General features: G+C 62.6%; 46 protein-coding genes (1 of these 46 running past the window's edge). 25 read left to right on the forward strand and 21 right to left on the reverse strand.

Annotated elements, in window-relative coordinates; genetic code table 11:
* On the forward strand, positions 1-190 hold a 190-nt coding region (locus tag BLQ58_RS21025), incomplete at its 5' end, for a transposase (RefSeq protein ID WP_175459962.1).
* 151 nt (positions 191-341) lie between these two features.
* Positions 342-572, forward strand: a complete 231-nt coding sequence (locus tag BLQ58_RS28900) for a hypothetical protein (RefSeq protein WP_139186145.1) — start codon at positions 342-344, stop codon at positions 570-572.
* Between the two features lie 139 nt (positions 573-711).
* Here BLQ58_RS28900 and BLQ58_RS29530 read toward each other — a convergent pair whose 3' ends face one another.
* Positions 712-1,434 carry a hypothetical protein gene (locus BLQ58_RS29530; RefSeq protein ID WP_254776037.1) on the reverse strand — a complete coding sequence of 241 codons (723 nt, stop codon included), beginning with the start codon at positions 1,432-1,434 and terminating at the stop codon, positions 712-714.
* 874 nt (positions 1,435-2,308) lie between these two features.
* Here BLQ58_RS29530 and BLQ58_RS21040 point away from each other — a divergent pair.
* Positions 2,309-4,012 carry a phage integrase family protein gene (locus tag BLQ58_RS21040; RefSeq protein ID WP_049815847.1) on the forward strand — a complete coding sequence of 568 codons (1,704 nt, stop codon included), beginning with the start codon at positions 2,309-2,311 and terminating at the stop codon, positions 4,010-4,012.
* Positions 4,013-5,098: 1,086 nt separating this feature from the next.
* Here the strand turns inward: BLQ58_RS21040 and BLQ58_RS21050 are convergent.
* A complete protein-coding gene (locus BLQ58_RS21050) occupies positions 5,099-6,589 on the reverse strand; it encodes an autotransporter domain-containing protein (RefSeq protein ID WP_254776038.1) in 1,491 nt (496 codons plus the stop codon).
* 279 nt (positions 6,590-6,868) lie between these two features.
* Between BLQ58_RS21050 and BLQ58_RS21055 the strand changes: the two genes are divergently transcribed.
* Complete coding sequence (locus BLQ58_RS21055; protein ID WP_029050952.1) at positions 6,869-9,808, forward strand: Tn3 family transposase; 2,940 nt, start codon at positions 6,869-6,871, stop codon at positions 9,806-9,808.
* Positions 9,809-10,191: 383 nt separating this feature from the next.
* Here BLQ58_RS21055 and BLQ58_RS21060 read toward each other — a convergent pair whose 3' ends face one another.
* The 5 genes from BLQ58_RS21060 to BLQ58_RS21080 form a co-directional block, all read right to left on the reverse strand.
* Positions 10,192-12,615, reverse strand: a complete 2,424-nt coding sequence (locus tag BLQ58_RS21060) for a heavy metal translocating P-type ATPase (RefSeq protein ID WP_092601795.1) — start codon at positions 12,613-12,615, stop codon at positions 10,192-10,194.
* A 114-nt stretch (positions 12,616-12,729) separates the two neighbouring features.
* Positions 12,730-13,653 (reverse strand): copper homeostasis membrane protein CopD, encoded by a 924-nt coding sequence (gene copD / locus BLQ58_RS21065; RefSeq protein WP_029050950.1) that lies wholly within the window; start codon positions 13,651-13,653, stop codon positions 12,730-12,732.
* Between the two features lie 4 nt (positions 13,654-13,657).
* Positions 13,658-14,032 (reverse strand): copper homeostasis periplasmic binding protein CopC, encoded by a 375-nt coding sequence (gene copC / locus BLQ58_RS21070; RefSeq protein WP_029050949.1) that lies wholly within the window; start codon positions 14,030-14,032, stop codon positions 13,658-13,660.
* A 43-nt stretch (positions 14,033-14,075) separates the two neighbouring features.
* Complete coding sequence (locus tag BLQ58_RS21075; protein ID WP_049815845.1) at positions 14,076-15,140, reverse strand: copper resistance protein B; 1,065 nt, start codon at positions 15,138-15,140, stop codon at positions 14,076-14,078.
* Positions 15,140-17,029 (reverse strand): copper resistance system multicopper oxidase, encoded by a 1,890-nt coding sequence (locus BLQ58_RS21080; protein ID WP_029050947.1) that lies wholly within the window; start codon positions 17,027-17,029, stop codon positions 15,140-15,142. Before BLQ58_RS21080 ends, BLQ58_RS21075 begins: the two co-directional genes overlap by 1 nt.
* 181 nt (positions 17,030-17,210) lie before the next feature.
* Between BLQ58_RS21080 and BLQ58_RS21085 the strand changes: the two genes are divergently transcribed.
* Together BLQ58_RS21085 and BLQ58_RS21090 are read left to right on the forward strand one after the other, a co-directional pair.
* Complete coding sequence (locus tag BLQ58_RS21085; protein ID WP_029050946.1) at positions 17,211-17,897, forward strand: heavy metal response regulator transcription factor; 687 nt, start codon at positions 17,211-17,213, stop codon at positions 17,895-17,897.
* Entirely contained in the window at positions 17,894-19,273 is a 1,380-nt protein-coding gene (locus tag BLQ58_RS21090; RefSeq protein WP_029050945.1) for a heavy metal sensor histidine kinase, read from the forward strand. The genes BLQ58_RS21085 and BLQ58_RS21090 overlap by 4 nt, the downstream gene beginning before the upstream one ends.
* A gap of 91 nt (positions 19,274-19,364) precedes the next feature.
* Here BLQ58_RS21090 and merA read toward each other — a convergent pair whose 3' ends face one another.
* The 3 genes from merA to merT all read right to left on the reverse strand — a co-directional run bounded on the left by merA (position 19,365) and on the right by merT (position 21,851).
* The gene (gene merA / locus BLQ58_RS21095) at positions 19,365-21,044 is read right to left on the reverse strand and encodes a mercury(II) reductase (RefSeq protein WP_029050944.1); all 1,680 of its coding nucleotides are present in this window, start codon (positions 21,042-21,044) and stop codon (positions 19,365-19,367) included.
* Positions 21,045-21,210: 166 nt separating this feature from the next.
* Positions 21,211-21,486, reverse strand: coding sequence for a mercury resistance system periplasmic binding protein MerP (gene merP, locus BLQ58_RS21100; RefSeq protein WP_029050943.1), 276 nt, complete (start codon positions 21,484-21,486; stop codon positions 21,211-21,213).
* Positions 21,483-21,851: a mercuric ion transporter MerT gene (merT, locus tag BLQ58_RS21105; protein ID WP_029050942.1), complete on the reverse strand. Its 369-nt coding sequence runs from the start codon at positions 21,849-21,851 to the stop codon at positions 21,483-21,485. The genes merP and merT overlap by 4 nt, the downstream gene beginning before the upstream one ends.
* A gap of 71 nt (positions 21,852-21,922) precedes the next feature.
* Here merT and merR point away from each other — a divergent pair, with 71 nt between their 5' ends.
* From merR to BLQ58_RS21140, 7 genes are all read left to right on the forward strand, one after another.
* Entirely contained in the window at positions 21,923-22,333 is a 411-nt protein-coding gene (gene merR, locus BLQ58_RS21110; RefSeq protein WP_092601797.1) for an Hg(II)-responsive transcriptional regulator, read from the forward strand.
* A gap of 871 nt (positions 22,334-23,204) precedes the next feature.
* A complete protein-coding gene (locus tag BLQ58_RS21115) occupies positions 23,205-23,672 on the forward strand; it encodes a hypothetical protein (RefSeq protein WP_029050940.1) in 468 nt (155 codons plus the stop codon).
* Between the two features lie 127 nt (positions 23,673-23,799).
* Complete coding sequence (locus tag BLQ58_RS21120) at positions 23,800-24,201, forward strand: hypothetical protein (RefSeq protein WP_029050939.1); 402 nt, start codon at positions 23,800-23,802, stop codon at positions 24,199-24,201.
* Positions 24,202-24,273: 72 nt separating this feature from the next.
* On the forward strand, positions 24,274-25,575 hold the full coding sequence (locus BLQ58_RS21125) for a TolC family protein (protein WP_029050938.1): 1,302 nt from the start codon (positions 24,274-24,276) through the stop codon (positions 25,573-25,575).
* The gene (locus tag BLQ58_RS21130) at positions 25,572-27,098 is read left to right on the forward strand and encodes an efflux RND transporter periplasmic adaptor subunit (RefSeq protein WP_029050937.1); all 1,527 of its coding nucleotides are present in this window, start codon (positions 25,572-25,574) and stop codon (positions 27,096-27,098) included. Before BLQ58_RS21125 ends, BLQ58_RS21130 begins: the two co-directional genes overlap by 4 nt.
* Positions 27,095-30,265: an efflux RND transporter permease subunit gene (locus BLQ58_RS21135; RefSeq protein WP_029050936.1), complete on the forward strand. Its 3,171-nt coding sequence runs from the start codon at positions 27,095-27,097 to the stop codon at positions 30,263-30,265. The genes BLQ58_RS21130 and BLQ58_RS21135 overlap by 4 nt, the downstream gene beginning before the upstream one ends.
* Entirely contained in the window at positions 30,262-30,615 is a 354-nt protein-coding gene (locus tag BLQ58_RS21140) for a copper-binding protein (RefSeq protein WP_029050935.1), read from the forward strand. The genes BLQ58_RS21135 and BLQ58_RS21140 overlap by 4 nt, the downstream gene beginning before the upstream one ends.
* A gap of 524 nt (positions 30,616-31,139) precedes the next feature.
* On the opposite strand, the gene BLQ58_RS21145 is transcribed toward BLQ58_RS21140, so the two are convergent.
* The 11 genes from BLQ58_RS21145 to BLQ58_RS21195 form a co-directional block, all read right to left on the reverse strand.
* Positions 31,140-32,627 carry a tyrosine-type recombinase/integrase gene (locus tag BLQ58_RS21145; RefSeq protein ID WP_029050934.1) on the reverse strand — a complete coding sequence of 496 codons (1,488 nt, stop codon included), beginning with the start codon at positions 32,625-32,627 and terminating at the stop codon, positions 31,140-31,142.
* A complete protein-coding gene (locus tag BLQ58_RS21150) occupies positions 32,624-33,601 on the reverse strand; it encodes a DNA-binding protein (protein WP_049815844.1) in 978 nt (325 codons plus the stop codon). Before BLQ58_RS21150 ends, BLQ58_RS21145 begins: the two co-directional genes overlap by 4 nt.
* 257 nt (positions 33,602-33,858) lie before the next feature.
* A complete protein-coding gene (locus BLQ58_RS21155; protein WP_175459963.1) occupies positions 33,859-37,071 on the reverse strand; it encodes a beta strand repeat-containing protein in 3,213 nt (1,070 codons plus the stop codon).
* Between the two features lie 823 nt (positions 37,072-37,894).
* The gene (locus BLQ58_RS21160; RefSeq protein WP_092602024.1) at positions 37,895-38,932 is read right to left on the reverse strand and encodes a LacI family DNA-binding transcriptional regulator; all 1,038 of its coding nucleotides are present in this window, start codon (positions 38,930-38,932) and stop codon (positions 37,895-37,897) included.
* 65 nt (positions 38,933-38,997) lie between these two features.
* Positions 38,998-39,996 carry a tripartite tricarboxylate transporter substrate binding protein gene (locus tag BLQ58_RS21165; protein ID WP_092601803.1) on the reverse strand — a complete coding sequence of 333 codons (999 nt, stop codon included), beginning with the start codon at positions 39,994-39,996 and terminating at the stop codon, positions 38,998-39,000.
* A 33-nt stretch (positions 39,997-40,029) separates the two neighbouring features.
* Complete coding sequence (locus BLQ58_RS21170) at positions 40,030-41,130, reverse strand: porin (protein ID WP_175459965.1); 1,101 nt, start codon at positions 41,128-41,130, stop codon at positions 40,030-40,032.
* Positions 41,131-41,220: 90 nt separating this feature from the next.
* Positions 41,221-41,571, reverse strand: coding sequence for a cupin domain-containing protein (locus BLQ58_RS21175; RefSeq protein ID WP_092601807.1), 351 nt, complete (start codon positions 41,569-41,571; stop codon positions 41,221-41,223).
* Positions 41,568-42,545 (reverse strand): quinone oxidoreductase family protein, encoded by a 978-nt coding sequence (locus tag BLQ58_RS21180; protein ID WP_092601809.1) that lies wholly within the window; start codon positions 42,543-42,545, stop codon positions 41,568-41,570. Before BLQ58_RS21180 ends, BLQ58_RS21175 begins: the two co-directional genes overlap by 4 nt.
* 54 nt (positions 42,546-42,599) lie before the next feature.
* On the reverse strand, positions 42,600-43,484 hold the full coding sequence (locus tag BLQ58_RS21185) for a beta-keto acid cleavage family enzyme (RefSeq protein WP_092601811.1): 885 nt from the start codon (positions 43,482-43,484) through the stop codon (positions 42,600-42,602).
* Between the two features lie 37 nt (positions 43,485-43,521).
* Positions 43,522-44,271 (reverse strand): SDR family NAD(P)-dependent oxidoreductase, encoded by a 750-nt coding sequence (locus tag BLQ58_RS21190; RefSeq protein WP_092601813.1) that lies wholly within the window; start codon positions 44,269-44,271, stop codon positions 43,522-43,524.
* 54 nt (positions 44,272-44,325) lie between these two features.
* Positions 44,326-45,264 carry an intradiol ring-cleavage dioxygenase gene (locus BLQ58_RS21195; RefSeq protein ID WP_092601815.1) on the reverse strand — a complete coding sequence of 313 codons (939 nt, stop codon included), beginning with the start codon at positions 45,262-45,264 and terminating at the stop codon, positions 44,326-44,328.
* 435 nt (positions 45,265-45,699) lie between these two features.
* On the opposite strand from BLQ58_RS21195, the gene BLQ58_RS29535 reads away from it, so the two are divergent.
* From BLQ58_RS29535 to BLQ58_RS21250, 12 genes are all read left to right on the forward strand, one after another.
* Entirely contained in the window at positions 45,700-45,888 is a 189-nt protein-coding gene (locus tag BLQ58_RS29535; protein ID WP_302847657.1) for a glutathione S-transferase N-terminal domain-containing protein, read from the forward strand.
* A gap of 18 nt (positions 45,889-45,906) precedes the next feature.
* Positions 45,907-46,221, forward strand: coding sequence for a glutathione S-transferase C-terminal domain-containing protein (locus tag BLQ58_RS29540; protein ID WP_254776039.1), 315 nt, complete (start codon positions 45,907-45,909; stop codon positions 46,219-46,221).
* A gap of 430 nt (positions 46,222-46,651) precedes the next feature.
* Positions 46,652-47,455, forward strand: a complete 804-nt coding sequence (locus BLQ58_RS21205) for a class II aldolase/adducin family protein (protein WP_092601817.1) — start codon at positions 46,652-46,654, stop codon at positions 47,453-47,455.
* Between the two features lie 133 nt (positions 47,456-47,588).
* A complete protein-coding gene (locus tag BLQ58_RS21210; RefSeq protein WP_092601819.1) occupies positions 47,589-49,154 on the forward strand; it encodes an ABC transporter substrate-binding protein in 1,566 nt (521 codons plus the stop codon).
* 36 nt (positions 49,155-49,190) lie between these two features.
* A complete protein-coding gene (locus BLQ58_RS21215) occupies positions 49,191-50,165 on the forward strand; it encodes an ABC transporter permease (RefSeq protein ID WP_092601821.1) in 975 nt (324 codons plus the stop codon).
* Positions 50,162-51,019 carry an ABC transporter permease gene (locus BLQ58_RS21220; RefSeq protein ID WP_092601823.1) on the forward strand — a complete coding sequence of 286 codons (858 nt, stop codon included), beginning with the start codon at positions 50,162-50,164 and terminating at the stop codon, positions 51,017-51,019. Before BLQ58_RS21215 ends, BLQ58_RS21220 begins: the two co-directional genes overlap by 4 nt.
* A gap of 3 nt (positions 51,020-51,022) precedes the next feature.
* Positions 51,023-52,786, forward strand: a complete 1,764-nt coding sequence (locus tag BLQ58_RS21225) for an ABC transporter ATP-binding protein (protein ID WP_092601825.1) — start codon at positions 51,023-51,025, stop codon at positions 52,784-52,786.
* A 68-nt stretch (positions 52,787-52,854) separates the two neighbouring features.
* Complete coding sequence (locus BLQ58_RS21230; protein WP_254776040.1) at positions 52,855-53,757, forward strand: 2-hydroxyacid dehydrogenase; 903 nt, start codon at positions 52,855-52,857, stop codon at positions 53,755-53,757.
* A gap of 13 nt (positions 53,758-53,770) precedes the next feature.
* Positions 53,771-55,171 (forward strand): aspartate aminotransferase family protein, encoded by a 1,401-nt coding sequence (locus BLQ58_RS21235; RefSeq protein WP_092601830.1) that lies wholly within the window; start codon positions 53,771-53,773, stop codon positions 55,169-55,171.
* Positions 55,168-56,091: a DMT family transporter gene (locus BLQ58_RS21240; protein WP_092601832.1), complete on the forward strand. Its 924-nt coding sequence runs from the start codon at positions 55,168-55,170 to the stop codon at positions 56,089-56,091. Before BLQ58_RS21235 ends, BLQ58_RS21240 begins: the two co-directional genes overlap by 4 nt.
* Positions 56,084-56,815 (forward strand): GntR family transcriptional regulator, encoded by a 732-nt coding sequence (locus BLQ58_RS21245; RefSeq protein WP_092601834.1) that lies wholly within the window; start codon positions 56,084-56,086, stop codon positions 56,813-56,815. Before BLQ58_RS21240 ends, BLQ58_RS21245 begins: the two co-directional genes overlap by 8 nt.
* Positions 56,812-57,671 carry the 5' portion of a histone deacetylase family protein gene (locus BLQ58_RS21250; protein WP_092601836.1) on the forward strand. Its footprint extends 169 nt past the window's final position, so only the first 860 of its 1,029 coding nucleotides appear in the window; the start codon lies at positions 56,812-56,814; its stop codon lies off the right edge, out of view. Before BLQ58_RS21245 ends, BLQ58_RS21250 begins: the two co-directional genes overlap by 4 nt.

The following is a 57,671-nucleotide window of genomic DNA, read 5'->3' on the forward strand; positions in this document are numbered from 1 at the left end:
CTATGCCGTCTCGCAGCAAAAGCGCAAGCTGATCGAGCAAGGCTTTGGATGGGTCAAGACGGTCGGACGCATGCGCCAGGTGATGGTGCGCGGATTGAAGCGAGTCGATCAGATGTTCGTCCTGAGCATGGCCGCCTACAACCTCGTGCGCATGCGTTCGCTGGGACAAATCCGTCCGCAGTTGCGGTAATCGGGGAAATGAAGCCGCAAACTGGTGCCCAGCAGCCGAAAAACTCGATTCAGCGGTGCGCGGCTTGCGGATTGTGAAACCAGACAGTACTCACCTGCACAGGCGAAAAGCATACCGCTTGTGCGGGGAGTACTTCAGCAGCCTGCTAGGATTGGCGATCAAGCCGATTAATGATTTGCTAGATGCAAAATTTTATGGGTGGGGGTCTACTTTTGCTTCTTACATAGCTGCCATCATGGCTTACCAGCTGGCGAAATCATCTGCAGGGACAAATTTGGAAAAAGCCGCGGAAGGGATTTTCGATACTGTCATTGGACTAGCGCTGGCGCCGTCCAATGACGCGATCATCACATGGAGAGCTCGCGAAGATCTCAGGAAATGAGGCAGTCGATAGCGGTGCAGCGTGCAAAGCATTTTGATTCGGAACGACTACCCAACTTCTAATCGACTTGTAGTCGGAACAGAAATCGACGCAACTTATGTCCGCCGCTCCTCAGGGACGACGGACTAAGCTGACACGTTCAAATCTCCCGCACATCCAAGGAGCGCGCCTCTGGCGTAAAGAAACGCCCAACCACAAGCTCCGTTTCCTCAAGCGCAGGATTGATTTCCGAGGTAGCGAAGATGACCTGATAATCAACTTCGTATTGCTGGCATTCGGCAACGATGATTTCTTGAAGCCGATGGCTGCGTTCTTTCTCCATCCCGCCGTCATCAATCCCGTCGAGCAACAGAAATCGTGGAAGCCGCATGTATGGCCTGGTCGTGCTTACTGTGAGCAGCGCCAGGTGAAAAATGTGCCGGAGCACGACCGCGGAGCTTTCTGAGAAGTGCCTCGACCCATTCACATAAACGGCGTTGTCGACGAAATCAAAGTGTGACGAATGCGCGCTCACGAATTCCGGTTGTAGTGGCAGGTCCAACTTGAGCAGCCGCACCATCGCCGCGTTCACTGCATCCGCCACCTCTTGCTTTCTCAGAGCCTGCTTCTGCTCGAGAACCTGAATGGCTTCCGTTAGTCGCTTGCCCTCTGCAGTCAGTGCATCGCGCCGTGTCTGCAGTTCCGCAATTATCGCAGCCAACTTCTGTTGTTCGTATGCTTGACGCACTTCTTCATCAAGCGCACCAAGCTTCCGCGCTGCTACTTCAACCGCAATCTCCAGTTCGCTCGACCACGAGGTGGTCGCAGCAGAATAGTCCTGTTCGAGCGTTCGGATTCGCTGCGACAAATGGGGAATCTCCATGCGCAAGCCCTCTACCTCGGTAGCGCGCGCTTCACTTAGCATGCGAGATTCTCTGAGCTGGACGTTTAGCTCGTTTCGCATTCTCAGTAATTGCGTGTCACCACGTTCGTCACCGAGGGAATCCGGCAAAAAAGACCCGGCTCTGAGCACCCCGGAGCTCCAAGGCTAGGGGAGGCAGAGGCGTTTAGCCCGATATGTTTCCGCAGCCTGACGCTTCCGGCTACCCCCCATCGGGGTAGCCGGCACCAGTTTCAGCAAAGTCAATGGTAGACCTGCGGTAATCTCCTCGCGATACGCAAGCCGAAAGTGGCATCTGAAGGGCCGCTATCCCATAAGCGCGCGCGCTGTCTGGCCTTGGCTGCGTCGCAGGCCGCACGTCACCGGCAAGTGCTGGCGGCATGCGAGGGGCCTTGCCTCACCTACTCGGTACTCACAGGCTGGCAAGCCAAGCACGGCGTCCCGCCAGTGGACGCAGCGATGCGCCGGCTGCGATTGCTGGGCCTGGAGGGGAAACGGCCGCACTTCTGGCTGTACCGCGGCGCCGATGGTCGCTTTGTCGCGCGCCTGTGTCAGAGCCGATTGCAGGCGCTCGGCGCCGCGCCTACGCCCGCCATAGCTGCCCTGCGCAAGGCAGCGCTAGATTACTGCGGCGTTATGGCCGCCTGCCCTGATTGACGCTGCGGCACCGGCACGCCGAAGACGGGGATGGTGCCTCTACAAATTCAGTTGAAATTTAGCTACAGATTCAGTTGAGTGAGCGGTTTCAGCGAATGGAGTTTCGCCCCACAACATGCATCAGTATCGATAACAAACATTATCGATACTGATGCATTTCTGTGGCAAACTACACAGCAGCAAATTGCGTCTCTCTCTCATGCCTCGCTCGCGACCCGCCACCGCTCCGCTGCCGCTCGATCCCTCCGCATCCTGGCCCCGCGCCGATGCGCTCGCGGCCCTGCGTGCCTGGTACGAAGGCACGCCGTCGCGCGCGGCCGTCGCCCGCTTCTGGCCGGACGCGCTGACGCCGGGCCGCTCCGCACGAGGCGTGATCGGTGCCCTCCGGCGGCAGATGGCCGAGGCCGCCCGACTACGCCAGCGCGAAGACCTGGCCGCCCTCTTCACCTGTCCTGCGGAGGGCCGGACCGCCCATGCGGCAGCGGTCGTCCGGGCCCTGGAGACCCTGCGCCAATTACCAGCTGCCCTTCCGCAGATCACGGACCCCGTCGAGGCCTGGCTGCCGGCGCGCGCCGCGGCGGCGCTGCAGGCGCACGGGCTGAAAACGCTGGCCGACCTGACCGTGCGGATCCCGCGCCGCCAGCGTTGGTGGCTCACCATCGACGGGCTTGGCGAGCGCAGTGCCCGCGCCATTGAAGCGTTCTTCGCCACGCATCCGCAACTGACCGACCGGGCGCGCGCTTTGATCTCCCGTAGCCCAATGGCTGCGTCGGTTCCACAAATCGTGCCGTGGGAACGCATCGAACTGCCGCAGGCGGTGGACGGCTCGCACGGCGCGTTCCGCGCGCCGCGTCCCATGTGCGCACTGACGGCCGACAATGACTACGACGCCATCAATGCCTGGCTCGGCCTGCACGAGACGCCCACCACCACCCGGGCCTATCGCAAGGAGGCCGAGCGGTTGCTGCTCTGGGCGATCCTGGAGCGCGGCAAGCCGCTCTCGTCGCTGACCGCCGAAGATGCCACGGCCTACCGCGCCTTCCTGCGCGCACCGACTGCCCGCTGGGTGGGCCCGGCACGTCCGCGGCCGTCGCCCGAATGGCGGCCTTTTGCTGGCGCCCTGGCACCCCGCTCCATCGCCTATGCCCTGGGTGTCATCGCCGCACTGTTTCGTTGGCTGATTGCCCAGCGCTACGTGCTCGCCAACCCGTTTGCAGGGCTCAAGGTGCGGGGCGCCCAGCGCGCCGCGGATCTCGACACGTCAAGGGCCTTCACGGAAGGGGAATGGGCGCTCGTGCGTACTCTTGCGGATGGCCTGGAGTGGTCGCACGGTTGGACGCCGGATGCCGCGACACGGCTGCGCTTTCTGCTGGATTTCGGGTATGCGACGGGCCTGCGGGCGGCTGAGCTGGTCGGGGTGACCCTTGGCGGTATCGAGATTGGGCCGCGTGGCGAGCGCTGGCTCCACCTGGTCGGCAAAGGCGAGCGCCGGGGCAAGGTCGCGCTACCCTCCATGGCCAGCCGGGCGCTGGACCAGTATCTGGTCTCGCGCGGTCTGCCTGTCACGCCCGCGAAGTGGGACCACAACAGCCCCATCCTGGCGCACCTGGAGAATGGATCACCGATTACTACGCCGCGACTGCGGGCCGTGCTGCGGCGCTTCCTTACCTTCGCTGCCAATGAGATCGAGTCGGACCACCCTCCACTGGCGGACAAACTCCGGCGCGCGACACCTCACTGGCTGCGTCACACGCATGCGACGCATGCGCTGGCCCAGGGGGCATCGCTGACCACAGTGCGAGACAACCTGCGGCACGCGTCCATCACGACGACCTCTCGTTATCTGCACGACGACGATGTGCAACGCACCGATCAACTCGAAAAAGTTTTTGCCCGGCGATAGCAGGGTATTCCGCGCAGCGCCGCAACGAATGTCATTTTCGCCTCTCGACTTGCCGCGATATGGGTGTCATCTACTTCGCCGCTTTATTCGCTGACAATCGCCAGCTTAGCATTCTCTTCGCGCTGCGCGTCTATAACGCGGCAACCGGAACGCCATAGCACTCTAGGATGCGCCTCCCGGCGTCCATACCCGGCACAGGGTGATGTCTATCTTGGGGGCAAGACGCCTTCTGCATGCGATGCGCCCGTTAATGTGCAACATACGTGACATTTTGCCGAGGGAAAATTTGGTGTATTAACCGGACTAGGATTGTAGGTTATTGATTCTAATCCTTCGATGCAACAAGCTCACACGTCGACCGGTGCGGGAATGAGTGAGCACCCGACGTTGGCCGTGCTTTGATAACAGCAAACGAGAACAGGGGGAAAACGGAGCCTTTATTTGTGACGGGGAGCGGCGGCCAAGGCGGATGATTCCGATCGCAAGAAGCATGTACGAATTGGAAATCCTTGGAGGCCCAAGGGGCTCTAATATTTTAGGTGCAAAAACATACAATTCACTCGCGCGACATCTTCGATGTCCTGCACTGCTATGCCATGTTTGGTCTCCAACCCGACTTTAGATTGCTTTGTGCGCTACTTGCCGGGCACAATCGGCCACCCACGAACTTCTCTTTCAGAGACAAAGGGACCTGGCGGAAAGCTGTGACGAATTCATGGGGATGACGAACGAAGAGGTAAGCCTTGGCACCTTCACCTCTGTTCAAAAACGCCTGCAGAACGCATTGCCTGCGGCTCTCCACGGGCACACCGGAAATTCCTCATCTCCTTTGTAAGGGCCGAGCCGGATTGGTCGCTGATGCCGGTCTTTCCTCATCTAAAGGACTTGCTCGCCATTCGCTGACAGCTCCAGAAACTCACGAAGCTGCGAGACGCTGAGGACGATCGATTTGCCGAGCAAGAGAGGTTGCTTCGCGACCGCTTCGACGCCATCGGCGCGGCAGCCTAAAAAGGGCGAGCCTGCCTCGTCTCCAAATGGCTCACTCGAAGGAATTTGGGACGGGTGACGGCCCGCCTCGGACATCATTCAAAACGGTGCGGCCAGCGTCAGCCGGACGCCTTGCTGCAGCCCGCCCATGCCGAACATCACGTTGTAGTCCATGCCGAACGTCACCGTCCGCGTTCGCAGCTTGCCACCCAGCCAGACCTGAACGCGGTCGCGGCCGAACGGCGTGCCGTTGACGGTATAGACGCGGCCGGCGCCCAGCAGATCGGCATAGGCCAGGTTGGCCGCGCTCTGGCCCTCGAAGTCGTGCTGATATTCAACACGCGTAAACGGCAGCAAGGTGCCCCATCGGGTGGGCTGGGTGTACTCGCTGCGCAGGCCCACGGTACCCGATACGCTGTTCACCGTTTGGCCGAAGTACGCCAGCGCCCCCATGCCGGCGCCCTCTTCGCTGTACGGGTCCAGCGTGCTGCGGGCAGCCAGCATGCGTCCATAGGGTGAAATCAGCCAGCGGGTGTCGCGGTACTCGTAGCCCGAGGTGAGCGAGGCGAACCACTGGTGCCCGTCGCGCTTGCCTGCGGCAAAGGCCGCTTCGTCGGTGACCCAACGGCGCGAATCGAAGCGCAGCGCGCCATAGCCGGCCACGCCGTCGACGAAGTAGGACGGCGTGGGACGATAGCTGCCATACAGCGCCACGCTGAAGGCGTCGGCGCTGCTGTGGGTGCCAAAGCTACCGATATCGGTGCCATCATGACCATATCCTAGGCCCGCCCCCAACGTCAGTTGATCCGACACGCGATAGTCCGCGCCCGCCGTGACGCCGCCGGTGTTGAACCTGAAACCCGAGCGCTGCGCGCCAGCGTTAGCGAAACCGAAATCGACGGTGCCGGCCGTCCAGAATGCGACGCGGGGATCGTCGGCCGAGTCGCCGCCAACCGCCCCTGGAGAGCCGGGGAGCTCTGGTAAGCGGAGCGCCGGAATGGTAGCCGGATGACCAGCCGTTCCCTCGCTGGCCTGCCGTGCGCCTGCCGGTACGTCCGGCTGGCCGCCCGCTGCCGCCACCGGTTGAAGCGGTCCTCTTTGGGCGGTGCCCCCCGCCAATGCCATGCGTTCACCGTCGGCCCCACGTGAGACCGCAGCGCCGCGCAGGCAATCGTCACGGGCGACGAGGCCCTCGACGCCCTGGCATGTACGCGAGTCCGCGCCGTCCATGCGCGGCAGCGCGACGTTCATCGTATTGCGAAACGCCGGGCGGCCCCCGCTATGCAGTTGCTCCAGGCGCTGGTTGTAGTTGCTGATCTGCGCGGTGGCAAAGCGGCGTGCCGCCTGGATTTGCGCATTGATCAAACCCGAGACATCGGGGTCCGTCGACGGGTCGCGCCGCTCGGCCACTGTGATCGTCAAGATCGCCGGCGCCGATGTGGCCACGGCGTTGCTGATCGTATACGTGACGACAGCGGTGCCGGCAAACGCGGCAGCCGGCGTGAACGTGACGACGTAGTCCCCGCCCGACGATGCCGGGCCCATCTGGCTGGCGGATAACATGGGCTTCCGCGCGGCACGCTGGCTCACTGTTGCCTCGCCCGCATTCGCTGGCACCACCGACACCACGCTGACACCCGTGAACGGGGTGCCCTTGATATTGCTGCAGTTTGCCGGGATAGCGACCCCGCGTATTCATGCGGGTTTCCGGGCAACCGCCAACACGATAGTCATGTAAATCAATGGGTTACTGACTCAAGATTTTGAATGTCGGAAGTGCCATATGAGGCATGTACTAGGCGGCTCATTGCGTCTCAGTCTTCTTGCCGTTAATCTCGGCGGTCCGTCTACCGCTTGGGAGAAAGCGCGATGGATCACTGGCAACTGGCGTATCTCGGCATGCGACAGATGCCGCGCGAGCTCAGCGAGTTCGAGCTCGCCACTTTCTTCACTTTCTCTCCCAAGGAGCGCGCCCTGATCGACGCACGGCGCAGCTATCCGTACCGGCTGGCCTGCGCCGTCCATATCGGCTTTGTCCGTATGACCGGCCGCACTCTTGACGCCTCCAAGCAGGTTCCGAAATTTCTCTGGGCATATGTTGGCGCCCAACTCGGCATCACGCCACCGGATATGGGCACGCTGAGCGCCCTGTATGACGGGCGGACCGACACGCTGGTGGACCATCAGATGCTCGCCTATCAGGCGCTTGGTTTCCGCCCGATGGCTGAGCATCAGCGACGCTACGTGACGCGTTGGCTCAAAGAGCGCTTAGCGGGACAACCTAGTCGCAGTGACATGCTGCACGAACTGAAGCGGTGGCTGTACGAGCATCGTGTTCTGATCCCGCATGACCGTGCGCTGAAACGCCTCATTAGTCAGGCCGTGGAGGTTTCCGAGGCGGCATTGACCGACGCGTTGGTGCTCGCCTATGGCGAGGCATCGCTTGATTCTTGGGGGGCCTTGCTACCTCGCCCGGAAGGCAGTCAAGCAAGTCTGCAGCAATGGCTGTGGGCGGTTCCATTGCGCAGCTCCACGCATCAAATGGGGGAGCTGTTTGACAAGATCGAGCGGCTGTACAAGTTGGGCATCCAACGTCGCTGGCCGGCGGTCTGCAACGAGGCGGTCGTACGGCACTACGCGAGACGTTGCGCCAATCGACCGGCCTCGGTCAGCAAACGCGTGGTGCAACAATCCCGCCGCCTGGAAACCGCTTGCTTTTTGCGCTATGCCTTGTGTGCCGCCACGGACCAGATGTCGTCCATGCTGCGCCACTGGATTCGCAAATCCGTCAACGACGCAGGACGGCTCATCGACGCTGGCCGACCGGATCCAGACATCCAGCTGCGAGAATTTGCGGCAGCCGTCAAAGGGCTCATCGCCGATGACACGCTCACGCGAGAAACGCTCTGCCAACAATTGGATGCGTTGGCCGACGCCGCAACGAGCCAGCATCACCTGCGAAGCCGTGCCAGCATGATCCGTGAGCAGCTGCTGTCTCGGCATAGGCTTGCGAGAGCCATGCTGGGCAGGCTGGTCCAGCTGCCATTCGCCACGCAGTCCGCCCATCCAGTGATAGAGGCAATGGAGATCTTGCGCAGTCTCTATGCGCGGAAGGCCAATTGGCTACCAAATCGGGTTGCCGTGCGCTTCGGGCGAGTCTGGCAGCCAGTATTGGAGGGGCAGGACCGTAAGCGAGCACTGGCCGCCTTCGAATGGGGAACGCTGTTTGCCCTGCGGGTGGCGCTACGCAATGGCTCGGTATTCCTGGATCACAGCTTCGCCTTCCGCAGCCAAGCAACCATGCTGATATCCGGCCAGGATTGGCAGGCGCGGCGCAACCACTTCTATGGCCATCTCAAACTGCCGCAGGACGCAAGAGCATTTTTGGATCCGGTGGTCGCGCACCTCAATGCGGGGCTCGCCCGGCTGCGAGATGCCGCCGTGCGGGGCGAGTTAAGGATCGATAGCGCCATCCATGTTGATCCACTCAAGGCGAAGCGGCCCGAAGCTTCGGTCGAGGCCCTGCGGCGCGCGCTGTTTGACAGGCACCCAGACGGACAACTGCCCGAAATTCTTCTGGAGATCGACAGCCACACGCATTTCAGTTGGCTTCTGCTGGGGCGAGAACCGTATTCTCGCAGCGAGTTGCTCATGATCTATGCCGCGGTGCTCGCGCACGGGACCTCAATGTCTGCGGCGGACCTCGCTCGCATGGTGCCGGAACTGTCACCAAGCGCGATTCGTCAGATGATGCATCGTATTGCGGACGAGCGGAAACTGCGTAAAGCCGCTGATTCAGTGCTTGCCTTCATGCATCAGCATCCCATCGCCCGACATTGGGGGCGCGCCGAGTTGGCGTCTTCCGACATGATGTCCCTGGAGACGACGCGCTCGGTCTGGCAAGCGCGGGCTGACCCGCGTCGGCGTACCGCGTCGATTGGGATGTACACCCATGTCCGCGACCGGTGGGGCATCTTCTACGACCAGCCAATCCTCCTGAATGAGAGACAAGCCGGCGCCGCCATCGAGGGCGTGATTCGTCAGAATGGCGGGGAAGACGTGACGCAGCTCGCCGTTGATACCCACGGCTACACCGACTTCGCCATGAGTCTGTCACGGCTGCTCGGCTTCGATCTCTGCCCGCGACTCTCTCATCTGCGTGATCGCCGGCTGCATGTACCCAAAGGCCATGCAGTTCCGCCAGAACTGGCCGCAGTAGCGGACGCCGATGTCCGTCTGGTATTGATCGAACTTGCCTGGGATGAACTGGTCAGGATTGCGGCATCGGTCCAGACCGGCCAATGCACGGCGGTGCAGGCGTTGACACGTTTTGGCGCGGCGGCAAGGGGGCAACACGTGTATGAGGCGGGGGTGCACCTGGGACGGCTATTCCGTACGATTTTCCTCGTCGACTATTTCACGAACACCGCGTTCCGCCAGGAGATGCAGCATGCCTTGAATCGCGGCGAGGCTGTGCACACCGTCCAGCGGGCCATCCACTACGGAAAAATCCCCTTGGAACTGGCTCGGCATGATGCGTCGCTGGCAGCGGTCTCGTCTTCGTTGACGCTGTTGACCAATGCCGTGATGGCCTGGAACACGCTGCACATGCAGCAGGCTCTGGAGGCGATAGAGGCCATCGGCGGCGAATCCATGCGCGCCGAAGACCTGCGCCAGATTGCGCCGACTCGTCTGGAAGGCATCAACTTGCGTGGTACTTTCGATTTCCCGATTGATCGCTACGCGCACCGGCTACTGCCGAACGCAACAAGCGTGCGGACCATACCGCCGACGTGGCGTACGGCATGAGCCGCAGAGCTTTGAGCCGTCCACCCAGCGAGGTTTTTCCGAATGCCGATTGCTAGCCTCAGATGCGAAAGGCATCGCTGCGAAAGAACGATACGAGGCGAGTCCCTATGAGCAACGATGATGAGTACCGGCCTGTCAGGCTGCTTCTTCTGCCGTGTCTTGGTCGGAGCGGCACCTGTACCGAACCGAGGAAACCGATCCCCTCCTCACGGCAGGATCGTTGCGCACCATCCACAACGAGACGCCTCCACAGGATTGTCTGCGTCCCAAGCACTCCGTTCGTCCCACGGTACGCGGCTGGCGCGATAAAGGCTTCGATCTCCCGCTCATGCTACACATGGCACACCGACAGACCCCCAAACTAAAAAGACCGTCGCTATGCATCAAAGCTTCGTATTGCGTAATCGCAGAGCATTCGCGACCACTGAAGCAGAGCTCAGGCTCATCGCCAGCGCGGCAATCATGGGGGACAGCAACATTCCGGTGGAAGCATACAACGCGCCGGCAGCTAGAGGAACACCGAAGGCGTTGTAGATAAACGCAAAACCGAGGTTCTGCTTCATATTTCGAATCGTGCTTTCGGACAACTGTCGAGCCCGAGCGATGCCCCGCAAATCCCCTTTTACAAGGGTAATCTGAGCGCTGTTCATGGCGACATCTGTGCCGGTTCCCATTGCAATGCCGACATCGGCCTTCGCGAGTGCCGGCGCATCGTTGATGCCGTCTCCTGCCATCGCCACAACCTTCCCTTCCGATTGCAGTTCCGTGACGAGCGCCAACTTGTCCGCTGGTTTAACTTCTCCAAAAATTTCGCCAATGCCGAGCTTCGCGGCGACCGCTCGGGCAGTTGCCACACCGTCGCCGGTCGCCATGACAACATGAATGCCATCGTCCCTGAGACTCGCGAGGGCCTCAGATGTCGTAGGCTTCACTGGATCTGACACGGCGACAATTCCCGCAAGGGTCCCGTCCACAGCCAAGTGCATAACACTGGCGCCCTGGGCGCGCAGCGCGTCAGCGTCTCCCGTCAGCGCGGCGATGGACACGCTCTCTTCTTGCATTAAAGTCGTGTTGCCCAGGGCAAGCTTGCGGCCGGCAACCATTCCACGCACGCCGATGCCAGTCCCCGACTCAAAGCCTTCAGCCTTTTCGATCGCAAGGCCGCGCTCTCTCGCGGCAGCGACAATGGCAGTCGCAAGAGGGTGCTCGCTACCCTGGTCGAGGCTTGCCGCTAGCCTGAGCACCTCGTTTTCGCTAAATCCATCTAGTCCGATCGCGCGGTCGAATGCTGGCCGACCTTCAGTTAGCGTGCCGGTTTTGTCGACAATCAGCGTGTCAACTTTCCGAAGGTTTTCGATAGCAGCGGCGTCCCGGAACAAGACGCCATTCGATGCGCCTTTTCCGCTCGCAACCATGATCGACATCGGCGTGGCCAGACCCAATGCGCAAGGACACGCGATAATGAGGACGGATACTGCGTTGATGAGGCCAAACACCCAGCCAGGCTCGGGCCCGAAGAGCCCCCAGACGAATAGTGTCAGCAACGCAATACCAATGACGGCCAGTACAAACACGCCGGATACCTGATCGGCCATGCGCTGCATGGGTGCGCGGGACCGCTGCGCCTGAGCCACCATCTGGACAATTTGCGACAGGACAGTCTGCGAACCCACCTTCTCGGATTTGATGACGAGACTGCCCGTGGTGTTCATCGTGGCACCGATGACGTGGTCACCAACCCGTTTGGTCACCGGAATTGGCTCCCCGGTAATCATCGACTCGTCCAGGGAACTCGAACCTTCGGTGACCACGCCGTCGACAGGCACTTTTTCTCCCGGACGAACTCGCAGCATATCTCCCACGTGTACGTGCGTCAGGGGAACATCCTCCTCCATGCCATCCGGTCTGATGCGGCGCGCGGTCTTGGGTGCCAGGCCCAGCAAGGACTTGATAGCCGCCGATGTCTGGCTACGCGCCTTGAGCTCGAGAAGCTGTCCCATTAGCGTGAGGGAAATGATGACCGCTGCGGCCTCGAAATAGACACCAACTCGCCCGTGCTCGCTGAAGGCATCCGGAAACGCGCCGGGCATGACGGTAGCGATAACGCTGTAGATGTATGCGGCACCGGTGCCCAGTCCGATGAGCGTCCACATGTTCGGACTGCGATTGATGAATGAGCGGGCGCAGCGTTCAAAAAACGGCAGGCCGGCCCACAGCACCACAGGGGTCGCCAACGCCAACTCGACCCAACTCTGTGTAGTGGCATCCATCCAACCCAGCCTGTGGCCGAACATCGCCAAAATGAACGCAACGACCGTAAGAGGCAACGTCCCCCAGAAGCGGCGACGAAAGTCGGTGAGCTCGGGGTTTTCCTCGTCGTCCAGCCCGGGCATCAGCGGCTCGAGGGTCATGCCGCACTTGGGGCAGTTGCCCGGATGATCCCACCGGATTTCGGGATGCATCGGGCAGGTATATATGGTGCCCGCTGGCGCTGGCACACCCTCTGCTCGCGCAGCGGTTTGGACAAACTTCCCCGGTTCGGCTTGAAACTTGGACTCGCACGAAGCACTGCAGAAATAGTATGTCGCGCCTGCAAGCTCCAGATGAAATTCTGAGTCGGCTGTCACGGCCATACCGCATACTGGGTCTTTTAGCGCGGCCGGCCCGGCAGTTTCGGAGGGATGATGGGCGGTCCGGTGACCATCCCTGCTAGGAGAATGGTCGTGCAAATGACCGCCCGCATCGTGAGAACAGCCGTTGTGGTTGTCTTCTCCGGCATGTGAAGCGGCTGCCTTATTACGGTCCATTCAGCGTGCTCCTCAAGATCCATGGATGGGCGACCAACCTAAACCGAAGGTCTTGGAAAGGAGACTATCGTCGCCGGCATAGGCTCCTACGTGAAAGACTGTCGCTGCGGTGAATCATCCCTCGGGAGACAGTACGCCTAAAAACGCTACCACCGTAACAACAAACAAGCCAATCGCAAGTTCGGCAAGCAGGCTTCTACGTAGTGCATCTGCCGCGACCGACGCGGTTGGGGAGTCCACTTCCGCAGCGAGCCTTGGCACTAACCGATATCGGTTCATGGTAGCCATGCCCACCATGACCACGAAGAACGCGAGCTTCGTCGACAGGAAAATGCCATAGGGCGTGACAGCTACTGCCATCGACGGCACCCCGGCAATGAGCCAATAATTTGCCACACCGGTGACGACGAGGGTCACAACTATTATGCTTCCCAATTTGGCGAAGTCGTTCCCTGTCCGCGCTAATAGCCTTAACGGCACGGTACCAGCCCGAGCTGACCGTGCGAGCATCACAAACGCTACCAACGCGCCCACCCACCCTCCAGCAGCCAGAAGGTGTGCCACATCGACCAGCAGGTGTATGACGCGGAGATTGCCGTCATCCATTGCGCCGTGGCCCGCCCACGCCAAGGTGGACAATGCCACTGCGCCAGTAAGTGCCAAGGCGGAAACCTGCATGACCGGCCACCTCCGCAGAGCGATCGCACCGGCGATATAGAGGCTCAATGCGACCAGGCGAGCAACCCAGGCGATACCAAAGTCCGTGCCCGCGATCATCATCTCGAAGACGTGAGCGCTCAGCTCCGAATACGCGGTGGCACCTGTCATGGATTTCGCCATGACCGCCATGCCGACCAGTGATAAACAAATGCCCGCAACACAGGCCACAACAGACCATCTGATATACCGGCAGGCGACTTCCGAACGCAACTCATTTCGGCGCAATGAGTAGCCCGCGAAGAGCGGCAGGCCGAACACCAACATCAAGTCCAGATACAGGAGGAGCCGCACCAGGATACTTTGCCATTCGACCTGCATGGGCTCATTTCACTTTAAAGTTCACAACGCCGTTGACCGGGTGCGTATCCGACGAAACCGCGCGCCACTCCACACGGTAGCTACCCGCGACGAGCGGGATTTTGGGCATAATGACCATTGTCTTCGGGTCGTCCGCACCCGAAACCGAAGCGGCAACCTTCATGGGCGCGTGATCACTCATGCCCGGCATGCCTGTCATGACAAGGCTCGCGCCGGAGAATTGCTTGGTTAGATTCTCGGAGAATTGAAGTTCGATTTTCTGCGGCGCCGGTCCTTCCGTGCCATCGGCCGGCGTCGAACTGACCAGCTTGGGATGGGCAAATGCGGCGGCGCTGGCAAGAAGCGTCGCAACCGCGAGGAGGGGCTTTGCTGCTGACATGATGGACTTCACTGGACTTCCTTTGAAGTTGGGGGCTGAATTATTAGAACCAGACACGTACACCAGCGACGAAACGGGTCTCACCGCTACGTCCGCCTGATGAACGGACCATATCGGCAGTGTTGCCGAATGTTTGATAACGCTCCACGCCGATATAGGGCGCGAACTGACGGCTGAACTCGTACCGTAACCGGAGGCCGACGGCGCCATTCGAGAGCCCGCTGCCGACGCCGGTAGCAGGATCGTTCTTTCCATACACGTTGGCTTCAATACGCGGCTGCAGGATAAGGCGTTGGGTAATGAGCAACTCATACTCGGCGGACAGTCTCAGGGCGGTGCGACCTTCCGTTCCGACGTAACCGGTAGCATCGACTTCGAACCAGTAGGGAGCGAGACCTTGTACGCCAAAGGCGAGCCAATTGCGCGCGGGACGTCCGTAACCTGCATCGTTGCGAAAGCCGAGTTGGGTGTCCCAGTAAGTGGCAATGGCATGGCCCCACAGTAGTTCGGTGCGAGCGTCATGAACCTTGCCTTTCTCGGCCTCCCCCTCGGCCTTGATCACGAACTTGTTGTACGTGCTACCGAACCAGGCCTGAGCTTCATACGAGGCGGCATTGCTGTCGCTACCATGCGACCATTCGAGTCGATCCACCAGGATCGACGCGAAGGTGTGCTCGTCTGCCATATGAAGCTGACGATGCGGGCCTAGCGCGTATTGCCCGACGCCTAGTTGATACCCACCCGAATAGGCATCTGGGTCCCGGGCGTCAGGCGGCGCCTTGCCCCCTTGCATATTCATGTCGCCATGATCCATCGACATGGGTGCGGTTGAACCTTCCTCCATTGTCTGGATTTGGTCTCCATCCATGGTCTGCATGTCATCGCCCCCCATGCTTTGCATGCCGCCATGATCCATGCCTTCCATGGCGGCCGACGGCGAGCTCTCCGCCTTCGGCGTGGCCGGCGCTCCGGCAGCGTCGTGCGAGGAACCGTGGTCCTCATGGGAGTGTTGCGCCCAGGCGGGCGCCATGCCAGTAGCGATCAGGAGCGCAACGAGAAGAGATGACCTGTATGTGTGCACGCGGGAATTCCCTTTGATATGAGACATCACGCCACCACCACTTCTCGGAACATTCCCGCATCCATATGCAGCATGAGGTGGCAATGCCACGCCCAGCGGCCGAGCGCATCGGCGGTCACGAGAAAACTGATGCGCTGCGCCGGCTGAACGGGAATCGTATGCCGTCTTGCCTGGAAGGAGCCGTCCGGCGCCTCGAGTTCACTCCACATCCCGTGCAGATGCATGGGGTGCGTCATCATCGTGTCGTTGTGTAAGATGACCCGCAGGCGCTCGCCATACTTGAAGGACACCGGCGTAGATTTTCCAAACTCCACACCGTCGAACGACCAGCTATAGCGTTCCATATTGCCCGTCAGATGCAGTTCCACTTCGCGTCCCGGCCCGCGCGCATCCATGGGACCTCCGATGGTGTGCTGGTCGGAGAGTGTCAAGACACGGCGACCGTTATCGCGCAGGCCGATTCCCGGATCATCTAGATTCGTGCGTGCCATGTCGACGCGCATGTCAGTGCTGGCTCCATATTCCGTGCGGGCATGCCGTGCCTTGGTGCTCGGAACCCTAAGGGGATCCATTCCAGCCATGTTGTGCATGCCAGACGAAGCGCTTTGCCTATGGTCCATTGCCATGCCGCCGTGTTGGCTATGGTCCATCTGCATGGCGCTATGGTCCATGCCGGCCATTCCAGCGTGTCCCATGGCGCTGTGGTCCATGCCGGCCATTGCACCGTGCCCCATGGAGCCGTGGTCCATGCTCCCCATCATGTCGGCCATGGTGAGCCATTTCACTGGGTCGAGAGCAGGCACGGGTGCGGCGACTCCGTCGCGGGATGCCAGTGTGCCGCGGGCAAAGCCTGTCCGATCCATCGACTGCGCGAAGATCGTGTGCGCCTCCTCTGTAGGCTCCACCAGGACGTCGCAGGTTTCTCCCGGCCCGAATCGGAATTCATCGACCGTAACGGGATCAATGTTCTGCCCATCGACTTGGACAACCTTGAGCTTGAGCCCGGGTATGCGGACGTCATAGAACGTGTTGCCTGCTCCATTGACAAAGCGCAAGCGGACCTTCTCGCCTGGATGAAATAGCCCTGTCCAGTTGCCGGAAGGTGTGACGCCGTTCATCAGATAGGTGAGCGTCGCTGCAGACAGATCGGCCAGATCTGTGGGATTCATCCGCATCTGATTCCACATTTTCCGCTTGTCCAGCGCCGCCTTAATACCTTCGTTCGAGACGTCGCGGAAGAAGTCGACCGCCGTGGGTTGGTTGTAGTTGTAGTAGTCGCTTTGAACCTTAAGTTTGGAGAGAACCCGCATTGGATCCTCATCCGTCCAGTCCGAGAGCAGGACAGAGTAATCCCGGTCTGCGCGTACGGGGTCCGTATCACCTTCGATGATCAGGGCGCCATAGACGCCAGTCATCTCCTGGAATCCCGAGTGCGAGTGATACCAATAGCTACCGGTCTGTTCCACCTTAAAACGGTAGGTGAAGGTCTCGCCCGGCGCGATACCGTTGAAGCTGATGCCCGGGACCCCATCCATTTGGAACGGCAGGACGATACCGTGCCAGTGGATCGAGGTCGGTTCGCGCAGGCGGTTCGTGACGCGGATCGTGACGGTGTCACCTTTGCGCCAGCGCAGTGTGGGCCCTGGCAGCGTCCCATTGATCGTTTGCGCGACCCCTGGTTTGCCGGTGAAGTTCACCGCCGCATCTTCGATGACAAGGTCGAATTCGGTTCCGCGCAGCACAGGAGCCGTACCAATCCCCGCACGCCTGGGAGAGTTGGATTGAGCCCATCCGCCCGTCGACAGTCCGCCAAGAGCTCCCAGCACCCCGCCTGCTGCCAGCCCTTGGACGAAACGGCGTCGGGAAAGGCCCATGTGCTCGGGCAGGACAATGTCCGAAGACAGTTTCGATCGCATTAGTGCTTCCTTAGACACTTCATTCGCTCCAGTGGAATGGAGCAACGAACACAGGTTAGGGAAAGCGGACTAACCTTGGAATTACCCAAAAATTACATTCCCGTAAGGTCGCTGTAATGTACGAGCCTCGGCATACACTGGCGGTCTTACTGCGGCTATGCCGGCATCCACTGGGGTTTTAATGAAGTTGTTAGTCGTTGAGGACGAACTTAAGACGGGGGAATACCTGCGTCAGGGCCTGACCGAGGCCGGCTTCGTGGTGGATCTCGTGCGAAACGGCCAGGATGGGTTGCACATGGCCATGTCGGAGGTGTACGACCTTCTCATTTTGGACGTCATGCTGCCCGATCTGGATGGTTGGAAGATACTCCAGCGCGTGCGGGCAACCGAGAATGCAGTACCTGTGTTGTTCCTCACGGCGCGAGACAGTGTTGCTGATCGGGTCAAGGGGCTTGAATTAGGTGCAGACGACTACCTGGTGAAGCCCTTTGCGTTTTCCGAGTTGCTAGCGCGTGTGAGGACGCTACTTCGGCGCGGCGCAGGCGGCCTGCCCGCCGATCGCATACAGATTGGTGACCTCATCCTTGATCTGCCACGCAGGAGAGCCACCCGGAGCGGGCGCAAGATCGTTCTGACGAGCAAGGAATTCTCCCTGTTAGAGTTGTTTGCGCGTCGGCGTGGAGAGGTGCTTCCTCGCTCCCTGATTGCCTCCCAGATCTGGGACATGAACTTTGATAGTGATAGCAACGTGATTGACGTTGCAATTCGTCGCCTTCGCGCCAAGATCGACGACGGTTTCGAACCGAAGCTAATCCAGACGGTACGCGGGATGGGGTATGTCCTCGAAGTGCCGGAGGGCGACGAATGAAGCGACGCCTATCTTTGACTGTGCGGCTGACTCTGTTGTTTTCGTTTTCGTCAGCGGTCGTATTGTCCGGTCTGGGCGTCCTCATTTGGCTGGCGATGGACAGGCACTTCGCAAATGAAGACTATGTGGTTCTTGGCGACAGTGTTCGGCTCATCCAGAAGATCACCAAGGAATCGCCCTCGGCCAACGTTCGTGCGCAGTTGGAACAGATGCTGGAGCACCACCCTGGTTTTGTGGCACGGGTCCAGATCGAAAGCGGTGGGACTCTGTACCAAACCAAGGGCTTCGACTTCGCTCTTGCTCTTGATGCAGTCCGCACACTCGGAAAGAGTGACGACAACCTGCTTTGGCGGCAGGATGGGCGTGTCTATCGCGGCATGCAAGCGCTAGCGACCATGCCGGGTGATGACGGAAAGCTCCGCATACTGGTGGGAATGGATACTGACATCCATGCCCATTTCATGGACGCATTTCGCCGGTCCTTGGCGTTCTATATCACCCTCGCCGTCATGGCCAGCGGCCTGTTCGGATGGTGGGCCGCGCGGCGCGGCTTGGCCCCGTTGCACACCATGGCAGCCCGAGCCAGTGGAGTGACTTCGCACAAGCTGGATGCGCGCATGCCCGTCGAGACCGTGCCGGTGGAGATGGCTGATCTGGCCGTCACCCTCAATGCAATGCTGGGGCGCCTGCAAGAGGATTTTCGGCGGCTTACAGAATTTTCCTCTGATATCGCACACGAATTACGCACGCCGCTCACCAATCTGATGACGCAGACCCAGGTCGCGCTCTCCCAGCCAAGGAATACTGAAAAGTATCGGGAAGTGCTGGCCTCCAACGCCGAAGAACTTCAGCGTCTTTGCCGCATGGTGTCGGACATGCTTTATCTCGCGAAGATGGAACACGGTCTGACGCTCCCCAACGAGGAAGCCATCACTATCAGCGAAGAGGTCAAAGCGTTGTTCGAGTTCTACGATGCCTTGGCCGATGACAAGGGAATCTGCCTTTCCGTGCAGGGCGAAGCTCACATTCGCGGCGACCGACTGATGCTGCGCAGAGCATTGAGCAACTTATTGTCCAATGCGTTGCGGTATACGCCCCACGGGAAGGCGATCGTAGTTACCGCCTCGGAAGACGATGGCAATGCGACTCTCGTCGTGGAGAACCAAGGTCCGGGAATCGATCCCGAACTTTTGCCGTCTCTCTTCGATCGGTTCTTTCGCGCTGACAAGTCGCGGAATCGTGTTGACGCCGAGGGGGTTGGGCTCGGCTTGTCGATCACCAAGGCCATCTTGACCGCCCACGGCGGCACAATTCTCGTTCAGTCCCACGGTGGCCACACACGATTTGTCATGACCTTCCCCCACGTTGCGAAATGAGAAATGTGGTTCTTGAAAAAAATGGGAAACAAACAGGCTCCGCTTTGGGCAGAGGCAGGTCGACTACAGCGCGCGAATCACTCGTTACGGATTATCCTGCGCAGCACGAGAGCTGCTTCACGTCTTTCGAGAAGGTCTGAGCGGCAAGCCTGAGCCCTTCGACCATGGTCAGGTACGGGAACAACTGGTCGGCGAGGTCCTGCACGGTCATCCTTGCGCGGATGGCGATCGCTGCCGTCTGAATGAGTTCACCCGCTTCTGGCGCCACCGCCTGCGCGCCAATCAGCCGGCCGCTGCCAGTCTCGGCCACCAACTTGATGAGGCCGCGTGTGTCGAAATTCACCAGCGCGCGCGGGACGTTATCGAGCGTCAGCGTGCGGCTGTCGGTCTCAATGCCCTCCCGATGCGCCTGCGCCTCGCTATAGCCGACAGTGGCAACTTGTGGCTCGGTGAAGACGACCGCCGGCATCGCATCTAGATTGAGCTGCGCTTCGCCGCCGAGCATGTTGATCGCCGCGCGCGTACCGGCGGCCGCCGCAACGTAGACGAATTGCGGCAGATTGGTACAGTCGCCGGCCGCATAGATATTCGGTGCACTCGTGCGCATCCCCGTGTCGACCACGATGGCGCCACGCTCGTCGAGCTGCACCCCGGCACTTGCCAGGCTAAGACCCTCTGTGTTGGGCGAGCGGCCAGTTGCTACCAGCAGGCGGTCGACGAGCACGTCGCCGTGGTTCGTGGTGAGGACGAACTCGCCATCGATGTGTACTACCTGGCTCGCCTGGGTCTGCGTCAACACCTCGATGCCTTCGGCGCGAAAGGCCGCGGTTATGGCTTCGCCAATTGCCGGGTCCTCGTGGTAAAGGAGTGTGTGCCGAGCCAGAACGGTGACATGGCTACCCAGCCGCGCAAAGGCCTGCGCCAGTTCCAACGCGACCACCGACGACCCGATCACGGCGAGCCGCTTGGGGACGACCTCACTCTCCAGCGCTTCGGTTGAGGTCCAGTAAGGCGTTTCATTCAGGCCATGAATTGGCGGTGCTGCGGCAGTGGAACCCGTGGCAATCAGGCCGCGATCGAACGACACCGCACGTTCGCCGCCAGCGTTCAGCGTCACGGTGAGTGCATGGCTCCCGGTGAAGCGTGCCTCGCCGCGTAGGACATGGATGTTCGGGATCGTGTCGAGAATGTTCTCGTATTTGGCGTGGCGCAGCTCGTTCACGCGCGCCTGCTGCTGGGCGAGCAGGCGCGGCCGGTCGATGGCTGGCGTCATGGCAGTGATCCCTGCGTCGAAGGGACTTGTTTGCCGCAGATGCGCGATGTGGGCTGCACGGATGAGGATCTTGGAGGGCACGCAGCCGACGTTGACGCACGTGCCACCTATGGTTCCGCGCTCGATCAGAGTCACTTGGGCGCCGTTTTCGGCGGCCTTCAGCGCCGCCGCCATGGCAGCGCTACCACTGCCGACTACGGCGACCCGCAACGCGCTATCGCCGCCGCTGCGCTTGCCACTAGCCCTTTCCCAACCGGGCGTCTTGTCAGGCAGGTCGGCAGATCGGGGTGGCACGTCAGCAACCTTGGTATGGTAGCCGGCCTTCGTCACCGCCGCAGCCAGCGCGTCGTGGCTAACTCCTTCCTCGACCGTCACATTGGCCAGGGCTTTGGAATAGGAAACCTCTGCCGAGCGCACGCCAGGTACCTTTTCCAACGTCTTCCTGAGATGCTCGGCGCAGCTAACGCAGGTCATCCCATCGATCTTCAAGGTCATCATAGCCTTGCTCCATTCTTTCATAGATTTGGTTGGATGCACCATCCTTCATCCTTTGCGCATGATGGCCGGGCGCAAATCACGCGTGTCGCGATAGTACAGACGCGCCGCGCGCCGGGGAAAATAGATCCCGGATTGTGAGAAGCGACATCGCAGTATTTCCGCGACGTTAGTGCTTGACCGATGAAGGATAGCCTGCGGCCGCCGTGGCCTTGGTCAGTGCCTGGAAGGTCGTCTTGCTATCGTCGAATGTCACGACAGCCTCTCGCTGCTCAAAACGAATATTCGCGTTTTCTACACCTGCAACCTTCGAAAGCACATGCTTGACGGTGATCGGACAAGCAGCGCACGTCATGCCGAATACAGATAACGTGACCGTCCGGGTTGTGGCCCAGGCCGGAGCCGTGACGACAACGAGCCCCAGAGCAGCAAGCAGCTTTTTCACAATGAACTCCACGCCCGGTAGAATAGGGGCAGCACGTAGGGGAACCCGAGCGCGATCAGGATCAGCAGCCAGACGATCCAGAACATAAGCTTGTACGCGGCGCGTACCTCTGGAATTGCGCAGACCTCGCCCGACTTACACACGGCTGCGGGCCGGAAGATACTCCGTCCAGCGAAGAACAACGCCACCAGTGCAGCGCCGATGAAAACCGGACGCCAAGGTTCGAGCAATGTCAGATTGCCAATCCAAGCTCCGCTGACACCCAGCGCGACGAGCATCAACGGCCCGAGGCAGCACGTTGATGCGAGGATTGCAGCCAGTCCGCCGACGAGCAGCGCGCCGCGACCTTTCCGAGATTCCGCCATACGCTTGCCCTTCCGGATTGCCGATGAGTAGCGTAACGTTACTTCCGTACCTAAGTACGGAGTCAAGCGGTATGGAAAACAAAATCGAAAATCTCACCATCGGCGCCTTCGCAAAGGCGGCCGGCGTCAATGTCGAGACTATCCGGTTCTATCAGCGCAAGGGCCTGCTGCTCGAGCCCGGGAAACCGTATGGCAGCATCCGCCGCTACAGCGAAGCGGACGTCAAGCGGGTACGGTTTGTCAAATCTGCCCAGCGGCTGGGCTTCAGCCTCGACGAAATCTCGGACCTGCTGAAACTGGAGGATGGGACACACTGCAAGGAGGCGAGCAGCCTTGCTGAACACAAGCTGCAGGACATTCAGGAGAAACTCGTCGACCTCCGGCGCATGGAAGAGATACTCGTCCAGCTCGTACGCGCGTGTCATTTGCGCAGGGGAAACGTGTCATGCCCATTGATTGCCTCGTTGCAACGAGGCGAATGACCACCGGCACTTTCATTTCTGGATTGAGCCGTTGCGGTCTAGCGATGGCCGGCCACCGGCTTTTCTGCCAGCGAAAATTAGTCACGCCTGACAGGCAGAGACTTTTCTGCCTGCTGCTTCCTTCGTGATCGTGAGGCCTCCACCTTTACAAGATCTTTGTATTCGTCTGTATCACGATGTGGCACCGATACGTGCCGAGACAGTGCCGGCCTGAAAGTAGTACATGCGTGAAACACCTGTTTCCGTTAATACGCTCCACTGGCCCACGTACCGGCACGATTCCGAAAAAGAGGCATGAATCCAAATAAAGTTCTTGACGTTCCCATGGTGGGAATTTCTAGGCTTCAGGTGCGCTCAGGTCGCCACCACCCTAAGAAATGAAAAATTCGATCACCGTTCGCCGCCTTATTGCCTGGACTTGGCTCGCAGCATTGCTGCTGACCGGTTCAGCATCGGCCGCCTATGTCTGTCCGACTGACATGGCGAGCGGCAAAGTGACCACCATGCAGCAAATTGGCTGCGTCGACGACGATCAACCGGCGTTTTGTGCAAGCTATCTTCGCGGTAGCCCAGTAAACGCACCACAGCCGCATCCTCCTGGTGCCGGTGGCCCGCCAACACGAACCTGCGAGCTGGTCTGGCGTCCTGCTTCCGTGACTGCGCAAAAACTGTCGTTGTCGCTGCGAGGCGAACCAGCCCCCTCGTCTGTACCAATCTATTTGGCGACGGCCCGACTGAGGCCTTGATGTTCCGATGCCTGACCGGCTGATGGCAGGCATCCACCGTTGATCACCGGGTATGACAAAGCTCTGCTTGTGCTTCCCGCTAACCCAGCAGGTATGAACATCAAATCACTCAATTGGGGACCATCATGAACCTCGCCAGAATCGCCACTGCTTTTGTATTCGCTGGACTCGCCACGTCTGCGTTTGCCGGTCCGGATTGGGATGTCATCCAGCGAGCTCGCCTGGCTGCACATCAAGCCAATGTGACGGCCGCCGAAAATCAGGCCATGAAGGATCAATGCATGCAGATGATGCATCGGGTGTCTTCGTCCGATGCGCATCTGCAATGGATGAGCAATGCCCTCGACACGCACGGCACCACCACCGATGCAGACACGGTCTCCAACCGCATATGGGGTAACTCGCTTGCATCGGTCTTGGGCGAACGGAGTCCGTACCTGGATGGCGGCCGCATTGAGCAGCGCAATGTCTTCACCGATGGCGCGCTGAGCGTGGCCGGCATGGACCGGACGGGGGTATCGGCCCCACCGGAACGCGCCCGCGATCCGTACACCGATGGCGCGCGCGTCAGCGATATGTCGTCGCTGGCATAACGCAACCCTCGTCTTGTCGCTTGGAAGCGCCGGCAGCCGATCGTGCTGCCGGCGTGCCTGAAGGTACGCTCTTGCAATCCATCGAAAAGCGGTTATGCTTGGCGCTAGTTTGAGATACCCGTAGATCGTGCGTCACATCGCCCGCCGGCATTCGTGGATTGCCGGACTCCTTCTGGTTGTGTTCCTGTCAGTTCAACTGGCAACGGCCGCTTACGCCTGTACGATTGGCGTGAACGTGCCGGCGGAACAGCCGTCGATGGACGCCATGGTGTCCTGCGCCGACATGGCCGAACAGGATGCCGCGCAGGACAATGGCGAGAAGGCGTTTTGTATGGGCCATTGCCAGGCCGATACTAAGTACGCCGATCACGCTGTGCCGCAGATTCCCGCATTTATCCCGGTCCTCGCCGGCATCATCATCGAGCCTCCGGTGCTGGATGCCACGCCGGTCATCGCTCGGCATGCACACACCCAGCCGCGCGCGCCACCACCACCGCACGCCATTCTTCACTGCTGTTTCCGCACCTAGCCTCCGAAGCCACGCCACTTCCTTGTCGCTCCCTATCTCTCGGGAGCGGTGGTCGTTGTTTCCGGAGGCTTTATGTCATTTCCACGTTGCCTAAGGCTGGCGCTTCTGTATGCGTCCGCCCTCGGCATGACGGTGTCGCTTGCCGCGTCGCCGTCTGCCGCACCCGCCCTATCCATTGAAGAAGCCGCAGCGCTGGCAACGGCGCATGCGAACGACGCCGAGAATTCGCACGGTGCCATCGAAGCGGCTGTGCAACAGGCAGTCGCTGCCGGCCAGTTGCCCGACCCCGTACTCAAGGTTGGTCTGAATGATGTGCCCGTCAATGGGTCCGACAAGGGTTCGCTGAGTCGAGATTCCATGACCACTCGCTCGATCAGCGTATTGCAGGAATTCACGCGCGCAGACAAGCGACGCGCGCGCACCGCGCGCTTCGAAGCCGAATCCGCTTCCGCCGATGCACGGCGCCTGGTCGGTGTGACCAATGTCCAACGCAACGCCGTGGCCGCGTGGATCGATCGCTGGTACGCAGAGCAGGCGGCCGCGCTGCTTGGCCACCATTCCCATCCTTTGAGCCTGGCGCTGGAGGCTGCCAATGCGGCCTACCGCAGTGGCCGCGGCACGCGTGCCGACGTGCTGTCTGCGCAATTGGAAGTGCAGAAACTGCGCGACCGTGAAGGGGAGAATCAGGCGGCGCTCGACACTGCCACCGTCAATCTGTCGCGTTGGATCGGCACCGACGCCGCACGTCCGCTGGGCGAGCGTCCTGCGCTGATCGTACCGGAGCGCGTCGAGCAACTCATCCGTACGCGCTACGACGGGGTGCCGGAGATCGTCGCAGCCCAGCGTGACGTTACCCTTGCGGAGAGCGAAGTGCGCGTGGCGGACGAATCACGCAAGCCCGATATCTCTGTCGAGTTGATGTATAGCCAGCGTGGTTCGGCTTACTCCAATCTGGCATCGGTCAACGTGAGCTTTCCGCTGCCGTGGGATCGCACCAACCGGCAAGATCGTGAAGTGTCCGCGCGACTCGCACAGGCCACGGAGGCGCGCGCCAAGGCCGAGATCATCCAGCGCAATACGGACGCAGCAGTCGGTGCGCGCCTTGCCGAATTGCGCCGCAACCTGGAGCGCCTCAAGCGTTATGACGACGCCACGTTGCCGCTTGCCAATGCACAGGCAGAAGCCACGCTGACGGCCTATCGGGCCAATACCGGTTCGCTGCTGGCCGTGGCGGAAGCCAATCACCGTGCCATCGATACCGCATTGGAGCGGCTGGCGCTGGAGCAACGCACGACAAAACTCTGGGCTGAGCTCACTTTCCTGACGCCCCTGCCGACCGCACAGACCGAATCTGCCACCAAGGATTTCAAATGACTCGACTGAAAATCGCCGCGGCGTGCCTGGTGCTGATCGGCGCGGCCGGATTTGCCGGCTATCGCTTCGGTGTTTCGCAAGGAGCGTCGGACATGCCAGCCAAACCGGAGACGGGTGCGACATCGAAAACCGGCGATGTCGATCCGCAGACGGGTAAGAAGGTTCTCTACTGGCACGACCCGATGGTGCCGGGCCAGCGCTTCGACAAGCCGGGCAAATCGCCTTTCATGGACATGCAACTGGTACCGGTCTATGCCGATGGCGACGGTTCAGGCGGCAACGGGGTCTCCATCGACAGCCGTGTGACCCAGAACCTCGGGATCCGCACAGCGGAGGTGAAGGCCGCACGCATGGGCACAGTGCTTGAGGCACCCGGCAATGTGGCGATTGACGAGCGCAGCATCCAGGTCATTCAGGCGCGCACCGGCGGCTTCATCCAGCAATTGGGCGTGCGGGCCACGCTCGACCCGGTACGAAAGGGTCAGACATTGGTCACCCTCTACGCCCCCGACTGGGTGGCGGCACAGGAGGAGTACCTGGCCGTGGCGCGAATGCCCCAAGGAGTACAGGGCGACCTGACGGAGGCCGCAAAAGCGCGCATGCGGCAAGCCGGCATGACGCCGGGCCAAGCCGATGCAGTCGCCCGTTCCGGCAAGCTGCAGACCGGCCAGGGCATCTCCAGTCCGCTGGACGGCGTGGTTACCGAGATTGCGGTACGCGAGGGCATGACGGTCAGCGCTGGTATGACACTTTTCAAGTTGGCGGATCTTGCGCGGGTATGGGTGATTGCCGAAGTACCCGAGGCCCAGGCGCGCGGCATCGCACCCGGACAGTCCGTTACGGTATTGGCCACCGCCGCGCCGGAACCCGTAAGCGGCAAGGTCGATGCGATCCTGCCCGACGTCAATCCAGCCACGCGCACCCTCAAGGTCCGCATCGTACTGCCCAACAAGCAGCGCCGGTTGGTGCCCGGTATGTTTGCCAACGTGCGGTTCGACAGCGGTGATCGCCAGGACGTCCTGCAGATTCCATCCGAGGCCGTGATTCGCACCGGCCAGCGTAGCGTCGTCATGGTCGATGCGGGCTCCCAGGGCTACGTGAGCACCGAAATCCGCACAGGCCATGAATCCGGCGGCATGACTGAAGTCCTTTCCGGACTGCAAGCCGGGCAAAAGGTCGTGACCTCGGGCCAGTTCCTGATTGATTCCGAAGCCAGCCTGCGCGGCACATCGGACCGACTGGCATCGCCGGCCGGTGCGTCCGCGCCCGCCGCAGCTGCGTCGGAGCATGAGGGTGCCGGTCGCATCGAAGCCGTAAATGCTGCGGGTCTAACGATCTCGCACGGACCGATTCCCTCGGCACAGTGGGGCGCCATGACGATGGATTTTGCGGCAAGTAATGCGGCAATGCTCAAGGGGTTGAAACCGGGCGATCGCATCCGGTTCCGCTTCCGCCTGAACCGGGACGGTGCAGCTACACTATCGTCGGTACAGCCGGCTGGCGCCGAAGGAGCCAAGCCATGATCGCGCGCATCATCCTGGCGTCGATACGCAACCGCTTCCTGGTGCTGCTGGCCACGGTCATGCTCACCGCGTGGGGGTTGTGGGCGGTGCGCAGTACACCGCTCGACGCGTTGCCGGATCTGTCCGACACGCAGGTCATCATCCGCACGCCGTTCCCAGGCCAGGCGCCGCAGATTGTCGAGAATCAGGTCACCTACCCGCTCACCACCACGATGCTGTCCGTGCCGGGGGCCAAGACCGTGCGGGGCTACTCGTTCTTCGGCGACTCGTTCGTCTACGTCCTGTTCGAGGACGGCACCGATCCGTACTGGGCGCGCTCCCGCGTGCTGGAGTACCTGAATCAGGTGCAGTCACGCCTGCCGGCCGCGGCCAAACCGGCACTGGGACCGGATGCCACCGGCGTGGGCTGGATCTACGAGTACGCGCTAGTGGACAAGACCGGACGGCACGACCTCTCACAGTTGCGTGCGCTACAGGACTGGTTCCTGCGCTTTGAGCTGAAGTCACTGCCTAACGTCGCCGAGGTAGCGCCCATCGGCGGCATGGTGAAGCAGTATCAGGTCGTATTGCAGCCGGATAAGCTGCGCGCCTACAACATCCCTCAGGCCAAGGTCCTAGAGGCGTTGAAGGGCGCGAACCAAGAGGCCGGAGGCTCTGTTCTCGAGCTTGGCGAGGCCGAGTACGCGGTGAGGGCATCGGGGTACCTGAAGACGCTCGATGATTTCCGGCAGATTCCGTTAATGACTAGCGAAGCGGGCATCCCCGTTCGGCTCGGCGATGTGGCCACGATCCAGTTTGGTCCCGAGTTGCGGCGCGGTATTGCCGAACTCAATGGTCAGGGCGAGGTCGCTGGCGGTGTCATCGTGATGCGCTCGGGTAAGAACGCACTGGAAACCATCGAGGCGGTCAAGGCCAAGCTCGCCACGCTACAGAAGAGTCTGCCGGCCGGCGTCGAGATTGTCACCACCTACGATCGCTCCTCCCTGATCAATCGCGCCGTGGAAAATCTGACGCACAAGCTGATCGAAGAGTTTATCGTCGTCGCGTTGGTCTGCCTGGTCTTTCTCTTCCACCTGCGTTCCGCTTTGGTGGCCATCGTATCGCTGCCGCTCGGCGTGCTGGCAGCATTCCTCGTCATGCGATATCAGGGCGTCAATGCCAACATCATGTCGCTGGGGGGCATCGCCATTGCCATCGGCGCCATGGTCGATGCCGCGGTTGTCATGATCGAGAACGCGCACAAGCATCTGGAACACTGGCATGCGGACAACCCCGGGCGGGACCTGACAGGCCATGAGCGCTGGCGCGTGATCGGCGAGTCGGCGGCCGAGGTGGGACCCGCGCTGTTCTTCTCGCTATTGATCATTACGCTGTCGTTCATCCCGGTGTTCACGCTGGAGGCGCAGGAAGGCCGGCTATTTTCGCCGCTGGCCTTTACGAAGACGTACTCGATGGCCGCTGCCGCTGGCTTGTCGGTGACCTTGGTGCCAGTCCTGATGGGCTATATGATCCGGGGCAAGATTCCCAGCGAGCAGTCCAATCCGCTCAACCGATGGCTGATTCGCGCCTATCAGCCGATGCTGGCCAAGGTACTCACCTACCCGAAAACCACGATCGCAGTTGCGGCAGTTCTGCTGGTCGCGACCGCCTGGCCGATTATGCGAATTGGCGCAGAGTTCATGCCGCCCCTCGATGAGGGTGACCTGCTCTACATGCCTTCGGCACTGCCGGGGCTGTCCACCGGCAAGGCGGCGCAGTTGTTGCAACAAACTGACCGCCTGATCAAGACTGTGCCAGAGGTAGCCACCGTGTTCGGCAAGGCGGGCCGCGCAGATTCGGCGACCGACCCGGCGCCCATCGAGATGTTCGAGACCACGATCCAATTCAAGCCCCGCGACCAGTGGCGCGCCGGCATGACGCCGGACAAGCTGGTGGAGGAGCTCGACCGCGTGGTGAAGGTGCCCGGCCTGTCCAATATCTGGGTGCCGCCAATCCGCAACCGCATCGACATGTTGGCCACCGGCATCAAGAGTCCGGTTGGCATCAAGGTGGCGGGTACTGACCTGAAGGAGATCGACCGGTTGTCCACTCGGATCGAGGAAGCCGTCAAGGCGGTGCCGGGTGTCACATCGGCGCTCGCCGAACGTCTGTCCGGCGGGCGCTACATCGACGTCGATATCGACAGGATGGCGGCCGGGCGGTACGGGCTCAACATCGATGACGTGCAGAGCATTGTGTCGTCTGCCATCGGCGGCGACAACGTGGGGGAGGTGGTCGACGAATTAGCGCGCTATCCGATCAATGTCCGCTATCCACGCGACTACCGCGACTCGGTGGAGCAATTGCGCGCCCTGCCCATCGTCACCGGCAGGGGCCAGCAGATTACCCTTTCTGACGTGGCGCGCCTTGCGGTGGTGCAGGGCCCACCGATGCTGCGCAGCGAAAACGCCCGCCTGTCCGGCTGGATATACGTGGACATTCGCGGACGCGATCTGCGCTCCGCCGTCCAGGACATGCAAGCGGTGGTGGCGAAGGCGGTGCCGATGCCGGCGGGCTATTCCCTCAGTTGGTCGGGGCAGTTCGAATACCTGGAGCGGGCCACCGGGAAGCTGAAGGTAGTGGTGCCGTTCACGCTGTTGATCATCTTCGTGTTGCTCTACCTGGTGTTCGGTCGCCTGGACGAAGCGCTGCTCATCATGGGCACGCTGCCGCTGGCGCTCATCGGCGGCTTCTGGCTGCTCTATGCGCTGGGCTACAACCTCTCTGTGGCCGGCGTCGTCGGCTTCATCGCCCTGGCCGGCGTCGCAGCCGAGTTCGGTGTCATCATGCTGCTCTACCTGAAGCAAGCCTGGAGCGAACGCGAGGCCCGAAGCGAAACTAGCGTGTCCGCACTGCTAGATGCCATCCAGGAAGGTGCGGTGCAGCGGGTGCGTCCCAAGGCCATGACCGTCGCGGTCATTCTCGCCGGCCTAATTCCCATCATGTGGTCGCATGGCACCGGCTCGGAGGTCATGCAGCGCATTGCCGCCCCGATGGTCGGCGGCATGGTCACCGCGCCATTGCTTTCCCTGTTTGTTGTGCCGGCGGTGTACCTGCTGATGCGCAGACGCCAGACCAAACCTGTCCCACTTTCCACCCACCCTTCACTTCAGGAGGAATCACAATGAAACACGTCAAGAGTCTCGTAATCACGCTTGCACTCGCTGCCGCCCCCACCGCGTTCGCGGCCGGATCCATGGACGGCATGGACATGAAAGGCATGGACATGAAACCGTCAGCCGCATCGCAAAAGGCGCCGCAGCCTGTTGCGGCGGAGGTCAAGAATATCGATGCGAAGGCCGGTAAGGTAACGCTTAAGCACGGCCCGATCGAAAATCTCGGCATGCCCGCCATGGTGATGGCGTTTCCGGTCAAGGACCGCGCTTCGCTGAAGAACTTCAAGGACGGTGACGCGGTATCAGTGACGTTCGACAACGTCAATGGCGCGCCGACCGTCGTAGATATGCAGCACAAATAAGCGCGCGATCGCATGCCGCCGAAAACGGCGGCATGCATATGACGTGCAATTCGATGCACGTCCCTCGAAAAAAGGCAGAGCCCCCCGACTGAATGCGGCCACTTTACCTTCCATCTGACGTTGTTTCGGCGATTCTGGTCGCCCTGGCGCTTACATTCTGTACGATCTGCTGGTTCGCGTGGTATCTCAGGCGCCACCATGGCACTCGCCGCCAGCACGCATCCACACACGTTGCTCGCTTGCGCAAGAGACGTCGCAGGTCCGGGAAGAATCGCAAGTAAGCCTGACCAGATAACGCGTCGGTCTGCCTTGCAACGCAGGCATAGTTCACACAAGTCGGCGCAAAATACTGGACGCCATGACATGGCGAAAACGTAGCGTCACGTGCGAGATCATCACCGTCGGATGCCCGCTCACTATCGCAGCAGCCAGTGGGGCCGCTCTAACTGGATGACCGGAAGGGAGGCTGAGCCATCTGGCCTGGGTCGACAAGGTGTCTCGCGGCCGCCCGTCGTCGCGAATCGCTATGACACATTGTCTTTAAACGTGGCATCGACGAAGGCCCGCAACTGTGTCAGATCGGTCCTGGCATAGGCCGCTGTGGTCTGTACGGAGGCGTGGCCAAGCAGCGCCTGGGCGACTGGCAACGGTACCTGGTGATCGACCACCAGCGTGCGGGCATACGCATGGCGTAGCCAGTGCGGCGACGCGGCGCGCAGCAGCAACGCCTGTGCCGGCTCGCGCGCCTCCAGGCCCTCGGCCACCGCCGCAAAGATCGCCTTGATCTCCCGATAGAGGCCGGCCTGCTGCAACGCTTCCCCCTTGCTGCCGTGGATCACGGGCAGCGTCTCATGCGCCGGCGGCTCGGGCGGCAGACCGCGGGCGTGCCGGTAGGCCCGCAGCACCACCACGCACGACGTCGGCAACGGAATGGCCCGCACCTTGCGTCCCTTGCCGCAGACATAGAGGGTCCACCGCCCGGGCGCCTCGGCCTCCAGCCGCGGCAGCGCAGTCTCATCCGACCACGCCAGTTCCGCCAGACGCACGCCGGCATAGCGATACAGCGCCCAGATCGCCCGCCGCCGCAGCATCGGCAACGCATCGTCGGCACGGTTCGCCTCAAGCCAGGCATCGCAAGCGTCCAGCAGCGCGGGCGGGATCAGCCGCGTCGGTGCGAAACCGGTCCGCGCGCGGCTGCCGGAGGACAGGCCCGCGGCCGGGTTGGCATGCAGGTAGCCGGTCGCGTACCAGTAGCCGTAGAGACTGGCCACCACGGCGAGTGCGCGCGTGCAGGTCGCTTCTGACAACGGTGGCGAGGCGGCCTCTGTGCCGGGTTCGCCGTGCTGCAACGTGTGCCGGTAGGCGAGCAGTTGCCGGCGCGTCAGGTCCGACAACGGCCCAAGCCCGTGCGTGCCACACCAGCGCATCAGGCGACGTAGCTCGGCGCCATAAGCGCGCAGCGTATGGCGCGATCGGCCGGTCCGGTCGCGCAGAAAGAGCGCCAGTGCCTGCGCGTCGTCGACGGCACCCAGCGTGTTGGCGGCGGTCTGCGGCTGTGCGAAGCGCCCGGCGCGCGCGAGCCAAGGGTAGTCAGCCTGACCGTGCGGGCCCATCCACGGGAGAACTTCCACCCCAGCTTCCGCCAGGCCGGCGGGCGCCGTTTCTGTGTTCCCGGGCGCGCCAGCGAGCCGGAAGCGGCGGCGGTGCACGTGCAGCAGCCGGGCGAGGACCGTATCCGGGCTGGGCGCCTGGTCCGCCGGGGCGGTGCGCAGGCGTCCGCGCTCCCAGTACTCGACGGCCCCGTCGTGAGCCAGCAGCAGGGTAAGCACCGCCGGCTGCGCGGCCTTGGCCTCGGCCAGCGATCCGTAGCGGCGCTTGAGGCGTGTCAGGGTCCAGTGCGCGTAGACCGGATGGCCAAGCGCCTCGGCGAGGTAAGCGAGCGCCGCGTCGACCGTTGCCGGCAGGGGGCGCGGCGGCACCGCACCGGTATCGATCCAGTCGGCCGGATTCATGACTTGTCGCGGCGCTTGGTGCCGGGATTGGTGCCGGGCTTGTGGTCGGGCTTACCGGCCGGCTTGCCGGTCGACCGCGGCGCGCGCGCGACCTTGGCGGCGGACGGTGCGGCGGCCAGGGTCGCGCGTAGCAGGTCGTCGAGCTGGGCGCGCTGGCTGGCGGTGACGGCCTTGAGAGCGCTGGCCTCGCCGACGGCGGTCTGGCGCGCGGCGCGCTCGCTGGCCAGCTCGGTGTCGAGTCGGGCGCGTTCCTCCTCGAGCGCGGCGATGCGTCGCTCGGCGAATTTGAGTTGCGAGGCCAGTTGCGCGCGCTCGGCGCGCACCGCGTCGCGCTGATGGGCGGTTTCCTGCAGGAGCTGCTTCGACAACGCCTCGTAGCGCGTCTGGACGGTCGCGACCGCCTCGGCGTGGGCACGCTCGTCCGTCATGACGCGTTCCTGCAGGGTCGCCAGCGTCTTCTCGAATTCGCTACGGCGTGCGGCCTGCTCGTCGGCCCGCGCATTGGCCGCAGCTTGGTCGGCACAGGCTTCGGCCAATGCGGTGTCGCGCGCGGCAAGCTGCCCGCGGACCTCACTGAGTTCCTGGCGTAGCAGTTCGACCCGCATGTCGGCCTCCGCGCGCGCCGTTTGCGCGGCCTCGGCGGTCTGCTGCGCCTCACGCCGAAGGCGCACCACGTCGTCCAACTGCACCGCGACGGCGGCCTGCCACAGCGCGCGCATGGCTTCAGCAATCTCGAGAGGGATCTCGGGCAGCGCCAGGTCGGCCAGGCCCGCGCGCACGACTTCGGCCTCGATCGCGTTGAGCGTGCGCGACAGCGTCGCCGGGTCACCGCCGCCAAGGCGGTCGCGCAGCTTACGCACCGACACCACCCGGCGAAAGCGTGCGGCCGTGGGCGGCGCCGCGTCGCCGGCCTCGGTCAGCATGGCCAGCACGGTGGCGCGGATCTGGTCGGGCGTGGCGGCAAGGCGGGGCATGGTGGCGGCTGGACGTAAATGTGACCTTATCTTACGCACGATCCTAACGTTAGGATAGGCATTTTTACGCGATACAAAAAAGGAAAGACAGATAAATCCAATTATCTTGCCAAAACAGGGCATCGCTCGGGCTCGCCGACGCGCCATCCGGGCCTAGGGACAATCAGGGTTCAAGAGAGGGGACGAAAAGGACAGTCAGCAAGTGACTGATTTGACTGGGGTATCACGCGAGCGCGGCCCGGAAACCCGCACGGATGCTAGGGGTGGCTACCCCGGTAAATTGCTCGGGAATCAAGGGGGCCCCTGAACGGACCGCCGCTGGCGTTCTCGGTGACGTTGACCGTCGCGTCCTTGCCTGATGACACACTGGCCTGCGCCGAAGCCACCGGCACCGGCACCGCATCGACGTTGACCGTCACCACGATGGGCGCCGACTGGCCGGCCACGTTCTGCAGCGCGTAGGCGAACGTGATGGCGCCCGACGACGTCAGCGCTGGCGTATAGACGATATCGAGCCCTTGCACCGCCGTTGATCCGCTGGCCGGCGGTGTAACGATGGTGACGCCGGTAAAGGGTCCGTTTGCGGCACTGCCAGCGGCATGGATCGTCACCGGCGCATTCGCCCTGGTGCCAACGACCACCGGGGGCGCGGTTGGGATGGCCTGGAGCGTGCTCAGCGTGAAGGTACGCGCGACGCTGTAGGGCGCCCCCGCGCCCGTGCTGCTATCGGTCGCGCGGATCGAGAACGTGTGGGCGCCCGATGTCGTAGGTGTGCCACGAATTGCACCGGTGGTAGCGTCAAGTGTCAGCCCGGCCGGCAGCGCCCCGGCGGTGACCGCGTACGTATATGGCGCCACCCCGCCGCTCGCGGTCACGGTCTGACTGTATACAGTACCCACAGTCGGCGCCGGCAGCGATGCCGGGCTCAACGCCAACGTGGGCGCTCCCAGCGTGATCAAGTACGACCGGCTGGCGCTATACGGGCCCGCCCCGCTGCTGGAGTCCGTGGCGCGCACCGTGAAGTTGTAGCTGCCTCCTGTCGTCGGCGTGCCGGACAGCACGCCCGTGGACGACAGCGCGAGGCCCGCCGGCAATGTGCCCGTCACCGAGAACGTATAAGGCGCCATGCCACCGCTCGCCGTCAACGTCTGGCTGTACGGCATACCGACCGTGGGCGTGGGCAGCGTGGCCGGTGCCACCACGAGGGTCGGCGCCGTGACGGTCATCGTATAGGCTTGCAAGCCCGAAAATGGTCCGCTTCCGCTGCTGCTGTCAGTGGAAGTCACGGTGAAGCTGAACGTGCCGCCCGCAGTCGGCCGACCGCTCAGCAGACCCGTGCCCGACAATGTGATGCCAGGCGGTAACGCGCCTGCCGTCACGGCATACGTATAGCCGGGGGTACCCCCGGCCGTGCTGAGCGACTGGGCGTAGTCGGCGCCCACCGTCCCCGCGGCCAGCGTGGGTGGAGACACTGTCAGCGTCGCCGCGCCCACCGTCATCGTGTAGGGTCGCGTCGTCGTGAACGTGCCGCCAGTGGTGCTGTCCTGCACCTGGACCGAGAAATTATAGGTGCCGCCCACCGTTGGCGTTCCGGAAAGCGTGCCGCCCGAGGCCAGCGTCAGACCCGATGGCAGCGCGCCGGCGACGACCGAGAACGTGTACGGCGCATTGCCGCCCGTCGCCGTGAATGCCTGGCTATAAGGCGCACCCACGGCCGCGCCGGATACCGTCGCCGGCCCCAGGCCGATGGTGGGCCCCGCCACATTCAGGTTGATAGCGCGACTGCCCGTGTAGCCGTTGGTGTCGGTTGCCATGACGGTCAAGGCGAAGGTGCCCACGGCCCTCGGCGTTCCGTTGAGAGCGCCGGCTGCACTCAGCGACAGCCCTGCTGGCAGCGCCCCGGCCGTGATGACGAACTGGTATGGGCTGGCGCCGCCGCTGGCGGTAAACGTCTGGCTATAGGCCAGTCCCGCGGTTGCGCTGGACGGCGTCGCCGGCCCGATCGTCACAGTCGGGATCGCCACGGTTAGCGTGTAGGTCGAAGTGACCGAGAATGGGCCGCCCGTACCGGTGGAGCTGTCGGTGGCCGTGACCGAGAACGTGACCGATCCCGCGCCTGTCGGGGTTCCGGACAGCGTGCCCGTCGCAGCATTGAAGGCCATGCCCGTGGGCATGACGCCGGACTGGACGCTCAGCGCATACCGATACGGACCGGTGCCGCCCGAGGCGCCAAATGTCTGGCTGAATGGTTGGCCCGGCACAGCGTTGAAGGTGGAGCCACCGGGGTTGAGCCCCATCGTTGGCGCAGCCACGGTTAGTGTCAAGACACCGCTAGTCGTGCTCACCGGCCCGTTTCCAGTGCTGCTATCTGTCGCCACCACGCTGAACGAGTAGTTGCCAGCGCCGGTGGGCGTGCCGGACAACGTGCCCGCCGAAGTCAACGCGATGCCCGGGGGCAGCGCGCCCGAAGCCAGCGCATAGTTGTAAGGCGCGGTGCCGCCCCCGGCGGACGCCACGCTTTGGCTGTAAGGCGCGCCGACGCTGGCACCAGGCGGCGATACCGGCGCGTATGAGACCGCAGGTGGATTGACCGTGACCGAGATCGCCGCCGGCGCGGACGTACCCGTTCCGTTCGACGCGGTATACGCCAACGCATCAGACCCAACATAGCCTGCATTGGGCCGGTACAGGATGGTCGTGCCCGACGCCGTGGCCGTGCCGTGAGCCGGTGGGGTGGAAATCGCCACGGCTGTCGCGGCGCCGCCCGTGATCGATAGCGGGATGGAACTGTCGCCGCTATTGGCCGCTACCGATACCGAGACAGCCCCCGCTGTCGGCGGCGCGCTAGCGCGGGCCACATTGATCTGGTAGGTCTGGGTGCTGCCGTCTTGTGCGGTCACGACTACGTTCAGCAGGTTCGTGCCGACGGCCAGCGGTATCGTCGTGGTTGCACCAGAGGTTGCCGCTGTCCCGTTGACCGTCAGACTGGCGCCGGCACTGGCCGCCGTTGGTGTCAGCGCGATGGACGACACACTGTTGGCGACAGACACGTTGTAACTAGTCGTGCCCGGGGCAAATCCCGGTGCCAGCGTGCCCGCGGACAGCGACAGGCCCGACAGCGTGGCATCGCTGGACAGGGCCGCGCCAGAGCAGCTGACGATGACCGGGCTCAGGTAACTTGTGGCGTTGATCCGCAAGTACAGCCCGTTGCTCGTTAGGAACGAGGAATCGACGCTGCCGACATGACTCCCGACTGTCCCGGTATCGCTGGAGTAGCGGTACTGTGACACCGTGCTGTATTGCCCGAGAATCACCACGTCAGCAGTAACAGGTGAACCGCCGATGCCTGCGCCATTGTCGGAGAACGATACAGACACGCTCTCGCCCGCCTGGAATGCGCTGGCCTGGAAGCGCTGGGTGTAGGATGTTGTAGCCCCCAGCCCATTCAGCGTGCTGCAAGCGGCGGACATGGCATGCGCCCCAGACATCCCGACCAGCCATTGCGCGATCAGCACAAGCAGCAGCCGCACGACAACCCGGTGGCAATCTCCCCACCTCACCCACCCACCCGTACTCCGCAACATTTCCCTCGTCCTGGTCGTTCCCGCGCAAGACTTTCGCGCTGAACGTCATATATCGGCAGGCGAGGGGCATCCTTGCATGCCAGACATCGCAAACCCCACCAGAGAAGGGCAAAACACCGACCGCCAAAGAAGAGGACCAAGCAGCGCGCCGGCCAAGGGAGACGAAACGATTTCGACAGGTGCCTCGAAGCAGGATCGGCTTGCCTACACGCCAAGGCGGCATTGCCCCGGTCGCCAACGCCATCGAGACGCGTAACAGTGCACGACCTATCGCGACTTAACGTGGCTTGCAGACGGCCCGTCTGAGCAAGCGTTTGGGCAATAGTCGGCTTCGTGGAAGGGTTGCACCGAATTGATGGAGTTCATCGCGACCGATCCGCCCGGCTTTCATCTTGACTGCCCATTGGCGACGCATCTGGCTGGCGTCCCTCAGAGCCTGCATTACACCAGAGCAGCAGGGGTATTGGCGCCGCCTTCTTCACAGATGGAAGCCCGCCCAATTTCCGTTTTGTCAGTTGCAGGGATGAAGTCGGCTTGGTATCCCGCGTAGTCGATCTGCGCAAGCTGCCCCGGAATTGCGACACACGCATCCCTAGAAACACGTGCCGAAAGTCGAAAGATGACCAAACTTCGAACCTTACGCATCAGTGACTCGAAAGACTCAATGGGTAGCTCAAGTTCAAATGCAGAAAGTTAGCGTTGCTAGTAGTTAGCTTGCGGCCGCCCGAGGTGCTTTTGTAGACCCCCGCACCACAAGTTCTGGACGCAGTTCGATCACGACACTGGCCGTCAGCGGTCTGGCGATCCGCCGAAGTAGCAATTCTGCCGCCTGCTCACCCATGTCATGCACTGGAATACGGACTGTGGTGAGTGGTGGCGTCAGCGCATCGACGAAAGGCATGTCGTTGTGGCCGACGATCGATACGTCGTCCGGACAGCGGATTCCCTGCTCTCGAAGGTAGTCGTAGCAACCCATAGCAACGAGGTCATTTCCAGCGGCGATAGCGGTCAAGCCCGGCAGCGAATCGAACAACTGAGCGCAAGCCTTTCGGCCCGCTTCGCGCGCATAGCTTTCGGCCTCAACCACACCATATTCGCTGCGCCGGAGTCGATGGTGCTTGACAGCTCGCAGGAAACCCTCGCGGCGCGACTCGCCGGTGGAAGTACTGGCCGGGCCAGCGATGTGCCCAATGCAGCGATGGCCTAGAGAGACCAGATGGTCGACCGTCAACGCCATTGCGAGCGCACTGTCGCTGACCACGCACGAGGCGCGGCCCGTGTGTTCGCCACGATTCACCATGACCACGGGGATGCCCATCTTCACGCAGTATTCAAGCAAAGGGTCATCGCGCTCAGCGGTTGCCAGGATCAGGCCCTCCACCTGGCGGGCCAACAACTGGTCGACCACAAAGCGCTGCCGCTTGCGCTCGATGCCGGCATTTACCACGATCGGCACATAGCCCATCCGGGCCAGCACCGACTCGATGCCCGCCAGGATGGGCGGAAACACCGGATTGGCGATATCGGGCAGAATCACGCCAACCATCCCCGAGCGCTGCGTGCGCAGTCCCGCGGCGATGCGGTTCGGGCGGAAGCCGCGCGCCTCGGCCAACTTGAGGATGCGCGCCGCCACCTCTTCTCCGACGAGGTGACGCGTCGCGGGATTCATCACCCGCGACACCGTGGAGTAATGCACATCCACCTCTGCGGCAAGGTCTTTGATAGTCACGCGCTTTCTATCGGACATGGAACGGCGGACGCCAGGCTGGATCATTGAGATGCGCCATTCTAGCGTCTGCCGGCAGGCTTACGTCACTCTCCCGCGCGCACCCCGGATTGCCTGACCACCGGAGCCAGCTTGACGACCTCGGCCTGGATATAGTTGGCAAATTCCTGCGGGGTGCTGGCCCGTGGCTCCGCACCCTGCGCGGCCAGCCGCTCCCGCACGTCGGGAGCGGCTAGCGCCTTGCCAATTTCGGCATTGAGGGCGTTGACGATCTCCTTTGGGGTCGACGCCGGCGCCAGCACGCCGAACCACGAGTCGAAGGCGTAATCAGGCAGCCCCGATTCCGCCACGGTGGGGATATCGGGCAGCACACCGGCGCGCTTGGCCGTCGTCACGGCCAGTGCGCGGAGCTTGCCTTGCCTGACAAACGGCATCGCCGACACGCTTGGCGCAAACATCATGTCGCCGCGCCCGGCCATCACATCAGTCAAGGCCTCGCCAGTTCCCTTGTACGGGATATGCACAATGTCGATCTTTGCCTGCATCTTGAACATCTCGCCGCTCAGGTGCGTGGAACTGCCCGACCCGGCAGAATCGAAGTTCAAGGCGCCTGGCCTGGCCTTGGCCGCCGCAACGATGTCGCGCACCGACTTGTACGGACTGGCAGCATTGACCACCAGCACGTTCGGTACCGAAGCCACCAGCGATACCGGGGCAAAGTCCTTCAGCGTGTCATAGCTCAGCTTCGGGTATAAGGTGGCATTGATGGCATGCCCCACCGACACCAGGACAAGCGTATAGCCATCAGGTACAGCCTTTGCCACCGTGGTGGCACCCAGCGTGCCGCCTGCGCCCGGCCGGTTATCGACCACGACCTGCCATGGGCCGGACTCGCCCATCTTGGCGCCGATGATGCGCGCCAGGATATCGGTGGCGCTACCAGCGGAAAACGGCACGACTAGGCGGATCGGCTTGGTCGGAAACTGCGATTGGGCGCTCGTCTGCATCGGCATGGCGGCAGCCACTGCGAGCGCCAGTGCGGCAATGGGGCGAAAGGCAACGGGGCTGAAAAACTGTCGAATCATGATGGTCTCCTCGCAACAATGTCCGGGCCAGCGTCAGAAAAAATGCCGCATGCCGAGCGCAAAGGTTTGCGGATCGGCACCGGCGCTGACGCCAAGCTCGTTGATGGCAAAGTCGTAGATCGCGTTCTTCTTGTTGTTGATACGGCTGTAGTACGCGTAAAGCGCCGTGCGCTTGGACAGGGGGTAGTCGTACCCCACGGTGAACTGCGTGGCGCCGGTTTCCGGGCCGCTCCGGAAGAAGCCGATAGTGTCCGTGGACGATCCAGTGCCGTTGGGCGCGAACGCAACGCCCACACGCACGCTGCCCGGCCCTAGCTTCTGCACCAGCGACGCGTAGTAGCCGTTGCGCTGCAGGTCCCCCGTGTCGGTACGGTAGTGCAGGTGTTCGTAGACCGCCGCCAGACGGGTGCCGGGAAGTAACTGGTAAGCCAGTGCCACCTTCAGCGCGTTGTCGTTGCGCCCGGCAGCTTGATAGTGCTGGTGCATTTCGTAGGCGAACGTTGCACTGAGCGGCCCCTGGTCGTAAACCAGCGCTGCCGAATAAAGCGCGGGGTTGCGCGGAACGGCGTTTTTCTCCTCCGGCAGCCCCCAGCCCAGCCACAGGCTGGCACCCCAGAACTGCGGCGAGCGGTACTGCACGATGTTCTTCTGGCGGCGGTCGAAGGAACTTGTGTCCTGCACGTTGTCCGAGCTGGACGTCGACCCGTTGCCGATCAGCGCCATGTAGCCGGCAGTGGTCGGGTAGTAAGGGTCGTAGCCCGCCGTCGATTCGGTATAGGGCGTCTGCCAGTGCCCCATGAACACCAGGCCGTAGTCTCCCTGGAGGCCGACCCGCGAATTGCGGCCGGCGATCTGCCCCTGCCCGGTATCCAGCGAAACGTTGCTTTCGATCTGCCAGACGGCCTTGAGCGAGCCACCCAAGCCCTCTTCTCCCCGAAAACCGAACACCGACCGGTTGTTAGTCACCCGCGCCGTGCTGCCAAGCCTGGTGCCATCGGTGGCCGTGCTGGCGCGCGAATATTCGAAAGCCGTGTTGAGCCGTCCGTAGATCGTCACGCCATCTTCGGCCATTGCCGGGGCGGGCGTCCCGGCAGTTATGCCGGCGGACACCAGTACCAGGGCCGGCGGGACCATGCGGTGTCGCCTGAAGGTCTTTCGCATTGTGGGGGTCTCCTCCTCGTTGTTATGGATGATTTGCAAACGTTTGCAAAACTGGATCAAAAATTACGGTGCCGCGGGCGGTGGATACGGCATGGCCAGCAGCAGCATGGCCGGAAGATTTGATGGATTACTGACTTGGCGGGCTTCTCCGGGCGCCAGCCGGACGGAATCGAAGCGCCGCAGGGTGACGCTCTCCGACGGGGTCCGGATGCAGACCTCACCCTGCAGCACGACGTAGTGCTTTTCGACGAGTGACGCGTCCAGCGACGTGTGACCGCCTGGTAGGATCACCGAGACGCCCATCCACAGGGCTTCGGAAGGACCCGCCTCGTGCCCTTGGAGGCGCAGGCAGTGCATGCCCTCGTGGTTGGCCGGGTAGTATGCCGGCGCCTGGTCGAATCGAGTCGTATTCACGGCGTCAGCACCACGCGTTCGGTTGCGCCCTGCAGCACTGCGCGGTAGGCGTCCTTGGCGTTGGCCAGCGTGTACGTATAGCCCGGCAACACAGGGAACGGCTTGAGCTGGCCGGCGGCAAACATCGGCGCGAGCGCATCCAGGATCGCGGCACAGGCCTGGCTGTCCATCGCCAGGGTGTCGACGCCCACGTAGGTGTGCTGGCCCCGGTAGAACGCAAAGATGTCGAACGGCACCGGCTTCTCGATGGTCGAGATGAAGATCTGCGTGGCGCCGATGGCCATGGCCAGGTTGGCCTGCTCGAAATACGGGCTGCCCACGGTGTTATAGACGATATCGGCGCCATGGCCGCCGGTCTCGTCCCGAACCACCGTGGACATGGTTTCGCGGCTGGCATCGATCATGCGCACCGGCCCGCTGGCGTGGCCGCGATACGGTTCCGGTCCGCGCTCCACGGCGAAGACGCGCGCGCCCAGCGCGGTGGCAATCTGGATCGTCGCCTGCCCTACCTTGCCGTTGCCGCCGCCCACCAGCACCACATCGCCCGCCTTGGGCATGCCCGCACGCCGCAGGCCCTCATAAGCCGTGATGAAGGGCACGCCCACCGCGCCGGCTTCGATCAGCGACACCGCTTGCGGCTTGGCGCGAACTGCCTCCACACCGATGCGCAAGTACTTGCCATGCGTGCCATCGCGACGGATACCGAGCTCGCCGCCACTGCCCCAAACCTGTTGCCCGAGCCATTGGCTCGGCCCGTCGACGACCACGCCGGCATAGTCGCGGCCCGGCGTGCGCGGCCACACGGCGTGCGGCATCAGGCCAAGCGTAGCTTTCACGTCGCTGGGATTCACCCCCGCGCTGGCCACTTCAACAATGCACTGGCCGACGCCGGCCTCCGGACGTGGCATGCCAATCAGCGATAGTTCCAGCGCGTCGATGGTCGGGGCTTTCTGATGAACCTGAATGGTATTCATGATGAATATCGTGACAATAGAAAATTGAATGCGGAAGGGCTCAGGCCTCAGGCTTCAGGCTTCACGCAGGCCAAGCTGCGCACGGGCGTCGGACGCGGACGCGATTTCGCCGCCCAGCGACTTGACGATGTCGCGTGCCTTGGCCACCAGCGCGGCGTTGCTTGGTGCCAGCACGCCCTTTTCCAGATAGATGTTGTCTTCCAGACCGACGCGCACGTGGCCGCCCGCCAGCCACGCCTGCGCGACGATTGGGAATTCCGCGCGCCCGATACCGAACGCAGACCATTGCGCGCCGGTCGGCAGCATGTTGCGGGCATAGAAGATCGTCTCCGGCGTGGCGGCAAAGCCGTACTTCACGCCCAGCACGAAGGTCCAGAGGCCGGGGCCGTCCAGCACGCCGTCGCGCATGAAGTCGAGCGCCATGTTCAGGTCTCCGGAGTCGAAAATCTCCAGTTCTGGCATGACACCCGCGCTGCGGATCACCTCAGCCATCTTGCGCACGTTCGCGGGCGTGTTGATGACCACGTCCGCACCCGAATTCATGGTGTTGAGGTCCAGCGAGCAGACGTCCGGCCGCAAGGCAGCAATATGCGCCACCCGCTTGAGCGGATGCAGCAGGGTGGTGCCGAGCGCGGCCACCCGCGGCTCGTTCTCGTCGGGCACGAAGCGCCCACCCGGCCCGGTGGTAAGGTTGATGATCAGGCTGCGATTGCGGGCGCGGATACGGTCGATGACATCGGCGTAGTAGTCGAGTTCCATCGACGGCCGCCCCGTCTGTGGATCACGTACGTGGATGTGTGCGGCAGCGGCACCGGCTTCAGCCGCTTCCAGCGCGGCATCGGCAATCTGTGCTGGTGTCACGGGCAACCCGGGGTGCTGTTCGGGGGTGACGATATTGCCGGTCACCGCGCAGGTGATGATGGTCTTTCTGGCGTGCATGGATGGTTGGGAAAAGGAAAGCGCGTAAGGAAAAGGATCAGCCGAGCTGGCGTCCGCCATCGACCACGATGGTGGTGCCGGTGGCAAACCGCAGCGACGTGGCGCACGCGACGATGGCGTCCGCCACGTCCTCCGCATGCCCGATGCGGCGCAGCGGCGTGGTCTTGGCGGCACGTTCGTTGAAGGTGCTGTCGCGACCCGGCACGAAGCCCGTGTCGACCACGCCCGGCGACACATTGAGCACGCGGATCTCGGGGGCCAGCGCCCGGCCCAGCGACATCGCCATCACGTCGAGGCCGGCCTTGGCGGCGCAGTAGGCCACATTGCTGCCCTGCCCCGTGCGGCCCGCAATCGACCCGACGTTGACGACCAGCCCTTCGCCGCCGGCCCGCAATGCCGACGAGAAGGCCCGGATTGCAGCGAACTGGCCACGCCAGTTGACGGCGAACAATTCGTCGATCAGGGCATCGTCGAGCGCATCGAGATCGGCGTGGGGAATGGCGCGCGTGAAGCCCGACGTGTTGACGAGGATGTCCACGCGGCCGTAGTGGTGCAGCACATCGGCGGCCAGTGCCTGCAGCGAGGCGCTATCGGCCACTTCGGCGCGCGCGGCCATATGATTGCCAGCCGGCAGGTCTTCGACCGTCTTTGCCGTGCGTTCTGCGTCACGCCCGGACAGCACGACGCTGGCGCCCACGTTGGCCAGCGCGCGGCCAGCAGCAAAGCCAATGCCGCCGGTTCCTCCGATGATGACGGCAACCTTGGCAGAGAGATTGTTAATAGTCATAGTTTGGGGTAGTGAGTGGCCGAGAAGGCCCCATTTGTGAGTTGGTGGGATGATTCAATCAATGGGAGGTGTGGGAAACGTCTGCTCGCCCGGTTCGAGCGTAAAGTCGAACTGCAGCGTGTAGAACGGGGCCGTCAGCCCTCCCCAAGGACTCAAGCCTTTTTCCACCAGACGGAAGGCGCCGACCAACTGGCGATGGACGCCGAACGTAACGTCGGTTTCCAGGATGTCGGAGTCGTCGGCGAAGACCTGTGTCACTAGGGTGCGGTACCCAGGTGCAGCGACGATGAAATGGATATGCGCGGGGCGATATGGATGGCGCTTCTGGGCGGCAAGCAGTGTGCCGACTGGCCCATCGGTAGGAACCGGGTAGCCTGCCGGGCGGACAGTCCGGAAATGATAGTTTCCGCTGGCGTCCGTATGAAACACGCCCCGCAAGTTGCGGTCGGGCTGCTGGGGATCCTGGTTGTCATAAAGGCCGACAGGCGAGGCTTGCCAGACCTCCACCATCGCTCCAGCCAGCGTCGAGCCATCCGTCGCGCGCACCTTACCGCTGACGAACAGCGGTAAGCCGGGAGGATTGTCCTGGACAACGCAGTCGCCGCAGTCGTAGCGCGGGGCATTGGCACGATAAAAGGGTCCCAGCAATGCACCGGGGGTACGACCATCCTGGGTGCTGTTGTTAATGGCGGTAACCAGCGTCGACAAGCCGAGCACATCGGCGGCCAGCACTACCTCATTGTTTGTCGCATGAGTGGCCTGGCCCAATGCGGCAACGAATGCGAGCGCTCGTTCGAACTCCTCGTCGGAGGGCCGAACCTCGCGCAAAAAGGCGTGCAAATGCGATACCAACGCGGCCATCGCTCTACGCAGACGCGGGTCTTCTGTCCCTGCCATAGCCTCCAGAACGACCTTTGTCACGGAATCCTCACCCTCGATTAGCGCAACCGCACGCAAGGACTCTGCCTTCGTAGCGAGGTGATGTGTCTCCATACCGTCTCCCGTTTATGCAAACGTTTGCATTATGGTCGAATTCGGTTCGATGGCAAGGGGAACAATCGCAGTAGCAAGTTGCGAGGCATCCGATTCAGGATGACAAATTCATGGAATCAAACACTTACGGGAGCATCCGGACAATCCCTAGTGCTGATCGACGTCTCGGCAGGATTTCGGCGACCAGGCGGAGCATGTGCTATTAAGCGTGGACGTCCAGGCCGATGGGGGCAACCCGACGTGGGACGCGAGCGTGGGTGAGCGTTCAATGCTTGTCACTCTCAGCTCTCGGACTCCTGTCGGGCCCGCTGCGGTTGCCGGGCTGGTGGGGCATATCTTGGCATCGAGGTAGGCGACAATTGCCACCCGCGGCATCCTGGGCTGAAGCCGATCCATTGGACGTTTCCAGGCCAGATCCTGTCGGGCCCGCAGCGGCTGCCGGGCCGGTGCTGGCGGCGCGATCCTCGCATCGCGGCCCACAATCCGCTGGCCAAAGTCCCGACGCTAATCCTTGAGGATGGCCAAGCCCTGTACGACAGCCGGGTCATTTGCGAATACCTGGCGAGCCGCGGGCGGGCGCCCCACTTCTTTCCCCCGCAGGTCCTGCCAGATGGACTGCCTTGAGCCGCAAAGCGCCCGGCGATGGGCTCCTCGACGCCGCGCTCCTCGCGCGTTACGAAAGAACAGCGCGCCCCCGAAGAGGTCCAGTGGCGCACTTGGCGCGAAGCACTACTCATAAAAGTCTGCGCCTGCCCCGATGCCATCGACAGCATCGCATCAGACCTAGTGGTACATCAGCCCACCATCAGCGAGATCACGATCGGCTGCGCGCTGGGATACCTGGACTTTCGGTCTCCCGAACTCGAATGGCGCTCCCGACATCGCAATGCCGCACGCTGGAACGAGGAGTTCCAAACGCTGCCCGCCATGCAGGCTACCCGCCCCCATGAAGGCTAAAAAAGGTTAGTACGTGAACAAAAAGATCACCATCTGTTTTCTGAACGGTCCAATCGCGAATCTGTCTACGCCGGCCCCGATGAGTCGGCGAACCACGATCTCGACCCGCTTCGATTAGCCGGTGGCACCAAGTCCACACGGACTGCACCTATTTGATGTCGCATGCAGGCAAACGAGTCTTTCTCATCGAACACCCGCACCAACTGTGCGCGGCCTGGGGCGGTCCATTGGCATCGACGCTCGAAGCCGATGGCCAGATCAAAAAATAATTCGCCAACATAATCAATGGCTTACCGTTAAATCCCAACTGTGAAACTGCCCATGCCCTGCCAGTGGCCTGCTCCTTGCATATAACTTTGCTATGTCAACTGTCGACAGCCGACAGTAAGCAAGATGTCCCTAGCGTCGTGCCTTCCAACCAGCAAGGATCATGAAACCCATGGGCAACACTGTCTCCGCTATTCCGCTCCATTCCGTGTCTTCCGCTGAGCGGCAAGTCCGTGAAGACCTGGCCGCAGCGTATCGGTTGGTCGCGTTGTACGGCATGGACGACAGCATCTACACCCACATTTCGGCGCGGGTCCCTGGTGCGCACGACCGGTTCCTCATCAATCCGTTCGGCACGCTGTTCCGTGATATCACCGCGTCTTCGCTGGTCTGCATTGACCTTGACGGCAACATCATCAGTGCCCCGCCGGGCTGCGACGTCAATCCCGCCGGTTTCACCATCCACAGCGCCGTGCACGCGGCACGACACGACGCGGCCTGCGTCCTGCATACGCATACCGTGGCAGGCGTTGCGGTGTCGTCGCTGGCGTGTGGGTTGCAACCCGCCAACCAGTGGGCCCTGCAATTTCACGATCGCGTGGCCTATCACGACTTCGAGGGCATCGCGCTCGACCTAGAGGAACGCGAGCGGCTTGTTGCCGATCTGGGCCCACACAAGCGCGCGCTGATCCTGCGCAATCACGGCCTGCTAACGCTGGGCCGTAGCGTGGCCGAAGCCTTCATCCTGATGCACAACCTGGAACGCGCCTGCCGCGTGCAGGTCGCCATCCAATCAACTGGCCAGCCCACCTCTGTGGTGCCTGCCGAGGTCTGCGAACGCACGGCTCGCCAGTACGAAAGTGGCGACACCAATCGCCTGCCCGGCGCCCCCGATCCGTACGCACGGGAATGGCGCGCCCTGGTGCAGCGCCTGTCGCCGCAGACGGAAGCGTCGTACCGCGCCTAGGCGCACCGCGCCGCATGTCGCGCGGCGCCCGAATTCATCGATCAAGTAAAACACCGCGCCCGTCGCGCCGTGCGGGACGCGTTCGCCCTGCCACTTCGCATCACAGAAATTCTGCCCCCAGGAGAGATTTGTCATGAACCGTCGCGAACTGATGAAGTTGGGTGCCGCCGCAGGTGGCTTGTCGCTGGCCGGTGTGCCATTCCACGTGCTCGCACAGGGCAAGAAAGGCGGCGTGATTAACGCGCTGGTGCAGCCGGAGCCGTCGGGCCTGATGATAGGCATCACGCAGAACGCCCCAACGCAACTGGTCTCGGGCAACATCTACGAAGGCCTGCTGCGCTATTCCGAAAAGATCGAGCCCCTCCCCTCGCTGGCCACGTCCTGGACCATAAGCCCGGACGGCACGCTCTACACGTTCAAGCTCAAGCGCAACGTGACATGGCATGACGGCAAACCGTTCACATCCGCCGACGTGGTGTTCTCCGCCGATGTCTTCCTCCGCAAGACCCACGCCCGCCTGCGCGCGAACCTGGCTGCCGTGGAATCAATCCGCGCGGTGGATCCGTATACGGCGGAATTCAAGCTCAAGTATCCATTTGGCCCGTTCCTCAATATCTTCGAAGTGGGGTCAATGCCGATGGTGCCCAAGCACATCTACGAAGGTACGGACTTCCTGACCAACCCCGCCAATGCCCGGCCCATCGGCACGGGTCCGCTCAAGTTCAAGGAATGGGTGCGCGGTTCGTACATCCAACTCGTGCGCAACGATCAGTACCACGAGCCGGACGTACCACTGGTTGACGCGGTTTATTTCCACGTGATTCCCGATGCCGCAGCGCGGGCCGCCGCCTTTGAATCGGGCAAGGTCGACCTGGTGCCAGGCGGCACGGTCGAGTATTTCGATGTGCCGCGGCTCGCCAAACTGCCGGGCGTGCAGACCTCGACCAAAGGCTGGGAATTCTTCGCTCCGCATTCCTGGTTGTGGGTTAACCACCGCAAGGGCGTGATGGGCAACGTGAAATTCCGCCAGGCGATGGCGTTCGCGATCGACCGCGATGCCATTGCCAAGGTCGCGTGGCAAGGCTATGCAAAGACCGCCACCGGGCCCTTCAACAGCCACATCAAGTTCTACAGCACCGATGTCGCCAAGTATCCGCGCGATCTCGCCAAGGCCAAACAGCTACTGGCCGAATCCGGCTATAAGGGCGAAACGCTGCGCCTGCTGCCCCTACCCTACGGCGAGACGTGGACGCGTTCGGCGGAAATCGTGCGGCAGAACCTGCAGCAGGCCGGCATCAAGATCGAGATGACGCCAACTGACGTCGCCGGCTGGATCGAACGGCTGAACAAATGGGACTACGACCTAGCGTTCACGTACGTCTACCAGTATGGCGATCCGGCGCTTGGCGTCGCGCGCAACTATACGTCCGACAACATCGCCCAGGGCTCGCCGTTCAACAACGTCGAAGGCTATCGCAATCCGAAGGTGGACGAATTGTTCGCAGCGGGTTCGCGCGAGCTCGATCCAGCCAAGCGCGCCGAGATCTACAAGGCCGTGCAGAAGATCCTGCTCGACGAAATGCCGGTGGTGTGGATGCACGAGCTGAACTTCCCGACGCTGTTCCGCACGCGGCTGAACAACCCGATCAGCTCAGGCATCGGCCTCAACGACAGCCTTGGTCGAGCATGGATGGCTTGACGGCGCGCACACCCGTACCTCGTTTGGAGTTCCGTCATGAGTCGTACCCAGCGTATGTTCAGCCGGCTTGTCCAGGGTGTCTTCGCCATCCTGGTCATTGCCACCGTCAACTTCCTGCTCATCCGTGCCGCCCCTGGCGATCCGGTCTCGGTAATGGCGGGCGAGGCGGGCGCCTCCGATCCGCAATTCGTCGCCCAACTGCGCGCGCAATTCGGTCTCGATGACCCGTTGCCTGTGCAGCTCGGCAACTATCTGTCGCACGTCGCCAAGCTCGACCTCGGGTTCTCGTACCGCCAGCAGCAGCCGGTGTTGGACCTCATCGTCCAGCGGTTGCCAGCCACGCTGCTGCTGACAGGAACGGCCTTCGTACTGTCGGTGCTGTTCGGCGTGGCGCTGGGTGCGTGGGCCAGCCGGCGCGCCGGCGGCCTGACGGACAACGCCATCACCACGTTCGCATTGCTGTTCTATGCCACCCCGTTGTACTGGCTGGCGATGATGGCAGTGCTGCTGTTCTCTGTGCAGCTCGAATGGCTGCCCGCTTTTGGCTATTTCACCGTGGGCGCGGACCTGCACGGCCTGGCGCGCGTAGCCGATATCGCGCAGCACCTGATCCTGCCGTCTTTGACGCTGGCGCTGTTCTACATGGCGGTCTACGCACGCATGACACGCGCATCGATGCTGGAGGTGGCGCAGATGGATTTCGTGAAGACCGCCCGCGCCAAGGGGCTGCGTCCGGGCCGCATCCAGCGCGCGCATATTCTTCGCAATGCCCTGCTGCCCGTGGTCACGCTGGCCGGCATCCAGGCCGGCGGGATGATCGGTGGTGCGGTGCTCACCGAAACGGTGTTTGCCTGGCCAGGCATTGGCCGCCTGATGTTCGACGCCCTGCTGCAACGCGATTACAACCTGCTGCTCGGCTGCTTCCTGGTCACCGCCGCCATGGCCGTGGTGTTCAACCTGATCACGGACTTCGTCTACACACTGGTCGATCCGCGTATCGAGATGCAATGACAACCATGAAAACCAACCAATCCTTCTGGCGGCGCTTCTGCCACAACAAGGCTGCACTGCTAGGCCTGGCGGTCATGGCCGCGGTGGCGGTATTGGCGCTCTTCGGACCCCTGATGGCTGGCAACGACCCATGGGACATGGTGCAGCAACCGTTCCTGCATCCGATGCAGGAACCTGGCTTCGCGCTGGGCACGGACACCATGGGACGCGACATCCTGGCGGGCGTGATTCACGGTGCGCGCGTATCGCTGCTGATCGGCCTGGTATCCACGCTCGTCTCGCTGCTGATTGGCGTGACGCTCGGCGCGGTGTCCGGATACTTCGGCGGCTGGATCGATGCGGCATTGATGCGCTTTACGGAAATCTTCCAGTCGGTGCCCAGCTTCGCCCTGGCGCTGGTACTGGTGGCGATCTTCGAGCCGTCGATCCTGTCGATCGTCGTGGCGATTGCGATCGTGTCCTGGCCGCCGGTCGCCCGGCTGGTGCGCAGCGAGTTCCTTACCCTCCGCCAGCGCGATTTCGTGGCAGCGGCGCAGCTGGCGGGACAGTCGACCCTGCGGATTATCGTGACGCAGATCCTGCCGAACGCCATGTCGCCTATCGTCGTCATGGCCTCGCTGATGGTGGCTACGGCCATCCTGCTGGAATCGAGCCTGAGCTTCCTTGGGCTGGGCGACCCGAATCACATGAGCTGGGGCTACATGGTGGGGTCCGCTCGCACGGTGCTGCGCCAGGCGTGGTGGATGGCCGTGTTTCCCGGCGTGGCCATCCTGCTGACGGTCCTGGCGCTGAACATGGTCGGCGAAGGACTTAACGATGCGCTCAACACGCGCCTGCGCGGAAAGGGACGGTGAACCATGACTGAAAACGCCAAGCAAGATACCGCACCGGTACTGGATATCCGCGGACTCAGCATCCGGCTGCCGGCGGGCGGTGACCGCGCCCTGGCAGTCACCGAAGCCTCGCTGACGCTGCATGCTGGCCAGACGCTGTGCGTGGTCGGCGAATCCGGCTCGGGCAAGTCGATGATCGCCAATGCCGTGATGGGGCTGCTGCCGCGCCCGCACGTCGAGCCCGTGGCTGGAGACATTCTGCTCGATGGGCAGAACCTGCTTACGCTGGGCGAGCCGGAACTGCGTCGCCTGCGCGGCCAGCAGATCGCCATGATCTTTCAGGAGCCGATGACGGCGCTCAATCCGGTCATGCGCATCGGCGAGCAACTGGCCGAAGTGTTCGACGCGCACCTGAACCTCGGTGCGGCGGAAAAGCGGCAGCGCATCGTGGCAGCGCTGGCCGACGTGGGCCTGCCCGACCCGGATCTCATCTACGACAGCTTTCCGTTCCGCCTTTCAGGCGGACAGCGACAACGTGTGATGATCGCCTGCGCAATGATTCTGCAGCCCAGGCTGTTGATTGCCGACGAACCCACTACGGCGCTGGACGTCACAACGCAGGCGCAGATTCTGACGCTGATTCGCGACCTGCAGCGCAAGTGCGGCATGGCCGTGCTGTTTATCACGCACGACTTCGGCGTCGTCTCAGAGATCGCCGATCAGGTGGTGGTGATGCAGACCGGCCAAGTGGTGGAAGCCGGGCCGGCCGCCAGCGTGCTCGGCGCGCCGCAGCACCCCTACACGCGCAAGCTGCTAGCGGCCATCCCGGGCGGCAAGATTCGTCAACCGCAGCCCGATGCCGCAAACGCTGAATACCACCGCATCCTCCATGTACAAGACCTGTGCAAGACCTATCGCACCGGCGGTAGTCTGTTCCGGCGCGGCCGCGAAGTACCGGCCGCGCGCAACATCAATCTCGAATTGATGCGCGGCCAGACGCTGGGACTGGTTGGCGAATCGGGTTCGGGAAAATCAACACTGGGCCGATGCATCACCGGCCTCGCCTCTTTCGACAGCGGGCGTATCGTGTTCAACGGCCGCAACCTGCCGCAAGGCGGCAGCCTGGTGCAACGCTCCGGCGGCAAGATCCAGATGGTGTTCCAGGATCCGTATGCATCGCTGAATCCGCGGCACCGCATCGGCGCAGCCATTGCTTCCGGGCCCATTGCCCAGGGCGTGCCACGGGCCGAGGCCATGGCGCGAACGCTTTCGCTACTTGCACTGGTTGGGTTGGGACCGGAGGCGGCTGATCGTTATCCGCATGAATTCTCAGGTGGCCAGCGCCAACGCATCGGCATCGCCCGTGCGCTGGCCATGCAACCCGCGTTGCTGGTGGCGGACGAACCTGTCTCCGCCCTGGACGTCTCTGTGCAGGCGCAGGTGCTTGAACTGTTCGCCAAGGTGCGCGAGGAGTTCAAACTGGCAATGGTCTTCATCACACACGACCTACGCGTGGCCGCGCAGATGTGCGACCAGATCGCCGTCATGCAACGTGGCGAAGTGGTGGAATATGGCGATACGGCACGCGTGCTCGGGGATCCGCAGAACGCCTATACACGCAAGCTGATTGACGCAATTCCAAAACTGTCGCGCGAAGCGCATCCTGTGCAAGCCGCACCAGACGCGTCCCATGCGGTCCATTGTCACGGCAGCGCGTGGGAGGCTGGCTCCGAAGCGTACGCACCGCCCGCGCCAGCGATGGCGGCCCGTGCAGGAGGCTACGCATGAGCGCCCGGCACCTCGGGACCGCATCGAAGAAGCGCCGGTGCGTAGCACTCTTGAGCAGTGTGCTGGACATGTCTTACCTGGCGCCGGCCTTCCGTCAGGTCATGCCTGACGTGGACCTGCGCTTCGGTACCGACCTTGGCGCGCTGGCCGACGTGGACGCTGCCGTGTGCTGGTATCCCCCACCAAATGTGCTGGCCAGCATGCCCCATCTCAAACTTGTGCAGTCAGTGGGCGCCGGCATCGATCATTTGCACACGGACCCGCATCTGCCACAGACGCCGGCGCTTTGCCGGATCGTGGACACCGACATGGCTGGCACCATGACCGCCTACGTGACGTGGGCGGTCATCCACAGACAGCGATGCATGGGCCACTATCTGGAAAGCGCGGCCGGCGCGCAGTGGCAAGAACAACCCATTGTGCCACCCGGCCGTCATGGCGTTGGCATTGCCGGGCTCGGTACGCTAGGCGTGGCTTGCGCCCAGGCCTTGCGCGCCATTGGCTATCGCGTACGCGGGTGGAGCCGCTCCGCCAAGGCGGATCTGCCTGAGGGCATTGAATCATTCCACGGCCCCGAAGAGCTGGACAGCTTCCTGCAAGGGTGCGACACGCTCGTGTGCCTGCTGCCCCTTACGCCCCAGACGCAAGGCTTCCTGAACGCCGAACTGTTTCGACGCTTGCCCAATGGCGCTCACCTCGTCAACGTCGGGCGCGGCAGCCATCTGGTTGAAGCCGATCTGCTGCACGCGCTGGGAGACGGCACGCTCAGTTCCGCCACGCTCGACGCGTTCTCCCAGGAGCCGTTGCCATCCGAGCATCCTTTCTGGCGTCATCCCCGCATTACCGTCACGCCGCATATCGCGGCGCGTACCGAAGCCATCGCGATTGCGCGGCAAACGCGTGACAACCTTGACGCCCTGGAGCGCGGCGCACGTCCCGCCGCCGCCGTGAATCTCAACCTTGGATATTGAGCCCTGCCCCACCATGAACGCCGCCCTGCCTCCGCACATCGAAACCAGCAAGCCGCCCGCCGACCTGGCCAGCGAGGATATCGCCGCGCATTTGCATCCGTTCACAAACCTCGCTGCGCATCCTGAAGTGGGTCCGCTGGTTATCACGCGTGGCGACGGCATCCACGTCGAGGACGACCAGGGCCGCCGCTATCTCGAGGCCATGTCGGGCCTGTGGTGCGCATCGCTCGGCTTCAGCCACACGCGCGTCATCGAAGCGGGTGTGGCCGCGCTGCGCGAGCTGCCGTACTACCACACGTTCAATCACCGCTCGAATCCCAACGTCATTCGCCTGGCAGAGAAGCTGCTGTCGCTGGCACCGGTGCCAATGTCGAAGGTGTTCTTCGCGAACTCCGGCTCCGAAGCCAACGACACCGCCGTGAAGCTGGTCTGGTATTACCACAATGCCATCGGCCAGCCGCGCAAGAAAAAGATCATCGCCCGCGCCAATGCCTACCACGGTGTGACGGTTGCCGCCGCGAGCCTGAGCGGCCTGCCCAGCAACCATCGGGACTTCGATCTGCCGATCGACCGCATCCTGCGCACGGCCTGCCCGCACCACTATCGCGGCGCGCAGCCCGGTGAAAGCGAGCGCGACTACTCGCGCCGCCTCGCGCGCGAGCTTGACGCCCAGATCGAGTCCGAAGGACCAGACACCGTCGCGGCGTTCATCGCGGAACCGGTCATGGGCGCTGGTGGCGTCATCGTTCCGCCCGAAGGCTATTTCGAGGAGATTCAGGCGGTACTTCGACGGCACGATGTGCTGCTGATCGCCGACGAAGTGATCTGTGGCTTCTGCCGAACGGGCGAGATGTTCGGCTCAACGAAATTCGGCATGCAGCCTGACATCCTGACTACGGCGAAGGCGCTTTCGTCGGGGTATCTGCCCATCTCAGCCGTGATGGTGTCGGAGACGATCCACGCGGCGATTGCTGCCAATAGCGGCAAGATCGGGACCTTCGGCCATGGCTTCACCTATTCCGGTCATCCGGTCACCGCAGCCGTGGCATTGGAAACGCTGCGCGTGTATGAGGACGACCAGATACTGGCACACGTGCAAGCCATCGCGCCGCATTTCCAGCAACGCCTGCGCACGTTTTCCGGCCATCGCTACGTGGGCGAAGCGCGTGGCGTGGGGCTGCTAGGTGCCGTGGAACTGGCGCGCGACCCGGCCCAGCGCCAGTCGTTCGACCCGGCCCTCAAGGCGGGGCCGCGTTTGGCGCAGCTCGCACAACAGCACGGCCTCATCGTGCGTGCGATGGGCGACACGCTGGCGTTCTGCCCGCCCCTGATCATCACGCAGTCCCAGGTCGATGATCTGTTCGAGCGATTCGACCGCGCCATGGCCGACTTTACGCGAGAGATGGATGCATGAGCCATTTGCCGGCTTCCGCCATCGCACACACGCAAGCCGTCAACGCCCGCCGGCAGGGCGTGGCGCTATTTTTTTGCGCGCTGGTGTGCTTTGCATGCTACGACGCGTTCTGCAAATGGATGCTGCAGGACCTGCCCGCGCCGCTGATGAACCTGACGCGCTATATCAGCGTCAGCACCATCGCCATGCTGTGGCTGCTGCAGGCCGGCAAGCTTCGCATATGGCGCACGCCATGCAAGGGGCGACTCCTGGTTCGCGGCCTGGCGCTCGGCATTGTGGCAACGTGCTTTATGGCGGCGCTGGTGACCATGCCGCTGGCCGAAGCCACCGCGATCTATTTCACGGCGCCGCTGATGATGGTGGCATTGTCACCAGCGCTGCTCGGCGAGACCGTGGGGCGCACGCAGTGGTGCGCGGTGCTGGCTGGCTTTGCCGGGATGCTGCTGATTGTGCGGCCCGGCGGCAATCTGCCGCTGGTGGGCACCGTGCTGATGGTGATCTCGGCGGTCTGCTACGCCTTGTTCCAGTTGCTGACGCGTCAACTGGCAGGCAAGGTCTCAGGCGCCGTGATGTACGGCTGGACGGCACTCGTGTGTCTGATGCTTACGGGCATTCCCGCGTTGCTGATGCTGCCGCAAACGTTGCCGCCGTGGCCCACGCTCCTGCTGATATTCGCGGGCGGCGCTTGCAGCGGAGTGGCCCAATTGCTGCTGCTGGCGGCATTCCGGCGTGTCACCGCATCCACCCTGGCGCCACTCAACTATTTCCAGCTGCTGCTGGCAGTGCTGATCAGCACTTTTGTGTTCCACAGGCCGCCCGACGTTATCGCCCTGGCCGGCATCGGCATGATCATGCTCTCCGGCGGCTACCTGGCCCTGTGCAGCCAGCCGACATCCCTTTCGAGGAAATCTCATGTCTAGCCTTTCCAACGCCATGTCTTCCAGTTCTCCGTTTGCGTCGATCGAAGCCATCGACCTGGTTGCGGCCGTCGAGGCGCAGCTGACGCAAGCGATTATCGAAGGCCGCCTGCCTCCAGGCAGCCGCATCGTCGAGGCCGACATCGCGCGGCGGATGAACGTAAGCCGCGCGCCAGTGCGTGAAGCCGCACGACGCTTGGAGCGTCAGGGCGTGCTGGTGGCCAAGCCGCGCCACGGCTTTGCCGTGCGCACCGTAACGGTCCGGGAAATCGATGATCTGTTCCAGGTGCGGTTGAACATGGAACTGATGGCAGCATCGCTAGCGTGCGCGCAAGCCTCGGACGCGGGCCTCGACCAGCTGATCGCGATGGTCGACGACATGGTTCGCGATGCCGAATCGCTGCCTCAGATCGAGCGGGTGGCGCGCGATCTCGCGTTTCATACGGCCATCTGCGAGCTTTCCGGCAACGCATACCTGCATCGTGTGTTCTCCCAGATGCTGACGGAAATCCGCATGGTCGTGGCAGTGATTGACAGCGTCTATCACGACCCCCGGGCAGTGGCCGAAACACACCGGCCAATTGCCATGGCGCTGCGCACCCGGGATGTCGATGCCACCACCTCCGCCCTGCGATTTCATATCGAGGACGGCTGGAAGCACGTTCGCAATGTTTTCATGACCAAGCATGGTGCCGACCAGGCGCCCACCATGGAGTCTGTCCTGTGAAAGTCGTCTACAGCCACGAGCACATCGATCACGACCCGCGCGCATTTATCGTACGCGGCCGCATGAAGCGCAGTAACGAGCAGCCCGAACGCGCCGAACGGTTGCTTGCCGCCGTGCGCGCGGACGGGTACGACGTCATTGCGCCCGATGACCATGGCCCCGGCCCCCGTGCGGCCATCCACACGCCCGAATACCTGCGCTTCCTGGAGACTGTCTACGATCGCTGGCAATTGCTGCCCGATGCCTCCGAGGAGGTGCTGCCCAACATTCACCCCTTCCCAGGCCAGCCATGCACCTATCCCGAGAGCGTGGTGGGCCAGGCCGGCTATCACATGGGCGACGCGGCTTGCTCGATTGGCCCCCACACCTGGCGGGCGGCGATGGGCGCCGCAAACTCGGCAGTGCATGCTGCCGAACTGGTGCTGGGCGGCGAACGCGCCGCGTATGCGCTGTGCCGCCCGCCTGGGCACCATGCCTACGCGGATCGCGCCAATGGCTTCTGTTACCTGAACAACAGCGCCATTGCGGCCCAGCACTTGCGGCGTGTGCATGACCGCGTGGCGATCCTCGATATCGACATGCACCATGGCAACGGCACCCAAGGCATTTTCTACCGTCGCAGCGATGTGCTGACGATTTCTCTGCACGGCGATCCGCATCTGTTTACGCCGTTCTTCACCGGCCACGCGCACGAGCGCGGCGATGGCGAAGGGCTTGGCTACAACATCAACGTGCCACTGGCCAAAGGCACGGGCGATGATGCCTACCTCGCTGCGCTCGCGCGCGTGATGGAGACATTGCGCTCCTACGCGCCCGGGGCGCTCGTCGTCGCGCTCGGGCTGGATGCGCATGAACG

The sequence above is a fragment of the Ralstonia sp. 25mfcol4.1 genome (assembly GCF_900104095.1).
Classification (GTDB): domain Bacteria; phylum Pseudomonadota; class Gammaproteobacteria; order Burkholderiales; family Burkholderiaceae; genus Cupriavidus.

What these genes read in the sequence shown, in the direction of transcription:
- BLQ58_RS21170 (WP_175459965.1), bottom strand. Translation starts at nt 41,130, where the DNA reads ATGGTCCCGCCGGCCCTGGTACTGGTGTCCGCCGGCATAACTGCCGGG.
- BLQ58_RS21150 (WP_049815844.1), bottom strand. Translation starts at nt 33,601, where the DNA reads ATGCCCCGCCTTGCCGCCACGCCCGACCAGATCCGCGCCACCGTGCTG.
- BLQ58_RS21205 (WP_092601817.1), top strand. Translation starts at nt 46,652, where the DNA reads ATGAAACCCATGGGCAACACTGTCTCCGCTATTCCGCTCCATTCCGTG.
- BLQ58_RS21190 (WP_092601813.1), bottom strand. Translation starts at nt 44,271, where the DNA reads ATGACTATTAACAATCTCTCTGCCAAGGTTGCCGTCATCATCGGAGGA.
- BLQ58_RS21185 (WP_092601811.1), bottom strand. Translation starts at nt 43,484, where the DNA reads ATGCACGCCAGAAAGACCATCATCACCTGCGCGGTGACCGGCAATATC.
- BLQ58_RS21245 (WP_092601834.1), top strand. Translation starts at nt 56,084, where the DNA reads ATGTCTAGCCTTTCCAACGCCATGTCTTCCAGTTCTCCGTTTGCGTCG.
- BLQ58_RS21135 (WP_029050936.1), top strand. Translation starts at nt 27,095, where the DNA reads ATGATCGCGCGCATCATCCTGGCGTCGATACGCAACCGCTTCCTGGTG.
- copC (WP_029050949.1), bottom strand. Translation starts at nt 14,032, where the DNA reads ATGTCAGCAGCAAAGCCCCTCCTCGCGGTTGCGACGCTTCTTGCCAGC.
- BLQ58_RS29530 (WP_254776037.1), bottom strand. Translation starts at nt 1,434, where the DNA reads ATGGAGATTCCCCATTTGTCGCAGCGAATCCGAACGCTCGAACAGGAC.
- BLQ58_RS21125 (WP_029050938.1), top strand. Translation starts at nt 24,274, where the DNA reads ATGTCATTTCCACGTTGCCTAAGGCTGGCGCTTCTGTATGCGTCCGCC.
- BLQ58_RS21115 (WP_029050940.1), top strand. Translation starts at nt 23,205, where the DNA reads ATGAACCTCGCCAGAATCGCCACTGCTTTTGTATTCGCTGGACTCGCC.
- BLQ58_RS21230 (WP_254776040.1), top strand. Translation starts at nt 52,855, where the DNA reads ATGTCTTACCTGGCGCCGGCCTTCCGTCAGGTCATGCCTGACGTGGAC.
- merA (WP_029050944.1), bottom strand. Translation starts at nt 21,044, where the DNA reads ATGATGACCTTGAAGATCGATGGGATGACCTGCGTTAGCTGCGCCGAG.
- BLQ58_RS21215 (WP_092601821.1), top strand. Translation starts at nt 49,191, where the DNA reads ATGAGTCGTACCCAGCGTATGTTCAGCCGGCTTGTCCAGGGTGTCTTC.
- merT (WP_029050942.1), bottom strand. Translation starts at nt 21,851, where the DNA reads ATGGCGGAATCTCGGAAAGGTCGCGGCGCGCTGCTCGTCGGCGGACTG.
- BLQ58_RS21145 (WP_029050934.1), bottom strand. Translation starts at nt 32,627, where the DNA reads ATGAATCCGGCCGACTGGATCGATACCGGTGCGGTGCCGCCGCGCCCC.
- copD (WP_029050950.1), bottom strand. Translation starts at nt 13,653, where the DNA reads ATGCAGGTCGAATGGCAAAGTATCCTGGTGCGGCTCCTCCTGTATCTG.
- BLQ58_RS21140 (WP_029050935.1), top strand. Translation starts at nt 30,262, where the DNA reads ATGAAACACGTCAAGAGTCTCGTAATCACGCTTGCACTCGCTGCCGCC.
- BLQ58_RS21195 (WP_092601815.1), bottom strand. Translation starts at nt 45,264, where the DNA reads ATGGAGACACATCACCTCGCTACGAAGGCAGAGTCCTTGCGTGCGGTT.
- BLQ58_RS21160 (WP_092602024.1), bottom strand. Translation starts at nt 38,932, where the DNA reads ATGTCCGATAGAAAGCGCGTGACTATCAAAGACCTTGCCGCAGAGGTG.
- BLQ58_RS21080 (WP_029050947.1), bottom strand. Translation starts at nt 17,029, where the DNA reads ATGCGATCGAAACTGTCTTCGGACATTGTCCTGCCCGAGCACATGGGC.
- BLQ58_RS21055 (WP_029050952.1), top strand. Translation starts at nt 6,869, where the DNA reads ATGGATCACTGGCAACTGGCGTATCTCGGCATGCGACAGATGCCGCGC.
- BLQ58_RS21130 (WP_029050937.1), top strand. Translation starts at nt 25,572, where the DNA reads ATGACTCGACTGAAAATCGCCGCGGCGTGCCTGGTGCTGATCGGCGCG.
- BLQ58_RS21165 (WP_092601803.1), bottom strand. Translation starts at nt 39,996, where the DNA reads ATGATTCGACAGTTTTTCAGCCCCGTTGCCTTTCGCCCCATTGCCGCA.
- BLQ58_RS29540 (WP_254776039.1), top strand. Translation starts at nt 45,907, where the DNA reads ATGGGCTCCTCGACGCCGCGCTCCTCGCGCGTTACGAAAGAACAGCGC.
- BLQ58_RS21060 (WP_092601795.1), bottom strand. Translation starts at nt 12,615, where the DNA reads ATGGACCGTAATAAGGCAGCCGCTTCACATGCCGGAGAAGACAACCAC.
- BLQ58_RS21075 (WP_049815845.1), bottom strand. Translation starts at nt 15,140, where the DNA reads ATGTCTCATATCAAAGGGAATTCCCGCGTGCACACATACAGGTCATCT.
- BLQ58_RS21085 (WP_029050946.1), top strand. Translation starts at nt 17,211, where the DNA reads ATGAAGTTGTTAGTCGTTGAGGACGAACTTAAGACGGGGGAATACCTG.
- BLQ58_RS21225 (WP_092601825.1), top strand. Translation starts at nt 51,023, where the DNA reads ATGACTGAAAACGCCAAGCAAGATACCGCACCGGTACTGGATATCCGC.
- BLQ58_RS21155 (WP_175459963.1), bottom strand. Translation starts at nt 37,071, where the DNA reads ATGTCCGCCGCTTGCAGCACGCTGAATGGGCTGGGGGCTACAACATCC.
- BLQ58_RS21235 (WP_092601830.1), top strand. Translation starts at nt 53,771, where the DNA reads ATGAACGCCGCCCTGCCTCCGCACATCGAAACCAGCAAGCCGCCCGCC.
- BLQ58_RS21180 (WP_092601809.1), bottom strand. Translation starts at nt 42,545, where the DNA reads ATGAATACCATTCAGGTTCATCAGAAAGCCCCGACCATCGACGCGCTG.
- BLQ58_RS21240 (WP_092601832.1), top strand. Translation starts at nt 55,168, where the DNA reads ATGAGCCATTTGCCGGCTTCCGCCATCGCACACACGCAAGCCGTCAAC.
- BLQ58_RS21040 (WP_049815847.1), top strand. Translation starts at nt 2,309, where the DNA reads ATGCCTCGCTCGCGACCCGCCACCGCTCCGCTGCCGCTCGATCCCTCC.
- BLQ58_RS21210 (WP_092601819.1), top strand. Translation starts at nt 47,589, where the DNA reads ATGAACCGTCGCGAACTGATGAAGTTGGGTGCCGCCGCAGGTGGCTTG.
- BLQ58_RS21220 (WP_092601823.1), top strand. Translation starts at nt 50,162, where the DNA reads ATGACAACCATGAAAACCAACCAATCCTTCTGGCGGCGCTTCTGCCAC.
- merR (WP_092601797.1), top strand. Translation starts at nt 21,923, where the DNA reads ATGGAAAACAAAATCGAAAATCTCACCATCGGCGCCTTCGCAAAGGCG.
- BLQ58_RS21090 (WP_029050945.1), top strand. Translation starts at nt 17,894, where the DNA reads ATGAAGCGACGCCTATCTTTGACTGTGCGGCTGACTCTGTTGTTTTCG.